The sequence below is a fragment of the Flavobacterium flavipallidum genome, from assembly GCF_038289905.1.
GTDB lineage: Bacteria > Bacteroidota > Bacteroidia > Flavobacteriales > Flavobacteriaceae > Flavobacterium > Flavobacterium flavipallidum.
In genome coordinates, this window is the sequence record NZ_JBBYHU010000032.1 from 1 (window position 1) to 52,882 (window position 52,882).

General features: G+C 33.5%; 39 protein-coding genes. 19 read left to right on the forward strand and 20 right to left on the reverse strand.

Going from position 1 to position 52,882, the window contains the following annotated elements; all coding sequences use genetic code 11:
• Nucleotides 1–92: 92 nt before the first annotated feature.
• Genes AAEO59_RS13460 through AAEO59_RS13475 form a run of 4 tightly spaced genes read right to left on the reverse strand, consistent with a single transcriptional unit; the run spans nucleotide 93 to nucleotide 4,642 of the window.
• A complete protein-coding gene (locus tag AAEO59_RS13460) occupies nucleotides 93–1,151 on the reverse strand; it encodes an MFS transporter (RefSeq protein ID WP_341701272.1) in 1,059 nt (352 codons plus the stop codon).
• Between the two features lie 52 nt (nucleotides 1,152–1,203).
• Entirely contained in the window at nucleotides 1,204–2,637 is a 1,434-nt protein-coding gene (gene uxaC / locus AAEO59_RS13465; protein WP_341701273.1) for a glucuronate isomerase, read from the reverse strand.
• A gap of 4 nt (nucleotides 2,638–2,641) precedes the next feature.
• Entirely contained in the window at nucleotides 2,642–3,799 is a 1,158-nt protein-coding gene (gene uxuA / locus AAEO59_RS13470; protein ID WP_341701274.1) for a mannonate dehydratase, read from the reverse strand.
• A 24-nt stretch (nucleotides 3,800–3,823) separates the two neighbouring features.
• Nucleotides 3,824–4,642, reverse strand: coding sequence for an SDR family oxidoreductase (locus AAEO59_RS13475; RefSeq protein ID WP_341701275.1), 819 nt, complete (start codon nucleotides 4,640–4,642; stop codon nucleotides 3,824–3,826).
• 489 nt (nucleotides 4,643–5,131) lie between these two features.
• Here AAEO59_RS13475 and AAEO59_RS13480 point away from each other — a divergent pair, with 489 nt between their 5' ends.
• Together AAEO59_RS13480 and AAEO59_RS13485 are read left to right on the forward strand one after the other, a co-directional pair.
• Nucleotides 5,132–6,154, forward strand: coding sequence for a sugar kinase (locus tag AAEO59_RS13480; protein WP_341701276.1), 1,023 nt, complete (start codon nucleotides 5,132–5,134; stop codon nucleotides 6,152–6,154).
• An 11-nt stretch (nucleotides 6,155–6,165) separates the two neighbouring features.
• Complete coding sequence (locus tag AAEO59_RS13485) at nucleotides 6,166–6,837, forward strand: bifunctional 4-hydroxy-2-oxoglutarate aldolase/2-dehydro-3-deoxy-phosphogluconate aldolase (protein ID WP_341701277.1); 672 nt, start codon at nucleotides 6,166–6,168, stop codon at nucleotides 6,835–6,837.
• Nucleotides 6,838–6,991: 154 nt separating this feature from the next.
• On the opposite strand, the gene fsa is transcribed toward AAEO59_RS13485, so the two are convergent.
• The 4 genes from fsa to AAEO59_RS13505 all read right to left on the reverse strand — a co-directional run bounded on the left by fsa (nucleotide 6,992) and on the right by AAEO59_RS13505 (nucleotide 11,608).
• Nucleotides 6,992–7,648, reverse strand: coding sequence for a fructose-6-phosphate aldolase (fsa, locus tag AAEO59_RS13490; RefSeq protein WP_341701278.1), 657 nt, complete (start codon nucleotides 7,646–7,648; stop codon nucleotides 6,992–6,994).
• A 132-nt stretch (nucleotides 7,649–7,780) separates the two neighbouring features.
• Nucleotides 7,781–9,106 carry a xylose isomerase gene (xylA, locus tag AAEO59_RS13495; protein WP_341701279.1) on the reverse strand — a complete coding sequence of 442 codons (1,326 nt, stop codon included), beginning with the start codon at nucleotides 9,104–9,106 and terminating at the stop codon, nucleotides 7,781–7,783.
• A gap of 12 nt (nucleotides 9,107–9,118) precedes the next feature.
• On the reverse strand, nucleotides 9,119–10,603 hold the full coding sequence (locus tag AAEO59_RS13500) for a xylulokinase (protein WP_341701280.1): 1,485 nt from the start codon (nucleotides 10,601–10,603) through the stop codon (nucleotides 9,119–9,121).
• Between the two features lie 3 nt (nucleotides 10,604–10,606).
• Nucleotides 10,607–11,608 (reverse strand): GntR family transcriptional regulator, encoded by a 1,002-nt coding sequence (locus AAEO59_RS13505; protein ID WP_341701281.1) that lies wholly within the window; start codon nucleotides 11,606–11,608, stop codon nucleotides 10,607–10,609.
• 227 nt (nucleotides 11,609–11,835) lie between these two features.
• On the opposite strand from AAEO59_RS13505, the gene AAEO59_RS13510 reads away from it, so the two are divergent.
• Nucleotides 11,836–12,867: a LacI family DNA-binding transcriptional regulator gene (locus tag AAEO59_RS13510; protein ID WP_341701282.1), complete on the forward strand. Its 1,032-nt coding sequence runs from the start codon at nucleotides 11,836–11,838 to the stop codon at nucleotides 12,865–12,867.
• A gap of 52 nt (nucleotides 12,868–12,919) precedes the next feature.
• Here AAEO59_RS13510 and AAEO59_RS13515 read toward each other — a convergent pair whose 3' ends face one another.
• Nucleotides 12,920–14,848: a sialate O-acetylesterase gene (locus AAEO59_RS13515; protein WP_341701283.1), complete on the reverse strand. Its 1,929-nt coding sequence runs from the start codon at nucleotides 14,846–14,848 to the stop codon at nucleotides 12,920–12,922.
• 464 nt (nucleotides 14,849–15,312) lie between these two features.
• On the opposite strand from AAEO59_RS13515, the gene AAEO59_RS13520 reads away from it, so the two are divergent.
• The 7 genes from AAEO59_RS13520 (at nucleotide 15,313) to AAEO59_RS13550 (ending at nucleotide 26,134) form a co-directional block, all read left to right on the forward strand.
• The gene (locus AAEO59_RS13520; protein ID WP_341701284.1) at nucleotides 15,313–17,478 is read left to right on the forward strand and encodes an alpha-glucuronidase family glycosyl hydrolase; all 2,166 of its coding nucleotides are present in this window, start codon (nucleotides 15,313–15,315) and stop codon (nucleotides 17,476–17,478) included.
• A gap of 85 nt (nucleotides 17,479–17,563) precedes the next feature.
• Entirely contained in the window at nucleotides 17,564–20,452 is a 2,889-nt protein-coding gene (locus tag AAEO59_RS13525) for a glycosyl hydrolase 115 family protein (protein WP_341701285.1), read from the forward strand.
• 19 nt (nucleotides 20,453–20,471) lie between these two features.
• Nucleotides 20,472–21,596 carry an endo-1,4-beta-xylanase gene (locus AAEO59_RS13530; protein WP_341701286.1) on the forward strand — a complete coding sequence of 375 codons (1,125 nt, stop codon included), beginning with the start codon at nucleotides 20,472–20,474 and terminating at the stop codon, nucleotides 21,594–21,596.
• Nucleotides 21,597–21,619: 23 nt separating this feature from the next.
• A complete protein-coding gene (locus AAEO59_RS13535; protein WP_341701287.1) occupies nucleotides 21,620–23,053 on the forward strand; it encodes an MFS transporter in 1,434 nt (477 codons plus the stop codon).
• A 31-nt stretch (nucleotides 23,054–23,084) separates the two neighbouring features.
• Nucleotides 23,085–24,113 (forward strand): glycoside hydrolase family 43 protein, encoded by a 1,029-nt coding sequence (locus AAEO59_RS13540; protein ID WP_341701288.1) that lies wholly within the window; start codon nucleotides 23,085–23,087, stop codon nucleotides 24,111–24,113.
• Nucleotides 24,114–24,262: 149 nt separating this feature from the next.
• A complete protein-coding gene (locus tag AAEO59_RS13545; RefSeq protein WP_341701289.1) occupies nucleotides 24,263–25,117 on the forward strand; it encodes a transketolase in 855 nt (284 codons plus the stop codon).
• A 63-nt stretch (nucleotides 25,118–25,180) separates the two neighbouring features.
• Nucleotides 25,181–26,134, forward strand: a complete 954-nt coding sequence (locus tag AAEO59_RS13550; protein ID WP_341701290.1) for a transketolase family protein — start codon at nucleotides 25,181–25,183, stop codon at nucleotides 26,132–26,134.
• Nucleotides 26,135–26,204: 70 nt separating this feature from the next.
• On the opposite strand, the gene AAEO59_RS13555 is transcribed toward AAEO59_RS13550, so the two are convergent.
• From AAEO59_RS13555 to AAEO59_RS13570, 4 genes are all read right to left on the reverse strand, one after another.
• Nucleotides 26,205–27,683 (reverse strand): glycoside hydrolase family 30 protein, encoded by a 1,479-nt coding sequence (locus AAEO59_RS13555; RefSeq protein WP_341701291.1) that lies wholly within the window; start codon nucleotides 27,681–27,683, stop codon nucleotides 26,205–26,207.
• A 217-nt stretch (nucleotides 27,684–27,900) separates the two neighbouring features.
• Nucleotides 27,901–31,011, reverse strand: coding sequence for an efflux RND transporter permease subunit (locus AAEO59_RS13560; protein WP_341701292.1), 3,111 nt, complete (start codon nucleotides 31,009–31,011; stop codon nucleotides 27,901–27,903).
• 10 nt (nucleotides 31,012–31,021) lie between these two features.
• On the reverse strand, nucleotides 31,022–32,080 hold the full coding sequence (locus AAEO59_RS13565) for an efflux RND transporter periplasmic adaptor subunit (RefSeq protein ID WP_341701293.1): 1,059 nt from the start codon (nucleotides 32,078–32,080) through the stop codon (nucleotides 31,022–31,024).
• Nucleotides 32,081–32,086: 6 nt separating this feature from the next.
• The gene (locus AAEO59_RS13570; RefSeq protein WP_341701294.1) at nucleotides 32,087–33,415 is read right to left on the reverse strand and encodes a TolC family protein; all 1,329 of its coding nucleotides are present in this window, start codon (nucleotides 33,413–33,415) and stop codon (nucleotides 32,087–32,089) included.
• A gap of 184 nt (nucleotides 33,416–33,599) precedes the next feature.
• Here AAEO59_RS13570 and AAEO59_RS13575 point away from each other — a divergent pair, with 184 nt between their 5' ends.
• From AAEO59_RS13575 to AAEO59_RS13605, 7 genes are all read left to right on the forward strand, one after another.
• Nucleotides 33,600–34,217: a Crp/Fnr family transcriptional regulator gene (locus tag AAEO59_RS13575; protein WP_341701295.1), complete on the forward strand. Its 618-nt coding sequence runs from the start codon at nucleotides 33,600–33,602 to the stop codon at nucleotides 34,215–34,217.
• A 101-nt stretch (nucleotides 34,218–34,318) separates the two neighbouring features.
• Nucleotides 34,319–34,969 (forward strand): NADPH-dependent F420 reductase, encoded by a 651-nt coding sequence (locus AAEO59_RS13580; RefSeq protein WP_341701296.1) that lies wholly within the window; start codon nucleotides 34,319–34,321, stop codon nucleotides 34,967–34,969.
• A 101-nt stretch (nucleotides 34,970–35,070) separates the two neighbouring features.
• Nucleotides 35,071–35,610 carry an antibiotic biosynthesis monooxygenase gene (locus AAEO59_RS13585; protein WP_341701297.1) on the forward strand — a complete coding sequence of 180 codons (540 nt, stop codon included), beginning with the start codon at nucleotides 35,071–35,073 and terminating at the stop codon, nucleotides 35,608–35,610.
• Nucleotides 35,611–35,648: 38 nt separating this feature from the next.
• Nucleotides 35,649–36,893, forward strand: a complete 1,245-nt coding sequence (locus AAEO59_RS13590) for an alpha/beta fold hydrolase (protein ID WP_341701298.1) — start codon at nucleotides 35,649–35,651, stop codon at nucleotides 36,891–36,893.
• A 28-nt stretch (nucleotides 36,894–36,921) separates the two neighbouring features.
• A complete protein-coding gene (locus tag AAEO59_RS13595) occupies nucleotides 36,922–38,034 on the forward strand; it encodes an NAD(P)-dependent alcohol dehydrogenase (RefSeq protein WP_341701299.1) in 1,113 nt (370 codons plus the stop codon).
• 134 nt (nucleotides 38,035–38,168) lie between these two features.
• Nucleotides 38,169–39,002: a 4,5-DOPA-extradiol-dioxygenase gene (gene ygiD / locus AAEO59_RS13600; RefSeq protein ID WP_456237526.1), complete on the forward strand. Its 834-nt coding sequence runs from the start codon at nucleotides 38,169–38,171 to the stop codon at nucleotides 39,000–39,002.
• Nucleotides 39,002–39,739 (forward strand): alpha/beta hydrolase, encoded by a 738-nt coding sequence (locus tag AAEO59_RS13605; RefSeq protein ID WP_341701301.1) that lies wholly within the window; start codon nucleotides 39,002–39,004, stop codon nucleotides 39,737–39,739. Before ygiD ends, AAEO59_RS13605 begins: the two co-directional genes overlap by 1 nt.
• Before the next feature lie 132 nt (nucleotides 39,740–39,871).
• Here AAEO59_RS13605 and AAEO59_RS13610 read toward each other — a convergent pair whose 3' ends face one another.
• Nucleotides 39,872–40,891, reverse strand: a complete 1,020-nt coding sequence (locus AAEO59_RS13610; protein ID WP_341701302.1) for a hypothetical protein — start codon at nucleotides 40,889–40,891, stop codon at nucleotides 39,872–39,874.
• A gap of 5 nt (nucleotides 40,892–40,896) precedes the next feature.
• Nucleotides 40,897–41,331 carry a hypothetical protein gene (locus tag AAEO59_RS13615; RefSeq protein ID WP_341701303.1) on the reverse strand — a complete coding sequence of 145 codons (435 nt, stop codon included), beginning with the start codon at nucleotides 41,329–41,331 and terminating at the stop codon, nucleotides 40,897–40,899.
• Between the two features lie 526 nt (nucleotides 41,332–41,857).
• Between AAEO59_RS13615 and AAEO59_RS13620 the strand changes: the two genes are divergently transcribed.
• Together AAEO59_RS13620 and AAEO59_RS13625 are read left to right on the forward strand one after the other, a co-directional pair.
• Nucleotides 41,858–42,628, forward strand: coding sequence for a sensor histidine kinase (locus AAEO59_RS13620; RefSeq protein WP_341701304.1), 771 nt, complete (start codon nucleotides 41,858–41,860; stop codon nucleotides 42,626–42,628).
• The gene (locus AAEO59_RS13625; RefSeq protein ID WP_341701305.1) at nucleotides 42,625–43,356 is read left to right on the forward strand and encodes a LytR/AlgR family response regulator transcription factor; all 732 of its coding nucleotides are present in this window, start codon (nucleotides 42,625–42,627) and stop codon (nucleotides 43,354–43,356) included. Before AAEO59_RS13620 ends, AAEO59_RS13625 begins: the two co-directional genes overlap by 4 nt.
• A 281-nt stretch (nucleotides 43,357–43,637) precedes the next feature.
• Here the strand turns inward: AAEO59_RS13625 and AAEO59_RS13630 are convergent, their stop codons facing one another.
• The 5 genes from AAEO59_RS13630 to AAEO59_RS13650 all read right to left on the reverse strand — a co-directional run.
• On the reverse strand, nucleotides 43,638–44,963 hold the full coding sequence (locus AAEO59_RS13630; RefSeq protein WP_341701306.1) for a glycan-binding surface protein: 1,326 nt from the start codon (nucleotides 44,961–44,963) through the stop codon (nucleotides 43,638–43,640).
• A gap of 11 nt (nucleotides 44,964–44,974) precedes the next feature.
• On the reverse strand, nucleotides 44,975–46,744 hold the full coding sequence (locus AAEO59_RS13635; RefSeq protein WP_341701307.1) for a RagB/SusD family nutrient uptake outer membrane protein: 1,770 nt from the start codon (nucleotides 46,742–46,744) through the stop codon (nucleotides 44,975–44,977).
• 11 nt (nucleotides 46,745–46,755) lie between these two features.
• Nucleotides 46,756–50,076: a SusC/RagA family TonB-linked outer membrane protein gene (locus tag AAEO59_RS13640; protein ID WP_341701308.1), complete on the reverse strand. Its 3,321-nt coding sequence runs from the start codon at nucleotides 50,074–50,076 to the stop codon at nucleotides 46,756–46,758.
• A 968-nt stretch (nucleotides 50,077–51,044) separates the two neighbouring features.
• On the reverse strand, nucleotides 51,045–51,740 hold the full coding sequence (locus AAEO59_RS13645) for a glycoside hydrolase family 78 protein (protein ID WP_341701309.1): 696 nt from the start codon (nucleotides 51,738–51,740) through the stop codon (nucleotides 51,045–51,047).
• 4 nt (nucleotides 51,741–51,744) lie between these two features.
• On the reverse strand, nucleotides 51,745–52,882 hold a 1,138-nt coding region (locus AAEO59_RS13650), incomplete at its 5' end, for an Ig-like domain-containing protein (RefSeq protein WP_341701310.1).

Here is a 52,882-nt window from a genome sequence, read left to right on the forward strand (position 1 = left end):
AAATGCAAAATTATTGGTCGTGTATTTTCTGTAATTAACAGACAAACTCCATACATAAACACCTATAAATTTGCCTGTTAATTTTTAAAATTTTACTTGTTTTTTATCATAGAATGCGCTAACAATACCACCAAAGGGAACAATGCGATAACTAGCATGGCTTTCATTCTTCCATCGTAAGGGCTATGCCCCTTATTGATAAAATGCACAGGAAACCAACCACCGCCAATACTTCCAACCATAGTCATACTATATAATACAGCCAATGGAAGTGTAATGTCAGTTTTTACCATTCCAAACTGAGCTTCCAAATATTTAGGCAACCAAAATAGAAAGAACCACCATATCCCATCAGTCATAAATTTTCCGAAAACAAAAGCCCAGGTTTGTTTGTAACTTAACAACTTAAACCAAGCTACTTTTTCCTCCTTTGACTGCTCTGTTTCATTAGATGCTACTTCACAGTCATGATGAATATAATCCAACTCGGCTTTTGACAATTTTGTTTGTCTTTCAGGCTTTTCATAAAATGCAAACCAAAAAAAGATCCAAACAAAGCCTATCGCACCCACCAATATAAATGCTGTTTCCCATCCCCACTTTACAGCAATCAAGGGTACAGTTACAGGCGCTAAAATAGCCCCTACATTAGAACCCGAATTAAAAATACCAGTAGCCAATGAACGCTCCTTTTTGGGAAAATATTCGGCTGTAGCTTTTATTGCTGCGGGGAAGTTCCCTGACTCTCCAAAACCTAAAACTGCTCTGGACAACATAAAACCCGCAATTGAAACTGGTACTGCTCCTATTCCAATCCAAGCCATAATATTTGAAAAAGTTAGTCCAACTTGTATAGAATAAGCGTGCATTATAGCTCCCAAAGACCATACAGTTATAGCAAGGATATACCCCCATTTAGTTCCCAGTTTATCTATTATTCTACCCGCAAACAACATAGATATAGCATAAATAAACTGAAAAACAGCTGTGATATTAGCATAATCACTATTGGACCAACCGAATTCTTCAGACAGACTTGGTGCCAAAAGACTTAATACTTGTCTATCCAGATAATTTACGGTAGTTGCAAAAAAAAGCAAACCACAAATCGTCCAGCGGTAATTTCCAATTGCTTGATTGGTTTTATTCATTAATTGTATTTTTTATTTGAATTGATTAAAGAAACAATATCCTTAAGCTGAATTAAATTAAAGTTGTGATGAGAGTTTTCTGAATATTAAAATAGTTTCTGGCGTTTTTATAACATATAGCTTCCACCATGTTTCCAATAAGTTTCATATTGTTTGGTAATTCTCCTTTTTCTATTTCATCACCCAAAACATTACACAAAATACGTCGGAAATATTCATGACGCGGAAAAGACATAAAACTCCTAGAATCTGTAACCATCCCTACAAATCGACTTAGCAGCCCGAAACTAGACAGCACATTCAGCTGTTTTTCCATTCCGTCTTTTTGATCCAAAAACCACCAGGCAGCTCCATACTGCATTTTTCCAGCAGTAATGCCATCGTTAAAATTAGCCGCCATCGAAGCAAACATTTCATTATCGCGTGGATTCAAATTATAAACAATAGTATTAGCTAATCCGTCATACTGGCTTAATCGGCCAAAAAACCTGCTCATGTTATCAGCCATATTCAAATCACCAATAGAATCAAATCCTTGGTCAGGTCCAATGTTGTGTAGCATTTTTGCATTATTGTTTCGGATAGCACCAACATGAAATTGCTGCGCCCAGGATTTTGCTTTGTTCATTAAAGCCAGTTCAAACAACACTGCCGATTTATACTTATTGATTTCAGTAATAGAGACTTGTTCAGCATTTAATCCTTTTTCAAAAATAGCTGCTACCTCTGCAGCGGTATAATCCTCCCCATAAAAATTAGCATGGCCATGATCTGAAATTCGGCATCCCATTTCGTGAAAAAAATCGTGACGATTTTGAAGTGCCTGAATTAAAGTTTGAAAATCGGTAATCAAATACCCCACACATTGCTCCAGTTTTTGAATCCAGGCAATAAATGCAGGCCCTTTCTCTATTTCTGTTGCTTTGTCCGGTCTAAACGAAGGTAAAACTGCTATTTCAAATTCCTCATCCCGAAGTTGCTTATGATAGCGTAAATCATCTGTTGGGTCATCTGTTGTTCCCACCACTTTTACATTCAACTTTCGAAGTAAATTACGAACACTATATTCTGGTTTTTTCAACAATTCATTGCATTGATTGTAAATAGCTTCTGCTGAATTTTCATCCAACAAGGTGGTGATTCCAAAATAATTCTTTAGTTCTAAATGAGTCCAATGATACAGCGGGTTCCTTAGGGTATAAGGAACCGTTTCTGCCCATTTATAGAATTTTTCATAATCACTTGCATCCCCTGTAATGAATTTTTCATTCACTCCATTGGCACGCATTGCCCTGTATTTGTAATGATCTCCATCAAGCCAAATTTGAGATAAATTCTCAAATTGTCGGTCTTCTGCTATATCTTTTGGGGACAAATGACAATGGTAATCAAAAATTGGTTGCGTTTTTGCAAACTCATGATACAGTTTTTTTGCCATTTTGCTATGTAGCAAAAAATCATCTGTAATAAAATTATTGTCCGTCATAGTATTACAAACTTCTTTCAATTCCCATTTCCAGACCACGTAATTCAGCCAAACCTCTTAAACGACCAATAGCTGAGTATCCCGGATTTGTTTTTTTCTTCAAATCATCCAACATTTGATGACCATGATCGGGACGCATTGGAATGATTCTATTGGTTTGTTTTTCCATTTTTATAATAGATTTAACCACTTCATACATATCCACATTTCCTTCTAAATGATTGGCTTCATAGAAATTCCCTTCTTCATCACGCTGGGTACTTCTCAAATGAATAAAATTCATTTTTTCTCCATTACGATCAATCATTCCTGACAAATCATTTTCGGCAATAACCCCATAAGAACCTGTACACATACAAAACCCATTGGATGGAGAATCAATTGCGTTTAGCAATTGCACTAAATCAGCTTCGGTACTTACAACCCTAGGTAAACCTAAAATTGGATAAGGAGGATCATCCGGATGTATAGCCATTTTTACGCCAACACTCTCAGCTACCGGTACAATTTCGCGCAGGAAATAATATAAATTTTCTTTTAATCTATTAGCATCGATACCATCATACCCTTGAAGTACTTTCAAGAAATCTTCTACAGAATAGGATTCTTCTGCACCTGGTAAACCAGCAATGATGTTTTGTTGCAATTTTACTTTATCAGCATCAGTCAACTTTTCGAAAGTAACTTTTGCTTTTGCTTTTTGTGCTTCTGTATAAGTTTTCTCTGCTCCTGGTCTTTTTAGAATGAATAATTCAAAAGCAGCAAATTCATTGATATCAAAACGCAGTGCTTTAGAACCATCTGGCATCTCATAAGACAAATCCGTTCTAGACCAGTCTAAAACAGGCATAAAATTATAGCAAACAATATGAATACCGCAAGCTGCCAGGTTTTTGATACTTTGTTTGTAGTTTTCTATGTATTTTAAATAATCGCCTGATTGTTTTTTAATATCCTCATGTACCGGAATACTTTCCACCACAGAAAAAGTCAATCCTGCCGCTTCCACTTCCTTTTTTCTCTTCATGATTTCATCCACTTCCCACACCTGTCCATTTTTAATGTGGTGTAAGGCAGTTACAATTCCGGTTGCACCGGCTTGTCTTGCATCAGCTAATTGTACAGGATCATTTGGTCCGTACCATCTCCATGTTTGTTCCATTTCTTTGTCTTTTAAATTGTTAAATTAGATACTTGTAGCTGCAAAACCACCATCAATATTAAGAACAGTACCTGTAACAAAATTGGACATATTACTGCATAAGAATAACAATGCACCATCTAAATCTTCAGGCACCCCAAATCTCCCCATTGGTGTATGGTCAATAATTTTTTCTCCTCTTTGTGTTAAACTACCATCAGGATTCAATAATAAAGCTCTGTTTTGTTCTCCAATAAAAAAGCCTGGTGCAATTGCATTAACACGAATTCCATCTCCATATTTACCTGCTAATTCAACTGCCAACCATTTGGTGAAGTTATCAATAGCAGCTTTAGATGCTGAATATCCAACAACTCTGGACAAAGGTCTTTGAGCCGAAGCCGAAGAAATATTAATCACAATTCCAGATTTTTGTTTTGCAAAAACTTCTGAAAAAACCTGAGAAGGCAAAATAGTACCAATGATATTCAAATCTAAAACCTTCTGCAAATGTGGCAACTGCATATCATAAATAGCCTGATCAGGCCCAATAGTAGCTCCCGGCATATTTCCACCTGCCGCATTAATCAAAATATCCAATCTGCCATATTTTTCAATAATAAAATCACGAGCTGCCTGAAGTTCTTCTTTATTCAATACATTGGCTTTAACAGCAAAAGCTTCTCCTCCATTTTTTTTAATAGCATCTACTGCAGCTTCAGCGCCTTCAATTGTTAAATCCATTATCCCTGCAATCACTCCATAATGTGTCAAAATACTAGCCATTCCGCCACCTAGAACACCAGCACCTCCGGTTATTAAAGCCACTTTCCCTTTCAATTCTGCAAATTCATTTGTTTTCATATAAATTGTTTTTATGATTTTTTATAATTTCTAAAGTTGATTTAAAGTCATTTTCAATAACTAAAAAATCTCTCATTATAAATAAACGTGGTAATCATAAGGCCTATTAACAATCAAAAACTAAAAAAAACTTTTATCTCGATTAAATAATTTATGATTCGTTTATAATATAATTTTAAAAAATGCTAACTGATATCCATGCATCCTGAGGCGGCATGCAAATAATTTAATATTAAAAATCTTTTAAGTTAATTTTAATTTAAATACTTTTGCAACCGGTTGCGAAAATATAAAATATCGGGAGATTAAAAAATTCTTTATTATGTTTTTTTAATAAAAGAAATGCATAATGAATATTTTAAGCACTCAAAAAAGATTATATTCTGATATAAATTAAAATTTTCATTTGAAATCACCATGATTCAATTATTAAGAATATAAATGAAGAATGGTGATTACATATTCCTTGAAAAAAAATATTAACTACAAATGAAAAAAGTAGTCACTTTTGGAGAAATTCTACTTCGTTTGTCTACAGACAGACACTTGAGGTTTGCTCAGGCTGAGTCCTATAAAGCAACCTACGGTGGTGGGGAATTTAACGTAGCTGTTTCGCTTGTAAATTACGGGATGAAGGCAGAATTTGTTACTAAAGTTCCTAATAATGAATTAGGGAGTTGTGCTGTTCATGAAATGCGTAAGCTTGATGTAGATTGTAATAATGTATTAAGAGGTGGAGACCGTTTAGGTATTTATTTCTTGGAAACAGGTACCAGTACTCGAGCAAGTAATGTAACTTATGACAGAGCAAACAGTTCTATGTCTACTTTGAAAAAAGGAGAATTTGACTGGAAAGAAATTTTCAAAGGAGCTACCTGGTTTCACTGGAGTGGAATTACTCCGGCGCTTTCTGAAACAGCTGCGGAAGCTTGTATGGAAGCCATCAAAGTGGCTCACGAATTAGGTTTAACAATTTCAACCGATTTGAATTACCGTTCTAAGCTTTGGAACTATGGCAAGCAACCTAAGGATGTTATGCCTGCAATGTTGAAATATAGTAACATTATTTTAGGTGATATCGATACGGCTAACTTTATGTTGGGTATAGATAAAGTGGATCCTGATTATCAGGAGGTTCATACTTTACCTTCTTTGTATAATGAGATTTTCAAACTTTGTCCTGAGTTAAAATACATGTCAACTACTTTGCGTTATTCTGTAAGTGCTTCTCACCAACGCATTGGTGGAATTCTTTATGATGGTAAAGAAGTTTACAAAGCGGCTGTCCAAGAAGTAACACCAGTTGTAGACAGAGTAGGTAGTGGAGATGCCTTTATGGGAGGTTTAATCTATGGTTTAAACGAAGAACCATTGGATAAACAAAGAGCGTTGAACTTTGCGGTGGCTGCTTGTTGTTTAAAACACACGATTTACGGAGATTATAATTTAATTACAAAAAGCGAAATTGAAAAATTACTTGATGGTGATTTCACAGGTAAGGTTTCTAGATAAAAAAAGATAAAATGGCTCAATTTACACGTATAGAAGTTGCAACTGCAATGAAAGAAACAGGGATGATTCCTTTGTTTTTTAGCAATGATTTGGAATTAAGTAAAAATGTTTTGAAAGCTTGTTATGATGGTGGTGCCCGTTTAATGGAGTTTACTGCCAGAGGAGATTTTGCTCATGAAGTTTTTGCTGAATTGACTAAATATGCTATCAAAGAATTGCCTGGAATGATTATGGGAGTTGGTTCAGTAACGGATGCCGCTGCTGCTTCATTGTATATGCAGTTAGGAGCTAACTTTATTGTTACTCCGGTATTCAGAGAAGATATTGCTATTGCTTGTAACCGTAGAAAAGTATTATGGTCACCTGGTTGTGGAACTTTATCTGAAATTGCCAGAGCTGAGGAGTTAGGATGTGAAATCGTGAAACTATTCCCAGGAGAAATCTACGGACCACAATTTATCAAAGGGGTTAAAGGACCTTGTCCTTGGACAAATATCATGCCTACAGGTGGGGTTTCTACTGAAAGAGATAATTTGAAATCATGGTTTGATGCTGGAGCTTACTGTGTTGGAATTGGTTCGCAGTTAATTTCTGCTTCAGTTTTACAAAGCAGAGATTATGCAGGGCTTACTCAAAAAGTAAAAGAAACTATACCAATTATTGCTGAGATTAGAAAAACTTAAAAAAGAGATGGATATGTTAAAAACCCCATATAAATCGTTTAAACAAGATGATTTATATGGGGGCTATAGATATTAAACTAAAAGTCTACCTGATAAAAAACTAAATATCTAAAACTCACTTTGCATAGCACTTAAAATTTCATAAGTCTTTAATTTATTTATTTCCTTTTTCAAAATCAGCAATAAATTGAGCTAATCCAATGTCTGTTAATGGGTGTTTCAATAAACCTGCTATTGCAGATAATGGACCAGTCATAACATCTGCACCAATTTTAGCACAGTTTACAATATGCATTGTGTGACGCACAGAAGCTGCCAAAATTTGAGTTTCGTAACCATAGTTATCATAAATATCTCTGATTTCCTGAATCAGGTTCAATCCATCAGTAGAAACATCATCCAATCTTCCTAAGAATGGAGAAACGTAAGTAGCACCAGCTTTAGCAGCCAATAAAGCCTGTCCAGCAGAGAATACTAAAGTTACATTTGTTTTAATTCCTTTGTCAGAAAAATATTTAGCGGCTTGAACACCTTCTTTAGTCATAGGCAATTTTACTACAATTTGTTCGTGTAATCCAGCCAACTCCTCCCCTTCTCTTACCATTCCTTCAAAATCCAAAGCATTTACTTCAGCACTCACGTCTCCGTCAACAAGGTTACAAATATCCACATAGTGTTTCAAGATGTTATCTTTTCCAGTAATTCCTTCTTTAGCCATCAAAGATGGGTTTGTTGTTACACCATCTAATACACCTAAAGATTGTGCTACTTTAATTTGAGCTAGATTAGCCGTGTCAATAAAAAATTTCATTTGTTTTATTTTTTAAATTTAATTTCATCAAAGATATTGTTTAAAAAAAATGTTACCGGTACTTTTAATTCGTACCGATAACATCAAACAACACATATCTAAAATGCTAACATTCGTTATGTTGAAAAAAGATTAAATATACTGATTGATAATATTTTCAAAAAGTTCTTGTTTACCACTTTGTAATTGTAGTTCTCCGTTTTCCTGAGCGATTTTGTATAAATCCTCTAAACCTAATTTTCCATTTTCGAAATCTTTACCTTTTCCTGAATCGAATGAACTGTATCTTTGAGTTCTTAATTTATCATAAGGAGAAGAAGCAATGATTTTATCAGCTGTTAGTAAAGCTCTTGCAAAAGTATCAGCACCACCAATGTGTGCTAAGAAAACATCTTCCATATCAGTTGAGTTTCTTCTGATTTTAGCATCAAAATTAACTCCACCACCTTGCAATCCTCCAGCTTTCAAGAATACCAACATCGCTTCGGTAATTTCCTGAATGTTGTTTGGAAATTGGTCTGTATCCCAACCGTTTTGGTAATCACCACGATTCGCATCTAAACTTCCTAACATTCCTGCATTAGCAGCTACTTCAATTTCGTGTTGGAAAGTATGTTGTGCTAATGTAGCGTGGTTTACTTCGATATTGATTTTGAAATCTTTCTCCAAACCATATTTATGCAAGAAACCAATAGCCGTAGCCGAATCAAAATCGTATTGGTGTTTCATTGGTTCCATTGGTTTTGGCTCAATGAAGAAATTTCCTTTGAATCCTTGAGCACGAGCGTAATCTCTTGCTTTTACTAAAAATTGTCCCATGTGATCTAATTCACGGCCCATATCAGTATTCAATAAAGACATATAACCTTCACGACCTCCCCAGAACACATAATTTTCACCACCTAAAGCAATTGTTGCATCCAAAGCTAATTTTACCTGTCCTCCGGCTCTTGCCACAACATTAAAATCAGGATTAGTAGCAGCACCATTCATATAACGTGGGTTAGAAAAACAGTTAGCTGTTCCCCAAAGTAATTTTGTCCCTGAAGCAGCTTGTTTCTCTTTTAAATACTCCGTAATAGTAGCTAATCTTTTTTCAGATTCTGCGAAAGTAGCCCCTTCTTGTACCAAATCATAATCATGGAAACAATAGTAATCAAATCCCATTTTAGTGATAAATTCAAAAGCTGCATCGGCTTTGTCTTTAGCTGCCTGAATTGGGTCAGTAGCTAAATCCCAAGCAAAATTTTGTGTTCCAGGTCCAAATGGATCAGAACCTTGTCCACAGAAAGTATGCCAGTAAGCAATTGAAAATTTAAACCAGTCTTTCATGGTTCTCCCTGCTACTACTTGATCTGGGTTGTAGTATTTAAATGCTAAAGGATTGTCTGATTCCTTTCCTTCAAATTTAATTTCGCCAATACCTTTAAAGTATTCTTTATTGCCTATTAATGCCATTTGTTAAAAAAATTATTTATTTGTTATTATTAATTCTAGTTCTTTTTTCCAGTTTTCATAAGCCTTTACATAAGGCTCTTTGTTTTGTAATGGCATATAAGTCATTACATGATCATTTTTTATAATGTTTTCACCAAATTTTTCAAAATCACCGTCAACCAGTCCAACCGCCCTTGCTGCACCAACTGATCCTGTAGTGTTATAAATTTCAATTTCATGACCAATTAGTGTAGCCACTGTATTCGAAAAAATCTCAGAACGGAATAAATTATCGTTTCCTGCACGAATAACATTGATTACCGAATTATCATCTTTTAAAATCTCCATTCCATACACAAATGAAAAAGCAATTCCTTCTAATGCCGCACGGTATAAATACTCATTGCCGTGTTTATTTAAATTAAGATTTAAGAAATGACTCCCTACATTTTTATTATTCAACATGCGCTCAGCTCCGTTTCCAAAAGGAATCACTACGACTCCATCTGAACCAATAGGTGCTTTAGATGCCTTACGATTCATTTCTTCATAAGAATCAGCATGACAATTGTTTTTTAGCCATCTAAATTGAATCCCTGCTCCATTGATACACAATAATTTCCCTACAGTAGGATTTTCATTGGTGTAATTCACATGTACAAAACTGTTTATCCTTGAAGTTTCCTTAGATTTCAACTGATCCGTAACCGCATAAATCACTCCTGATGTTCCTCCGGTTGCAGCAACTTCACCCGGTTTCAGAATATTAAGTGACAAAGCATTATTAGGCTGATCTCCTGCTCTGTACACCACTGGTATTCCAACAGGAAGTCCTGACTCTTTTGCACCTTTTTCGTTTAAAAAACATTGGTTGGTAAAGTTCTCTACAATTGATGGAGTTAAAGAACTGTCAATTCCATAATATCGCAACAACCAATCGGCAACTTCATTTTCTTTGTAGTCCCAAAGCATACCTTCAGACAAACCATTTTTGGTAGTGTTAATTTCAGCTGTTAATTTGAAGGCAATAAAATCACCTGGTAACATGTATTTGTCAATTTTATTATAGATTTCAGGTTCATTTTCTTTAACCCAAGCCAGCTTAGAAGCAGTAAAATTCCCTGGAGAATTTAATATATGTGTAGCACATTGTTCTTCACCTAAATCTCCAAAAGCTTTATCTCCAATTTCAACGGCTCTACTATCACACCAAATAATTGAATTTCGCAATGATTTCCCTTCTTTATCTACAACTACTAATCCGTGCATTTGATAAGAAATCCCCACTCCTGATATTTTAGAAGCGTCAATATTGGCTTCTTTTATGGCTCTTTTGGTTGCAATACAGCAATACTCCCACCACATTTCAGGGTCTTGCTCAGCCCAATCGTTATGAAGAGCCAATATGGCCATTTCCTCCTGTGGCTCATGGATTGCTACTATTTTTTTTCCTGTTGCTGCTTCAACCAAGGCTACCTTGACCGAAGAACTTCCTATATCATATCCTATATAATACATAATTTATAATGATTCTCTAATTATTAATTTTGTTGACACATAACACTGTATTGACTCTTCTTTTGTTATAAATTCAGCTCCTTTTGTACCTATTTCTTTAAAATCGGTCGTGATTACTGAGATCCCTTTGTAAACAAATTTTTTCATAGGAGTATCGTTATAGGACAAAATCCCTACCTCTTTTCCTGGTTCAAAATTTTTCTCACGGCATTGCTCTAAAAACACCCCTAACATTCGGTCACTCACACTGATATAAGCTTGTTTTTTTTCAATTTTAAATTCTTTGGGTTTCGTTATAATTTTATATTTAAAATTAAAATCAACACAAAACTTTTCAAAAAAATCAACACTCTCAAAAGGATGATTAGTATAATCTGGATAAACAAAATTGATTGCTTCGTATTTTCTAAATAAATGATTCGCTTCTTTCAGCGATTCGTAAAAAGCTTTTCCAAAATCCTGAAAAATAAAATTATTTTTAGGCTGTGCATTAATATTCCAGTCAATCAATAGTAATTTTTCATTTGGAATAGACGAAAGAGTAGCAGCTACTTCTTTATCATCAAAATTCATCACAACATATTTAAAGTATTTCCCAATACTATTATTGATAATTGTCTTGAAATCATCAATATTATAATGATGAAACTGCACATCAGTTATAATCGTATCAGGCAAATTATCTACAAAATAATGATACATAACTTCTTTATATGCTTTAAATGTATCTAAAACCAAAAGCACTTTTCTTGTTTTCCCAATCACAAAATAGCCCTTATTAGGAATTGACTCAATAACATTTTGCTCTTTTAAAATCGAATATGCTTTAAAAACAGTATCACGAGACAACTGATTATATTTACAAATACGATTTACCGAAGGCAAAGAATCTCCTACAGCAAGAATATTTTCACCAATACCACTATTGACAGCATTAACCAATTGTTGGTATTTTGGAATACCACTATCGAGATTAATTACAAAAACAAATTTTTTTTTATTCATTTATACTGTTCTGTTCTGGTATGTTAATAAGGCACGACTACACCTTATTTTCCCTTATAATTTGATAATTTAATTTCAAAAAATAACATATAAAAAATCAACACAACCGGTTGCTTTAAATATTTTTCAAATATATATATTTTTAATACAAATGCAATCAAATAATCTAGAAATTACAAAAAAAATTAAATAAAAAAAATGTATATTTGTTTCACACGCTTTAATATATGGAAGAAAATAAAGACATTACGATATACGATATTGCTAAAAAATTAAATCTAGCCACCTCTACCATTTCAAGAGCACTAAAAGATCATCCTTCAATTAGCGAGAAAACGATTAAAAAAGTAAAAAAAGCAGTCGAAGAAATGGGATATGTACCTAACACTTTGGCAGCAGGACTTCGGGGAAATAAAACCAATACAATTGGTGTTTTGATACCAACTATTACTCAACCCTTCCTTTCTTCATTGATTAGTGGTATAGAAATTGCCGCTCAAAAATCAGGATACAACGTAATTATCATGCAATCACATGATTCTTATGAAGACGAAGTTAGCTTAGCTAAATCCCTATACAGCAGCAGAGTAAGTGGAGTAATTAGTTCACTTGCCATGGAAACCCGCGATACTTCCCATTTTCAACAATTTGTCAGTAACAATATTCCTTTGGTGTTTGTTGACCGCGTACCCAAAAATTTCAATACGTTTCGTGTTATTATTGATAACTATGCAGCGGGATACAAGGCCACGAAACATCTTTTAGAACAAGGTTGTACACGTATTGCACATCTTACTGCTGGATCTGAATTTGGTAATTTGTATAGCGAAAGAAAAAGAGGGTATTTAGATGCCTTAAAAGACCATAATTTACCTCAAATTGACGAATTAATCGTGAATTTAAAAACCGTAACTTATGAAGAAGGAGCTAAAGCAAGTAATAAATTATTTGATTTAGAGCTTCGTCCAGATGGTATTTTTGCTTCTGGAGATATTATAGCGGTTAGTGCCATCCAAACTGCTAAGAAAAGAGGAATTAAAATCCCCGAAGAATTAGCCATTATTGGCTTTAATAACGACCCAATTTCCCAAATTATAGATCCCAATTTATCTACTATTACGCATCCCGCTGCCAAAATGGGAAAAGCATCGGCAGAGATTATATTAAAAAATATAAAATCCAATAAAAAGGATGAAGTCAAAGAAATCACTTTTTTAAATACCGAAGTACTCGTTCGAGAATCATCAAAAAGAATCTAAAAAACTAAAAAAAACCACGTTAAGCATAATGTTGCTAACGTGGTTTTTTTGATTACTTCTTTTTTACCTCAAAAGGGGTTGCTGGCAATCCTTCTTTCGAATATAAATTAGCTTCTACTGGATTGTAATCCCAAGCATATCTAACTATCGTAGGATTGCTTATTTTTTCGTTCCAAACCTCTACTCTATCGCCAATTATTTTCGCCTTTGCCCAAACAAAATTTTTCCCATCATTTGAAATTGCAAAAGATTTCAATTCGGTTCCTTTTTTTACAATTAGTCCTTCTCCAATATTTTTAAAAATAATAATAGCTTTATTTTTTTCGAAAATAGAACCACTTGGCATTGGACTTGAAGCTTGCAATTTACTTTCTCCATAGGCTAATTTTCGAGCCAATAAAGACAAACGTTTCCCTACATCTTCCTTATTCAAAGGATGAATATCATTCCATTCACCTAAGTCAATCGTTACTGCCATTGCTGTATTTGGTACACTTAAGGTTTCCAACTGAGCTTGTCTTAATGCCGCCCAATTGCTTTCTCTTGGTTCCGAATAGGTTTCCATATAATTAGGCAATTGTACAAAAAGAAAAGGAAAATTACCTTGCCCCCATTTTGTTCTCCAATCCTGTATTAATGCTGGTAAGGCTTTGGCATATAATTTAGTATTTCCCGAATTAGATTCCCCTTGGTACCATAAAACTCCTTTAATTTTTAAATTAGTCAATGGTGCTATCATTGCATTAAACAATCCCTCAGGCTTCATGCGAATAGCTGTTGCTCCTTTTAAAGGTTTCATCGCTGCTCCTAATTTGTATTTCCACATTCCTTTTAAATCAATCGTATCTTTATCAACAGCCAGATAATATGGTTTGTCTAATACAAATCCTCCTTTTCCTGAATTATTAACAACTCTTATCGAAATAACATTCTTTCCTTCTTTCAAAACTGTTGACTTTACAGTATACCTGCGTGGAGGATATTGATAACCTGTTGTACCTACAAGTTCATCATTAACATAAACAAAATCTTGATCGACAATACATCCCATAAATAATTTAGCTGGTTTACCTACCATCGATTTAGGGACTTCTATTTCTTTTCGAAACCAAACTGATCCATTTATATCCCCAATAGATTGATCAGACCAAAACCCAGGAATAGGCATTTGTTCCCAATTCTTATCATTGATTCCTGCTAAATCCCAGCGCTTATTAAGCCCCTCATCATTAGCATTTAGTAATTGATACCACTCATCATTTCTTTTTTTGTCGGCTGTTTCAATTTCCTTGATGTACTCCTTATTTTTAAATTTTTGAACTTCGCTATATGCCTCTGGAAAAGCAACTAGTGCCGTATCACTCAACCAAGCCTCTATAGGAGACCCTCCTAAAGCCGAATTAATTAATCCAATAGGCACTGGATGTTTCTCATAAATATTTTTAGCAAAAAAATAGGCCACTCCTGAAAAACTCATAACTGTTTCTGGAGTCGCAACAACCCAACTTCCTGAATCTAAATCGGCCTGTTCTTTTTGAAAATTATATTTATCAGGCACTAAAAAATGTCTGATATTTGTGTTTTTTGCATTCTTAATAACCTCTCCGTACTTTTCTTTTAAACGTTCCATTGGGAGTTCCATATTTGACTGCCCGGAACAAATCCAAACATCACCAAATAAAATATCTTTTATTACAATTTCATTGCTGGCTTTAAAAGTCATTTGGTAAGGTCCTCCTGCTTTTTCAGCCGGTAAAATAATATTCCAGTTTCCTTCTTGATCTGCTTCTGCAAAATAGTTTTTGGATTTAAATTCTAACTTAATTTTTTCCTTTGGAGAAGCCCATCCCCAAACTTTTACTTTTTCATTTCGTTGTAATATTACCCCATCACTTATTAATTTCGGCAACTTAATTTGACCAATTACAATATTTGTTTGCATAAAAAGCAACGCAAGAATTAGCATTTTGATTTGATTCATTTTAATATTATTAAATTAATACACTATCTAACAATTCAACAACCCTCACTTTGAAAACAACATTCATTACTTTTAGTTCAGGAATACTAATTCCCATAATTTTTCACGAACTTTATCTCTGAGTTTAATCTAAAATTTAAGTTCAAACACACTTAGAACATAAAAAGACAACTAAGAAAAAAGATTATTTCAACATTTCTTTTTGTTCAAAATCACATTCTTAATTATAAACATTTCTTAGTTATTTTGTTTCTTTTTAAAGAATACAAAAAAAATACAAGATTTTTTTTTTTTATATGACACAATGTTTTACTTTTACGCAACCGATTGCAAATATAAACAAAAAATAATACACTAATAAAAAGAGTAAAAACAATTCAAAGTCAACCTTATATCTTTATCTAAACGATTTAATATAAGGAAATTTTTATGAATAATTAGTACATTCAATAAATCAATCCCACATGAACCAATCATTCTTCTTATATATTATCTTACAACTCTATTTATTGATAGCACCTTGTAATATATCTGCTCAGGAAGATTACAAATTGTGGCTTCAATACAAAAAAATTCAAGACAACAAAATAGCTTCAAACTATCAGTCTAAAATTTATAGAATTTATCCCTTGGGAAATTCGGAAACTATTCAGGCTGCAACAAAAGAGTTACAACAAGGCATTTCAGGTTTATTAGATCGAAAAATCGCTCTTCAACAGAGCACTAATACCGAAAACATGTTGATTTTAGGAAATAAATCATCCTTAAACGAAGCTATTTTAAAAAACATAAAAAACGAGTTTGATATAATTAATGAAGAAGGATATATTATCAAATCCATCCAATTAAAAAACAAAAAACACCTACTAATTACTGGAAAAACAGATATAGGGGTATTATATGGTGTTTTTAATTTTTTGAAATTACTTCAAACCAATCAATCTATTGAAAATTTAGCTATCACTGATGCACCAAAAATCAATGTCCGAATTCTTAACCATTGGGATAACCTCAATGGAACAATAGAACGTGGTTATGCGGGTTCATCACTTTGGAATTGGCACAAATTACCTGAATTTATAGATCAGCGATATATAGATTATGCAAGAGCAAACGCTTCTATTGGTATTAATGGTACAGTTCTAAATAATGTAAATGCTAGTGCTTTAATATTAACACCTCAATATTTAGAAAAAGTGGAAGCTTTAGCAAATACTTTTAGACCTTACGGAATAAAAGTCTATTTAACAGCTCGTTTTTCGGCTCCAATAGAAATTGGTGGCTTAAAAACCGCTGATCCTTATGATACCGAAGTAATTAACTGGTGGGAAGAAAAAGCTAAAGAAATTTACCTAAGGATTCCCGATTTTGGTGGATTCTTAGTAAAAGCCAATTCAGAAGGTCAACCTGGCCCACAAAATTACGGTCGAAACCATGTTGATGGAGCGAATATGCTTGCCGATGCTGTGGCACCTTTTGGGGGAATCGTTATGTGGAGAGCTTTTGTTTATTCAGAACACGATGTTAATGACAGAGCCAAACAGGCATATAGCGAATTTGTTCCTTATGATGGACAATTCAAGAAAAACGTTATTTTACAGGTAAAAAATGGAGCAATTGACTTCCAGCCTAGAGAACCATTTCATCCAATGTTTGGTGCCATGCCTAAAACGCCTTTAATGATGGAATTTCAAATCACCCAGGAATATTTAGGTTTTAGCTCCCATTTAGTTTATCTACCCAAATTATTTCAGGAAACATTAGAATCAGATACCTATCAAAAAGGTAAAGGCACTACGGTTGTCAAAATAATTGATGGCTCATTAAACAATCATAAAATTACGGGTATTGCCGGAGTGGCAAATATTGGTAATGATATCAACTGGACAGGACATCCCTTTGCGCAAGCGAATTGGTATGGATTTGGAAGACAAGCATGGAATCCATATCTTGATTCAGAAACTATCGCTGAAGACTGGTTGCGAATGACTTTCTCTAATGAAGAAAACTTTATCAAGCCGGTAAAAGAAATGATGCTTGAATCGAGAGAAGCAATAGTCAATTACATGACTCCTTTGGGCTTACACCATATTATGGATACAGGCCACCACTACGGGCCAGGACCATGGGTAAGTACTCTTTCAAGACCAGAATGGAATCCTGTTTATTATCATAAAGCTGATACTAAAGGAATAGGTTTTGACCGTTCTAAAACAGGAAGTAATGCAACAGCACAATACGCAGCTGAACTAGCTAAAATATTTGATAATACGGCCAGCTGTCCAGAAAAAGATTTATTGTGGTTTCACCATTTATCATGGGATTATAAATTGAAAAACGGTGAAACACTATGGAACGGACTAGCTCTTAAATACCAAGAAGGTGTGAATCAGGTCGAAAAAATGCAAACGACTTGGGACCAAATGAAAAACTATTTAGACGAAACAAGATTTAAAGAAGTTCAAATGCTTCTTAATATACAACGTAAAGAAGCAAAATGGTGGCGTGATGCCTGCCTCTTATATTTTCAACAATTCTCAGGAAAAGAATTACCTAAAGGAGTTGAAAAACCAACACAAACATTAAACTATTTTCAATCCTTAAAATTTCCGTTTGCACCGGGAAATTAATACCGAAATTATACAACAGTATAAAATATTTATACTAAAATCCAAACTTTTGTCTTTTGAAGAATAAAATAAAACAGAATTAATAATGATACTTTCAACACAAAAACAAACATTTTTATCACTTCTATTATTGTTTTCAATAATAAACATTGGTTATGCTATAAATCCAAATAAATATGTAAAAAACGAAGCTTCAAATGAAAGTTTTCCTTTGGCATCCAATGGAAAAGTAGCTTCAATATTAGTTAGTGATAATGACTATCCCGGTGTTTTACGTGTCGTAAGCCATCTTCAAAATGACATTCGTTCGGTAACTAATTTCTTACCAAATATTATAAAAAAAGCGGTTACCGAAAACTACATTGTAATCATTGGTACTTTAGGTAAAAGTTCGATTATAGATCAACTAGCCAAAGAAGGTAAAATTGATGCTAGTCAACTACATGGTAAATGGGAAAAATTTACAACTCAAATTGTAAATAATCCTATTGCGGGAGTACAAAAAGCATTAGTAATTGCTGGCTCTGACAAAAGAGGAACTATTTATGGAATTTATGACCTATCGAATCAAATTGGTGTAACTCCATGGGCATTTTGGGCTGATGTACCTGCACAAAAACAATCTGAGTTGCATGTACAACCAGGCATTCACACTTTAGGAGAACCTAAAGTAAAATACCGTGGTATATTCATTAATGACGAGGCACCAGCACTTACAGGTTGGGTTCGTGAAAAATATGGAAATTTTAATTCTAAGTTTTACGATAAGGTTTTTGAACTAATTCTTAGAATGAAAGGAAATTATTTATGGCCAGCTATGTGGGGTGAAAGATTTAATACTGATGATCCTCAAAACTCAATTTTAGCTGACGAATATGGGGTTGTTATGGGAACTTCTCACCATGAACCTTTAACTAGAGCTCATTTAGAATGGAGAAAAGGTGTTAATGGTGCGTGGGATTTTAATAAAAATTCTGAGAATTTAAAGAAATTCTGGACTGGAGGAATTGAAAGAATAGGAAATAAAGAAACCTTAATTACTGTAGGTATGCGAGGCGATGGAGATGAGCCTATGACCGAAGGAACAGCTATTGATTTATTAGAAAACATTGTTAAATCGCAACGTGAAATTATAAGTACAGTCACTAAAAAACCTGCTGATCAAACTCCACAAATTTGGGCTTTATACAAAGAAGTTCAAGAATACTATGACAAAGGAATGAAAGTTCCAGACGATATCACTTTATTGATGTGCGACGATAACTGGGGGAATGTTAGAAAACTACCAGCCTTAGATGCAAAACCTAGAAAAGGTGGTTATGGAATGTATTATCATTTTGATTATGTAGGTGGGCCAAGAAGTTACAAATGGATTAATACTAACCAAATTGAGCGCATTTGGGAACAAATGCATTTGGCTTACGAACACGGAGTAGATAAAGTATGGATTGTAAATGTAGGTGATATTAAACCAATGGAGTTCCCTACCGAATTCTTTTTAGATTATGCATGGAATCCAGAATACTGGAATGAAACGAGTCTTAAGGACTATTATTACCAATGGGCAAAGGATAATTTTGGAGGACAAAACACTCAAGAGATTGCAACTTTAATAAAAATGTATTCTAAATACAATGCTCGTAGAAAACCAGAACTATTGGATCCTACTACTTATAGTTTAATCCATTATAATGAAGCTGAAAATGTAGTTTCTGATTACAAGAAATTGGCACAAAAAGCACAAGAAATTGATGCGCAACTTAAACCAGAATACAAAGATGCTTTTTATCAATTAGTTTTATACCCTGTTTTGGCAAGTGCTAATTTGAACGAACTTTATGTTACAACAGCAAAAAATCATTTATATATCAACCAAGGTAGAGCAATAACGAATGAGTATGCTGAAAAAGTAAAAAAATTATTTAATAAAGATGCTGAGCTTTCAGACTATTACCATAAAATGGGTAATGGCAAATGGAACAATATGATGTCACAAACTCATATTGGCTATACAAGTTGGCAAGATCCAAAAACTAATATCATACCTTTAACAAAAACGATTGAAATACCGTCTGAAGCTGAAATAGGTGTTGCGATTGAAGGTTCAACAAAATGGTGGCCAGCAGCTAGTGAAAAAGCTACATTACCAACTTTTAATTCTTCTAAAAACACTTCATACATTGAAATCTTTAATAGAGGAAATGTTGCTTTTGATTATAAAATTGCATCAAAGTACAAATGGATTAAAATTTCAAAAACAAAAGGTTCTATTGATAAACAAGAGAGGATTTTTGTAAATATAAATTGGAAAAAAGCTCCAAAAGGAGATCAAACAGCTTCTTTTACGATAACAGGAGCAGGAAAAGAAATTCCAGTTTATATCAAAATCGACAATTCCAATCTGGAAAATGCAAAAGGTTTTATTGAAAACAATGGATTTATCGCAATACAAGCCGTGAATTATTCAAGTAAACATGAACCCGATTCTTTTAAATGGAAAGTTGTCGATAATCTAGGAAAAAAAGAAGGAGCAGTTATTTCTACACCTATCAAAAGTGGACGAGTTGCACTGAATGAGAATTCTCCAAAACTTTCTTATGATGTCCATTTTAAAAACACTGGTAAAGTAAAAGTACAACTCTATTTTTCTCCAACTATTAATTATTCAACAAGAGAAGGTATGTACTACGGATTGTCATTTGATAATGAAAAACCAGTAAAAGTTAATTATGCTTTTGAACCCATCGTATTTGATTATAATGGAAAAGTGACTAAGGATTGGGATAAAAACGTACGTAACAATCTCAAGGTAGTTACTACAGAATTCAATATAGAAAAGGCAGGAAATCATACTTTGAATTATTATCGAATTGATGAAGGTCTTGTACTTCAAAGTATTGTAATAGAAACAGAAAAAAGCGAATTAAAGCCAACTAATCTTGGTCCTGAAGAAAGCCCAAAAATCAAAAATTAATTTCAATCAAATATTTAATATGAAATCTAAAAAACCACTTATATTATTCCTTGCTGCAATAATCTCTTTAAGTAGTTGTAATAATAAAATCTATAAAAATGATACGGGGAAAACTTCTCTAAAAAATGCTTACCGTAAAGATTTCCTTATTGGGACAGCATTAAGCTTAGATCAAATCAATACAACCAACCCTTTAGCTACCCAAGTGATTTCAAGAGAATTTAACAGTATTACTGCTGAAAACATCATGAAGTCGATGTATGTACAGCCTACAAAAGGAAACTATTTCTTTGATACAACAGATAAATTTGTTGCCTTAGGAAAGAAATACAAGATGTTTATTCACGGGCATACCTTGATATGGCATAGTCAATTAGCTCCTTGGGTAAAGGAAATTAAAGATAGTGTCGAAATGAAAGCTTTCATGAAAAATCATATCAACACAGTTGTTAGCCGATACAAAGGAAAAATTGACTCTTGGGATGTAGTAAATGAAGCTTTGGAGGAAGATGGTACTTTAAGAAAGTCCGTTTTTTTTAACACTATTGGTAAAGACTATTTAGTTCATGCTTATAAACTTGCAGCAGGAATCGATCCAAAAACAGATTTATACTATAATGATTACAGTTTATGCGAACCTATTAAACGAAAAGGAGCTGTAGAACTTGTAAAATATCTTCAAAAAAGCGGAGCTAAAATTGACGGTGTTGGAGAACAAGGACATTGGACTTTAAATAGTCCTTCATTAGAGCAAATTGAACAAACCATACTTGACTTTTCTGCACTAGGAGTTAAAGTAGCTTTTTCAGAATTAGATATTACTGTACTTCCAAATCCTTGGGATTTACAAGGAGCTGATGTAAACCAAAATTTTGAAAATAGTGAAAAAATGAATCCATATCCAACTGCACTTCCTGAATCGGTACAAAACCAATTAGCAAAACGTTACGAAGACATTTTTAAACTATTTTTAAAACATAAGGATAAAATTAGTAGAGTGACTTTTTGGGGGGTAAACGATGGACAAACCTGGCTTAATGATTGGCCAATAAAAGGCAGAACTAATTATCCATTATTGTTTGATAGACAATTTAAACCTAAAAAAGCTTACAAAACTATCATCTCGTTAAAAACAGAAAAATAAAATATCATTAAACAAAAAAATACATGTCTTCAATTTCACAAAAATTATCATTAAAAGAAAAAATTGGCTACAGCTTAGGAGACCTTGCTGCTAATTTGGTTTTCCAGACCCTGATGACCTACCTAGCCTATTTTTATACTGATATCTACGGTCTGTCACCAACAGATTCATCTATTATTATGTTATCAGTTGGATTAGTCGCTGCCTTTATTTTCAATCCCGTTATAGGAGCTATTGCTGACAGAACTACTTCTAAATGGGGAAAATTCAGACCTTGGATTTTATGGACAGCAATTCCTTTAGGAATAGTAGCATTATTAGCTTTTACTACTCCCGATTTTTCATACCAAGGCAAAGTCATTTATGCTGTAGTAACCTATACCCTTTTATTGTTATTATATGCTGGTAACAACCTGCCCTATTCTGCATTGAGTGGAGTTATCACAGGCGATATGGGAGAACGTAACAGCCTTTCATCATTTCGATTTGTTGCCGTTATGTTTGCACAATTTTTTGTACAAGTTTTTATGCTGGGAATCATAAAAAGTGCTGGAAATGGTGATAAGGCAATTGGTATCGAAAAAGTTATGACTGTATTAGCCATCGTTGGTACCATCATGCTTCTAATCACCTTTTTTACAACCAAAGAGCGAATTATCCCTAAACCAGAACAAAAATCAAGTGTTCGTGAAGATCTAACCGATTTAGTAAAAAACAAGCCGTGGTTAATTATGTTAACCCTAACTACTTTAGTTTTTATTACTCTAGCAATGAAAGGTGGAGCCTATGTTTATTATTTCGAAAATTATGTTGATAAACAAGAATTAGCCATTCTTATCCAACCTATTTTAGATGTTTTAAACTCCATTGGATTGAATCAATTTGGAGAAGATCCAATTGCTGCTGGTTTCGGATTATTTAATGCCGGTGGTATTATTTTTATGATTGTTGGAATCACTTTGTCAAAAAAATTAGCCGATAAATATGGTAAAAGAGACATTTTTGGTTTTTTCCTTTTTATCTCTACGCTATTTATTATCGCTTTTTATTTCTTTTCTCCAAAATCAGTGATATTGATATTTGCCTCTCAAATTTTTCACGGATTTTTCTACGGTATAACGATCCCTATACTTTGGGCTATGATTGCCGATGTTGCCGATTATTCGGAATGGAAAAATAATCGCCGGGCTACAGCTATAATATTTTCTGCAATGATGGTAGGATTAAAAGCTGGATTGAGTATTGGTGGAGCTTTGACAACATCACTATTAGGTTATTTTAACTATATCCCAAACGCATTAGAACAATCTGCAACCGCTATAAACGGAATAAAATTATTAATAAGCATTTTTCCTGCAATCCCTTTTATAATAGGAGTTGGATTATTGTTTTTCTATGAAATCAATAAAAAAATGGAAGTACAAATAGAATCGGATTTAAAACAAAGAAGAGCTTAATCATTATTACCACACATTAAAATTTAATAAAATGCCAGAAGAAAGTATTCAACACATAGATTTTAAAGAATTAGCCGAAAAAGCCATTTCTCAACCATTGGTTTCACACATTTACACAGCAGACCCATCTGCACATGTATTTAATGGTAAAATTTATATTTATCCATCACATGACGTTGATGCCGAAATTCCATTCAATGATAATGGTGATCATTTTGGAATGGAAGACTATCATGTCATCTCAATGGATAACGTTAACGCTGAAGCAAAAGACAATGGTGTTGCATTACACGTAAAAGATGTACCTTGGGCGGAGAGACAAATGTGGGCTCCTGATGCTGCACATAAAAACGGAAAATACTATCTGTATTTCCCAGCCAAACGTGCCAATGGAATTTTTCAAATTGGTGTAGCTATTAGTGATTCTCCAACAGGGCCATTTATTGCAGAACCAGAAGCTATTAAGGGAAGTTACACTATTGACCCTGCCGTTTTTGAAGATGAAGATGGAAAATATTACATGTATTTTGGTGGAATTTGGGGAGGTCAACTTCAAAATTACAGAAACAACAAATATTCTGAAGAAAATGAAGAGCCTTTATTTAATGAACCTGCTTTAGGACCAATTATTGCCTTGTTGACAGATGATATGAAGGAATTTGCCGAAGAACCAAAAGAAATTAAAATTCTGGATGAAAACGGCGAAGAGCTTTTAGCAGGAGATAATGATCGTCGTTTTTTTGAAGCTTCATGGGTACATAAATACAATGGAAAATATTACTTCTCCTACTCTACTGGAGATACTCATTATATTTGTTATGCAATTGGTAATAATCCTTATGGTCCTTTTACTTATCAAGGTAAAATTCTTAACCCAGTCATTGGATGGACTACACATCACTCTATCTGCGAAGTAGAAGGAAAATGGTATTTATTCTATCATGATTCCAGTTTATCAAAAGGAATAACTCATTTGAGATCTATTAAAGTAACAGAAATTAAGTATAATGAAGATGGAACTATTATTCCGATAAATCCTTACATAGACTTAGAACTTTAATTTATTCTCAAAGTTAGTATCCTTCTAGATATTTGGTTTATGAATCAATTATAGATAAATCTTAATTGTAATAAATATTGTCGTCAAAAAAAATAATGTCTTAGAATTTAGAAAAGTAAAACTAAAAAAGACTAATTACAAAACATAAAATGAAACCTAACACTCAACAATTAAACGATTTAATTATCCAAGTAAGAAGAGACATCCTTCGAATGGTTCACGCTGTTAATTCAGGTCACCCGGGAGGTTCTCTAGGTTGTACCGAATTTTTGGTAGCCTTGTATCAAAATATAATGGAGCGCAAAGAAGGTTGGGACATGGACGGAGTTGGAGAAGATTTATTCTTCTTGTCAAACGGTCACATCTCTCCTGTATTCTATAGCGTTTTAGCACGTAGTGGCTATTTCCCTGTTTCTGAATTAGCAACTTTCCGTTTGTTAAATTCAAGACTACAAGGACACCCAACTACTCACGACAATTTGCCGGGAGTACGTATTGCATCTGGTTCTCTTGGTCAGGGATTATCAGTAGCAATTGGAGCTGCACAAGCTAAAAAATTAAACAACGACAAACATATCGTTTATACACTTCACGGTGATGGTGAGTTACAGGAAGGTCAAAACTGGGAAGCTATCATGTATGCTTCTGCTAAAAATGTAGACAACTTAATTGCTACTGTTGACCTTAACGGAAAACAAATTGATGGTACTACTGACGAAGTTTTAGCAATGGGAAGTCTTCGCGCTAAATTTGAAGCTTTTGACTGGGAAGTAGTTGAAATCACTAAAGGAAACGATGTTGAAGCTATCATTGGAGGAATGGCTGAAGCAAAAGCAAGAACAGGAAAAGGAAAACCGGTTTGTGTATTGTTACATACTGAAATGGGTAACGGAGTTGATTACATGATGTACAGCCACGCTTGGCATGGTAAAGCACCAAATGATGCTCAACTTGAAAATGCTTTAGGACAAAATTATAATACTGGAGGCAATTCAGATTATTAATAAGTGTTCAGTATTCAGTAATTAGTATTCAGTTAGGATACTAGCAAAAATCTAAATTAGAAAATGAAAAAATATATAAATACAGGAAGTAAAGATACCCGTTCAGGTTTTGGAGTAGGAATGACTGAATTAGGTCATAAAAATGAAAATGTAGTAGCACTTTGTGCAGATTTAATTGGATCATTAAAATTTGATGATTTCAAGAAAAATCATCCGGAGCGTTTTTTTCAAATCGGAATTGCTGAGGCAAACATGATTGGAATTGCTGCAGGTATAACAATTGGTGGAAAAATTCCGTTCACAGGAACTTTTGCTAACTTCTCTACAGGTAGAGTTTATGACCAAATTCGTCAATCTGTTGCTTACTCTGATAAAAACGTAAAAATCTGTGCTTCTCACGCCGGATTAACTTTAGGAGAAGACGGAGCTACACACCAAATCCTTGAAGATATCGGTTTGATGAAAATGTTACCGGGAATGACAGTTATCAATACTTGTGACCACAACCAAACTAAAGCGGCTACTATCGCACTTGCTGATCACCATGGCCCTGCTTATTTACGTTTTGGACGTCCGGTAGTGCCTAACTTTACTCCTGCTGACGAGCCTTTCGTAATTGGAAAAGCGATTATGTTAAACGAAGGAACTGATGTAACTATCGTAGCTACAGGTCACTTAGTTTGGGAAGCTTTGGTTGCTGCAGAGAAATTAGAAGAAAAAGGAATTTCTGCTGAAGTAATCAATATCCACACGATTAAACCATTAGACGAAGAAGCTATTTTAAAATCGGTAGCTAAAACTAAATGTATCGTTACTGCTGAAGAACACAACTACCTTGGTGGTTTAGGAGAAAGCATTGCAGGTGTATTAGCTTTAAACAATCCTACTCCACAGGAATTTGTTGCTGTTAAAGATAGTTTTGGTGAGTCTGGAACTCCTGAGCAATTGATGGAAAAATACAAATTAAACAATCAGGCGATTGTTGAAGCTGTAGAAAGAGTTATCAAAAGAAAATAATTCGAGTCTTAAATATAAAAAAACCGTCAAAAGTAAATTTGACGGTTTTTTAATTGAATACATTTTCGAACTATTTATTGATTTCAAATGTATTTAAGGAATGACCATCAAGCATCAAGTCTAAAAATACCGTACCTGACTTCACTACTAACTTTTGCTCTTTATCTTGAAAATTTCCCGCAATAATAATCGTTTTGCCTTCTGGTGTACTAAAAACCAGAATAGGCTTTTTATCCTCGCCTGATTCTTTGTATGAAAGCAGTTTGGAACCCGGAGATACATAATGTGCATAATGCTTTACCGCATAATATTCTGGAGTATAAGTGGCTTTCTTAGCTTTGGAATCCACACGGATAAGTGCATTTTGTTTCCATCCCCATCCACTGACACCATCATCTGCTAAAATCGCATTCCAAAAAGTATATTCAGTACAGCCATTTGCCAAATAATGATTTATTAATCCAAAAGTATGTTCGGATGATTTCCAATCAAAAGACCCCCAACCGCACTCGCTTTCTGTCTGCACATAATTATATTGGGGATATTTTTCCCGAATACGAGGAAGTATCTTTCCTCCTTCCCATTGGAAACCAATCCCTTTTATCGTTTTTGACATTCGCGGGTCGGAAAGAATTTCGTCAACCACGTCATATCTATCGGTATTAATTGTTCCAAGATATAGCGATACTTCAGGATGCTTCTCTTTCAAGGCAGGTGCAAGATATTCGACATTAAAACGTATAGTACCTTCTGCTGTCCATGCACAGCCTGGATAAATTGTATAACTGTAAGCTTCGTTTTGGTACATTACCGTATTGATTGAAATCTTTTGCTCACGGTAAGCATCAATAAACTTGCAAAAATAATTTGCATAAGCTTTTAAATATCTGGGATCTTGTATAAAATAATCATTTACAGTAAACTGATTTGGAAAAACCCTTACATCTTTTTCCTTATTATCTTCATAAAGTGAAACATCCGACAGAGGTGACATCGCATTGAATTGCTTATCGCTGCGAACGGAATAGTAGTGGTTTATTTTCATCCAAGACGGAGGAGACCATGGTGAAATCCAGAAAGTCATGTTTGGATTATAATTTTGAGCTGCTTTGATATAGGGAATCAGGGTAGTCTTGTCCCGATCAATATTAAAATTTTTGAGTTGAAAATCACCGTCTACTTCATCTGAACTGTACCAGTTTCGTGAATAATCATTAGCATTCATCGAGAAGCGCCCCAAATTGAATCGAAGATCACCATCTTGTGAAAAAAGCTGTTTTAAAACCGATTCTCTTTGTGATTGAGGAAGCAGGTTAAGCGCATCCCAGCCCAACTCATTGAAACAGGTTCCCCATGCCTTGAAAGTAAGAAGTTCTTTTTCGTTTTCAACTACAATATCTGGTTTACCTTCAGCCTTTTTCTTTAATGCTATTTTTTTCTCCTGCCAATAATTTCCTTCATTACTTTTTATCCATTTCACTGTTTGGGAATATGACGCATTACTTAAGGTAAAAAATAAGCCAATTATTAAATTCTGATATGTTTTCATAGTCTTTTTAGTTGAAAAGGTTTAATAATTTTAAGTAATTCATAAGTGTCAAATATACAGTTATTTTTCAGTTTTTAAATTTAATTCTCTATAATTTGTAACTAATTCTTTAGAAATTGAATTCTTCTAATACTTCTTCCTGTTTTCTTAAAATTTACTGTTCAGTTTATTATTTATCCTTTCATATACAACTTCAGCATCGCAAATTTGTGAAATTTTAAACTACGACATCCTTCTTTCTATTTCCAAATATCTTTATCAAAAGGGTATCAATAATAAGATAGATACTGGGCACCACAAACAGTGTCAGAATCATAGAGCTTGTTAATCCGCCAATAATTACCCACGCCATTCCGTTTTTAATTTCAGATGCGGCTCCGCTTGCCAATGCAATAGGTAGCAACCCAAAGATCATAGCGAGAGTCGTCATCAATATAGGACGAAGCCTCTCTTTACCTGCTTCTACAAGTGCTTCTTTTATACTATATCCATCTGCTTTAAGTTTGTTGGTAAAATCCACAATAAGTATTGCGTTTTTTGAAACTAAACCTAAAAGCATAATCATTCCAATGATAGTAAAGATGTTGAGGGTCTCCATCGTAAGGGCAAGTGCCAAAAATGCCCCAACCAAAGCTACAGGTATCGAAAAGAGTACTACAAATGGATACACTGCGTTTTCATATAATGCAACCATGATCAGATACACCAACAGAATAGCTGTAATAAGTGCCAGTCCGAGACTTCCGAAAGCATCCCCCTGATTTTTTGAGTCACCCAGATATTCTATGCTGATACCTTCAGGAACCTTAATAGATTTTGTTCTTTCCTTGATTTCATCCGTGACGGTTCCGGTCGGACGACCAGCTACATTGGCTTGTACTGTAATTGCCCCCATGCGGTCGATACGTTGCAGCGTTGTTTCCCAAAGACTTTCGGTAACTTCAGCAAACTGACTCAGCACTATTGTCTGCCCTTCAGAATTTATAAAAGATAAATTCTTTACATTTTTAATATCCGAACGATTAAATTTATCCAATCCAACAATAATATTATATTCATTACCTTCCTGTTTAAATTGGTTTTTATCGCTTCCATTAAACGAATTTTGAAGCGCTGCCCCCACCATACTGGCGTTAAGCCCAAATAAACTCATCTTTTCCCTGTTTAGCTTAATGTCCACTTCAGGTTTTTTGTCCTTTACGGATAGTTTTACGAATTGTGTTCCCGGTATTTCTGCCACTACTTTTTTATAAGCTTCTGAGACCTGACGCACATCATTAAGATTAACTCCTTTAACAGCTATCTGTATTGGAGCATTGCTAACATTTCCGGTAATAGATGTCGAGGAAGTAGAAAACTTAGCACCGGTAATGGCTGCACTTAATTTTCTTTGGATGAACGTTCCATATTCTTCGGCAGTCATACTTCGTTTTTTCTTATCTACCAATGTCACTGTCAGTTCAGCCAGATTGGAATTGCTATTAGTTCCTGATACGCTGCCGCTTACGAACCCGATGCTTGAAAAAACTTTTTCAACTTCCGGCTGATCTAAAAGAATCTTTTCAGCCTGTTGTACCAGTAAATTGGTCTTATAGACAGTTGCCGTAAGTTCCAGTTCCATATTCAGTATCAAATCACTCTGATCTGCTTTTGGAATAAATGCTGCGCCGATAAATCCTGTCGGAACCAAAGCAATTGCACCGATAATTAAAAAGATAGTCAGGGATAACAGCCATCTTTTTTTATGAAGTACCTTTTGCAGCATTTTTCCATAATCTTCTTTCATGGTATCAATAAATTTCTCAAATCCAAGATTAATTTTCCCCCAAAGTGAATCTCCTTTTAAATGTTCCAGTTTGCCAAAACGACTTGCCAATAAAGGAGTGACAGTAAAAGACACAAAAAGGCTCATGAGGGTTGATATAACTACCACAAGTGAAAATTCCCGAAGTATAGAACCTATCATTCCGCCGGCCAATGCTAGTGGAAGGAAAACCACCACATCTACTAATGTAATTGAAAGTGCAGTAAAACCAATTTCGTTACGTCCTTCAAGAGCTGCCGTGCCTTTATCAGAACCCATTTCCATGTGTCGGTATATGTTTTCCAGAACCACAATGGAGTCGTCTACCAATATACCAACTACTAATGACAGCGCCATCAGTGTCATTAGGTTTAGTGAGAACCCAAGCAGGTACATGGCAATGAAGGTGGGTATAATAGATGCAGGCAATGCTACCAGTACAAACATAGAACTCCTGAAACTATGCAGAAATGCCAGCATAACTATCCCAACAATAAGAATAGCCAGCATTAAATCAAACATTACAGAATTAGCTGCATGGAGGGTATATAAACTCTGGTCAGTGGATATATTAAATTTAAGGTTGTTTATTTTGTACTGGTCTTCGATATTTTGAAATACTTTTTTTACTTGTTTACTGACATCAACAGCATTCGCATCACTTTGTTTGATAATCTGTACTCCAATGGATGGAATACCGTTAATGTGATTAATAGCCGTTGTCCTGGCTGTTGCATCTACCACTTCGGCAACATCCTTCAGATAGATAACTCCCTGTTCCGGATGTTGAAATATGATGAGGTCACGCAGCTGGCCTAGTGACTTTACATTAGCATCATAGCGAATGGAAAGCCGTTGATTTTGTGTTTCGATACTGCCTGCAGGAAAGGAAAGATTAGCATTATTGATTGCCTGAGTAATTTGTGTAATGGAAAGATTGTAAGCAAAAAGTTTGTCCTGATTGATGTTGATATGTATTTCACGTTCGTCCCCACCAATAATATACACCTGACCAACACCGGCAACATTCTGTAATATTGGTTTTAGCTGTTTGTCTACAAGATCGTACAGATTGCGAGGAGCCATATTAGCTGTCAAACCCGCTTTAATCACCGGGGTTTCCTCTAAGTTTATCTTGTTTACCATAGGCTTTTCTACATCTTCAGGAAGCAAGTTCTGTCCTTGGTCGGCTTTACGCTGTACATCGCGTTCCGCCTTGTCAATATCTGTTCCGCTTTTAAACGCTATTGTAATAATAGAAACTCCTTCCTGAGAAGTAGAATTGATTTTATCCAGTCCTTCTACGGAAGAAAAAAGATCTTCCAATTTCTTGGTTACCGTAGTTTGTACTTCTGCTGCCGAAGCTCCGGGATATATGGTACTCACGGAAACAGTAGGCACTTCGATTTTTGGGAGTAAGTTATAGTTCAGGCTTAAGTAGGACTGAATCCCGAAAAGAATCAGTACCGTAAATATAACGATTAGTAATAATGGCCTTTTTATGGCTATCCCTGTTATTGACATATTCTGTTCTTTATTTTGAAACATTAATTAAAGTACCATCTTTCAGATTGATCTGTCCCGATGTAATGACCACATTTCCTGCTTGTAAGCCGTCTGTCACTTGTATCTTTTTACCATACTCCGTCCCAACCTTGATACTACGTAATAAAGCTTTGTCTTTCTGAACAACATATACAGAAGCATTCTGAGTACTTTCGTTCAGTGCCTCACGTGGAATCAAAAGAATTTTTTGGGCTGTTTTTCTTGAAAAATTGGCATAAACGAAGGTGCCCGAACGTAAAGGCGCATCCTTTTCATTGGCTGCCGTAATCTCTACCTGATAATTGTGAACCTGATTTGCCTGGGGACTGATAAAAGTAACCGTACCGAGAAATGATTTATCGGGATACACGTCAGTTCTCAGCTTAATTTTTTGACCAACGACAATCTGATACACTTCTGCTTCTGTAAAATATACCTGTACTTTTAATTGAGAAAGATTTACGATGGAAGCAATCTCTTCTCCGGCAGTAACATACATACCTTCTTCAACAGTCTTGATTCCAATAATACCACTGGTTGGAGCCTTGATGTTGGCATCTGCAATTTGTCTTCTTAATTGCTGAGAAAGATTTACAGCATCATTATAGTTCTGACGAATCTCATTGACTTTTTCCTGTGTAGCGGCATTGCCTTCAAGCAGATCAGTATAGGTTTGAAGATCGCGTTTGAGTTTTAATACGTTAGACTCCGATTTTTGCAGATCAAGCTTTATTAATCGCGTATCGATTATGGCTAATGTCTGCCCTTGATGAACATGATCACCAAGATTAAACAGCAAACGTTGTACATTTCCGCTGCTTGTCGATACAATTTTTGCTTCCTTAAATGGAGCTAGTTTACCAGTTTTAATCAGTTCTACTTCTTGTATTTCCTCCGTAACTGTGGCTGCTGTTACAGGTATATGAACATTTTCAATCTGTGCCGGTTGATTCTTCTGATCAATCTTCTCTTTGTTTGTTACTAATTTAATAATGATTAAACCAGTGATACCGATGCAAACCAAGGTTATTATTAATTTTTTCTTCATTGCTATTTAAAGTAAATTATAAAAGGTTTTCAATGTACCCGCTGCTTTTTCTAAATCAATTCGGGCTTGGTAATAATTGTATAATGAGTTGAGATAACTGCTTTGGGCTTCTTTGAGCGAGTTCTGTGTATTGAGCCAATCTGCTAGATTGGTAGTTCCCTTTTGGAATTGTAAATTGGTAACCTTAAGTACCGACTCAGCTAGCTCTACGTTTTTTTTGTCGTTCTCAACATTTGTTTGGGCCTGTATAAGCTTTGTACTAGCGTTTTCGTATTCTACTTTGTATCTTCCTTCTGTCAACTTCAGATTTTCTTCCGCATTGATATGATTGATTTTTGCTTGTTTATACTGTGTATTTCGTTTATAGAAGTCAAGTATGGGAATACTTAGTTTTAAACCTACCGCAGAATACGGAAGTAGTTCATTATAAGCTGCGTTAAGATTGTCCCCAAAACCAACAGCACCATAACGGAAGTAGGCGGAAAGTTTTGGAAGTCCTTCATATTTGATGCGAGATTGCTCTATTTCCAAAGTTTTTATATTTATCTCGGAAAGCTGGTAATCTATTCTCGAAGCAGGAGAAAATGTATTAGTGTTATTTTCAAGTAAGAGTGGTGTTTCTATTTCTGTTGAAAGATTAATTTTGAGCGGATTACTGATTGGGAAGCCCATTTCATATTTTAATTCGTTTTCTGACAGCTGTAGGTTGCTTTGGGCAACCCTTATTTGTGAAATGGTATTACTGTTGTCTACCTTAACTTTGTCCACATCCTTTTGAAGAGTAACTCCTTTGCTTACTTGTAAGTTATATATTTCAATCTGCTTTTCATAAGTTTCTCTGTTGTGTTCCAATAATTCAAGTTGCTGGTGGAAAATAAAAATCTGGAAATAAGCAATACTTATATTATAAATAATTGCTTCCTGGCTCTGTTCTATATTAAGGTCAGCTCGTTGTTTATTGTATTTGTTAGCTTTCAGCCCAGTTAATAACGACTGGTCATAAATAACTTGGTCCAGTTGTCCTACGAAATTGGAGTTGTATTTTTGTGTTAGTGATACCCTCATTTCATCAGGTCCAAAAATTCCGGCAGGAATTACACTTTGTTGTAATTTCAGGTTATTATCAAGTGTTGAGGTGAGGCTGACACGTGGTAAATAATCGGCAAGTACTTCTTTTGCCCTAGCATCAGCAGCCAGTTTTTCGTTGGCATAGATTGTATTATTACGATTATTTTTTAAACCATATTCTATGCATTGCTTTAATGTCCAATTTTCCTGGGCATTAGTTTTTAGCCAAAAGCTAAAAAAGAATAGTATAACGATCTTTTTACCCATAATAATTTAATTACTTATTAACTTCCTCAATGGAAACTATTATTATATTGAGCTAAAGTAGCCCATAGGGTAATATTTGCTTTTTTTATTATACAAACTCTGCTGGTTTTTATACAAAACGCAGGACAAAAACTAAGAATGCGTTTGGAAAATGTATAAATTTGTAAGTATTAAAGACAATCCAATGAATGAAAAAGTACCTCAAACCTCAACTGAACCTTTACTTGATTATTTTAAAAAAAGAGGTTACCTACTTAATGACTTGGAAATTGGAATGGTAAAAGAAAAGTTCCGTTCTCGCCTATACCGAAAAAGACAGTATGTTTTACAAGAAGGCGATGTGTGTACACAATTTAATTTTGTAGTTAGAGGTTGTCTAAGAACCTATAACATTGATAAGAAAGGTAATCTTCATATTTTACAATTTGGAGCAGAAAATAATTGGATTAATGACTTAGGGAGTTTCCACGGAATGAAACCTTCTAAGTTAAATATTGATGCAATAGAAGACACCGTTGTTTTACAAATAAACCTAGAAGATCTTATTTCCTTATACAAACAATCTCCTATATTCGATCGTATTTTTAGAGTATTGATAGAAAATGGATATATTCATTTGCAAGAACGATTATTACAAAATATAAGTTCAACTGCAGAAGAACGCTATGAGGAGTTTTTAAATCGTTATCCCCACTTAATTAATAGAATTTCACAGGTGCAAATCGCTGCTTTTCTGGGTGTAACTCCAGAATTCTTAAGTCGTTTGCGCAACCAACGTGCCAAAATAAATAAAAATACTTAATCTAGATCAAGACTATTTCTTAAACTATATCATTGGAAAACCTTTCCCCAATGGCTGAACTTTGTACTCACAAATTATAGTTAACAAAAATAGAAATAGTTATGACACAAAAATCAAAAGTTGCAGTTATCGGATTAGGAAATATCGGTACTGCTTTAGCTACCAATCTTGTAAAAGGAAATCGTTCTGTTATTCTAGCGGACAAAACATTTGAAAAAGCAAATACACTTTCTCAAAAACTAGGAAGTCATGTAAAACCAGCAACTATTGCCGATGCAGTTAAAGAAGCAGACATTGTTGTATTAGCCATTTATTTTGATCCAATCAAAGAATTCTTAAAAACTTATGCAACCGAATTAGAAGGTAAAATTATTGTAGACCCTTCAAATCCTATTGGTTTAGATGAAAATGGTGGTTTCAAAAAAATAATTGGTGCAGACGAATCGGCAGGACTAATTCTTTCAACCTTATTACCATCTGGAGCTAAATTAGCTAAAGCATTAGGAACATTGGGTGCTGCATCTTTGGCTGATGCGTCTTTTCAAACTCCAGAAAAAGCAGTTGAATTTTATGCTACAGATGACAACAGCATTGATGCCGAAATTGAAGAATTAATTCGCGATAATGGTTTCGAACCTTTAAAAGTTGGAGGGCTTACTCAATCCATTCGTATTGAAGTATTTGGTGACTTACACGAATTTGGCGCTTTGGGTAAAACTGTTACAAAAAAAGAGGCTCAACAAGTTGTCTAATTAATTATCCCTTTTTAGCTCTGTTTGAAGACAAAAAAACTTCAAGCAGAGTATATTTTTTTTTTTGAGATTCAATACAATTCACTAATTCAATACTATTAATGAATATACACCAAAAAGATAGCGATGGTTTGCTATTAGTTCGTTTTAAATTGAAAGCTGACCACACTAGCGCTTTTGAAAAATGGAAATCAGAAGCAATTGAACGTATTAGTGATTTCAAAGGTTTTATTGATATCACAACAATGAATCAGCTAAAAGACGAAGATTACTATCATATTCTAATCCGTTTTGATACCGAAGAAAATATAATTGCTTGGCTCCATTCTGATGAAAGAAAAAAAATTTTTAATGATTCAGCTATTTCTTGGCTTACAGACCGACAAGAAGTCATTCATAATTGGAATATTTTCTGGTTCAGAATATTTGAAGGAACAAAAAAATGGAAACAATGGGCTGTCACTTTTATTGCGGTTTATCCATTAACCATCATTATACCAATGGTAGTAAAACTAATAGCAAAACTAATTCCTTTATCTTTTTTTGCCGGGATTATCAGTGCTCTTATGATTTCAGGATTTATGATTTTTCTGGTCTTGCCTTTTATACACAACCTATTCAAGAAGTGGTTACATGAGTAAACTATTTCATAAAAAATAACAAACTAAAAATTGAAAAAATGAAAAAAATACTCGTATTACTTCTGTCATTATTAATCTTACCTGCCCATAGTCAGCAAAAAGAATCTCATGCCATGAAGTCATTCATGAGTATTTTTTCACAAACTGGGACTATACCTTATGGCAATAATCCTTCAACTGGTCATTATGCAAATGTGGGCGATGCAAAAATTTACTATGAAATATATGGTAAGGGTAAACCTTTAGTAATTTTACATGGCGGTATTGCTGGCTCTACTTATGAGATGAGAGAATTAATAGATAATTTTTCTAAATACTTTCAAGTTATTGCTATTTCTACAAGAGGTCATGGAAAATCTGGCATAGGTACTAAGCCACATACTTATGAACAAAAAGCGAAAGATGTAGTTACCGTTTTGAATCAAGTAACTAAAGACAGCGTAACGGTATTTGGTTTTAGTGATGGAGGTTATACAGGCTATTACTTAGCAAGTATGTTTCCAGAAAGAGTAAAACAAATGGTTATTATGGGAGCAGCGGAAACACATCCTGGTGATTATAAAATTAATTTAAAGGTAGCCGATATGATGCAATTGGATAAGCCCTATTGGGAACAGCAGTTAAAATTAATGCCCGAACCAAATCGACTACAGGAAATGTTTGACAAAGTGAGTGATGCTACGGCTAAGATGCATATTAGTAACGATTTTTTTGCAACTATCAAGTGTCCAGTTCTAGTTATGGCTGGTAATCATGACCAATTTCTAAATACACAGCGAGTTGTAAACGCCTCTAAAATGATACCCAATGCTGAACTTGCAATAATTCCCAACACCACACATGCAGCGTTTCTTGAAAACTTTCCGGCTGTATGGGTAGTAACAAGTTCTTTTCTCAAATTGCCAGCAAATAATGTTCAACAATCTAAAAAACTAAATAAAATGAATAATACAATAGAACAAATTTTAATGCATCACCTTATTGCTTTTGGAGACAATAATTTAGATGAAATTCTAAAAGATTATACAGAACAATCCGTTATTATGACACCTAGTGGAGCAATAAAAGGATTGACAAATATCCGCAAATTTTTTGAAGATTTTTTTGAAGCAATCCCAACGGGCTCTTCATTTACTATGAAACAAAAAACTATTGAAGGAAATGTTGCTTACATAGTATGGGCAAGTAAATCAAATATAGCAGATATTCCAATGGGGACTGATACGTTTGTTTTTGATGGAGATAAAATCCAATATCACACTGTAGCAGATTTCAGATTTTAAAAAATAATAATCAACTAAAAACACTATTATGGAAATAACAGCCGCTGTTGTAAAAGAAAAAGGCAGCAATTTTGTACTAGAAAAAGTTAATCTTGAAGCACCAGGTGCTGAAGAAGTTTTGGTAAAAATTGTGGCTACAGGTATATGTCATACTGATATGGTAGCTCGTGATTTTGTAATGGGATCCCCAAATTTTCCAGTTATTCTGGGGCATGAAGGCTCTGGAATTATAGAAAAGGTTGGTGTAGATGTACATCATTTGAAAGTTGGCGACCACGTTGTGCTTACATATGGATTTTGTGGCGAATGTGACATTTGCCGTACTGGAAATCCTGCCTATTGCTATGAGTTTTTTCAGCGCAATTTTTCAGGAGCCACAGTAGATGGTCATCATCATCATCATGATCATAATGGAACTGCTATCAACGATAATTTCTTTTCGCAATCCTCTTTTGCTACTTATGCAATAGCCCATAAAAATAATGTAATTGCGGTTCCAAAAGATGTGCCTTTAGAAATTTTGGGACCATTAGGATGCGGTATTCAAACGGGTGCTGGAGCGATTATCAATACATTACGTATAAAAGTTGGAAGTTCGGTAGTAATAAGTGGAGCTGGTGCTGTAGGATTATCAGCCGTTATGGCTGCAAAAGCATCTTCCGCAACGACAATTATCGCTGTTGATATTAATGAAGAACGACTTGCATTTGCTAAGGAACTAGGTGCTACCCATTCCATCAATTCACTTACCGAAAATGTACCGCAACGCATTCGCAAAATATTACCAAATGGTGTTCAGTATGGTGTTGATACAACAGGACGCAATGAAGTAATTAACAACACTCTTAATAGCATGGCTCCAGTTGGCGAACTTGCCATAATTGGAGTTGCTACTAAACCACTTGAACTAGCAACAAACATATTTCTTACTAAGGGATACAAAATAAAATTTGTAAACCAAGGAGATAGTGTTTCGGAGGAATTTATTCCAAAGCTTATAAAGATGTATCAAAATGGGCAATTCCCTTTTGATAAACTAATAAAAAAATACGCTTTTGAAGATATTAATCAAGCTGTTGAGGATTCTGAAAAAGGAAAAACTATTAAATCCGTTTTACTAATCGGAACATATAAAGATTAACCTGAATTATTTTATTATACACCCTACAAATCAATTCTAAAGCCTGTTTTAAATTGTGTAGGGTTAGTTTTCTCAAAATGGAAAGAAAAAAATTTTTACAAACTATGGCATTATTACCTTTAGGAGCAGCAGCAATGAAATTAAATTCTTTATACGCTATTTCTCAAAAATTTGAGCCAACTGAAAGAATGCCTGTTTTATTTTTAGGCCATGGTAATCCTATGAATGCTATTGATACAAATATTTTTACTCAAGGTTTTGAATCCATTGCCAAAACTTTACCCAAACCCAATGCGATACTTTGTATTTCTGCTCATTGGGAAACAAAAGGTACTTATGTTACAGCTATGGAAAATCCAAAAACCATTCATGATTTTGGTGGATTTCCACAAGCACTATTTGATGTTCAGTATCCTGCACCGGGTAGTCCAATTTTAGCAAAGGAAATTAAAAAGAGTATATCCTCAATTAATGTAGAATTAGATTATGATTGGGGGCTTGATCACGGAACATGGTCAGTGATTAAATTTTTATATCCAAAAGCAGATATACCTATAATTCAAATGAGTATTGATTATTCACAACCCGCTTCCTATCATTATGCGCTAGCTAAAGAACTTGCTTCCTTGCGAAGAAAAGGCGTACTGATAATTGGAAGTGGAAATTCTGTACATAACTTAGGAACAGCTGCATGGGATAAAATGTCAACACCTGGTTATGCTTACGAATGGGCAACAATTGCAAATGAAAAAATTAAAGACTTTATAATTAAAGGAGATCATAATTCATTAATTAATTTTGATAAGCAAGGTAGAGAAATGCTTCTTGCTGTTCCAACACCTGAGCATTATCTACCAATGATTTATTCTTTAGCATTACAAGAAAAAGATGAACAAGCAGTTTTTTACAATGATTCCATTATAGCAGGTTCGCTCAACATGCTTTCTATAAAATTTGAAAAAATCTAATGAAAAATTTAATTTGGCTCCTTTTATTATTTATACCATTAACTCTATTAATTACAAGCTTTATGAAGACAACTCAACACACAAAAACTTCATTATATTATTTAGTACGGCCTCCAAAAATAAAAACAGAAAATCCACCATTACTTTTATTACTTCATGGTGTAGGTGGAAATGAACAGAATATGTTTTCTTTCGCTAACGAATTGCCCGGCGAATTTCTTGTGGTATCTGCTCGAGGGCCATTAATACTTGGTTCTAATAGTTATGCTTGGTTTACGGTTAACTTTTCAAATGGTCGCCCTATAATTAATGAAAAACAAGCCGAAAATGCCAGAGTTTCAATACTTGAATTTATCCAAGATTTGAAGTCAAAAGAAAAATTTGATGAGAAAAATGTGTTTCTAATGGGATTCAGTCAAGGAGGAATTATGAGTTATAGCACTGCACTTACTGAGCCAGAAAAAATAAAAGCTATTGCTGTTATGAGTGGAAGACTATTGCCAGAGGTCAAACCATTAATTGCTTCTAACGAAAGGCTATCTAAATTAAAGGTTTTTATCGCTCATGGTTCTCAAGACAATGTTTTACAAATACAATATGCTTATGATGCATTTGATTATTTAAAAACAAAAGGTATTGCTCCAGAATTTAATGAATATAATGAAGATCATACAATAAATTCATCGATGCTTGCTAATGTTAAGAATTGGCTTAAAAAGGAATACTTGACAAACTGACAATAAATATTTAAAAAAACATTTTAAACTTTAAAGTAAATTCAATTAGATGTTTAATAAAATGAATAATTATTAAGTCGATTTAAGAAAAGATAAGATTCAATTGTAACTAATGTGAAGTATTTAATAATCTTATTTTTTCTTACCTAAAACCGTAAAAGGGTTAAATGATACACCTAGATTAAAATAGAATGTTGTGTTTGGGTTTATCTCATAAACTGCTTCTTTAAATGAATCTTCTTTTCTAAATAACCTTCCAGAAGGAGTTAGTTTCATCCCTGTTTTTCCTGTAAACACAAAATCACCAATAGCATGTTCATATATTAAGCCCGAATTAATATCTAATTGCCTATACTCAAATCTTTGCGACGTACCGTCTATATTATAAAGATAGAATGATGTTCTGTCCAACTCTGTTCCTAAGGATACTCTTCCAGCATTGAAAACATTTTTTCTAAGGTAAATACTTTTTGGAAGTGTAATATCTGCAATCAGTCCATTGTTGAATTTAAATTCGTAGGTAAAAATTGGGACTACAGGTGTTTGAGCACTTGGATCTATATTGACCAATAATCCAACAGTCATTTTTGTTTTTTGATTGGCCTTTAAGACTATTACACCTGTTAACAAGCCTTTGACTCTTTCAAAATGTTGGTCACTACCATCAACAATTATACTCGAAGAGTAGATTGTCCTCTTTTTAAACAATGTTGAAAAGTATGAAAAATTTAAAGACGAAGACAAATAATGGAAATCGTCATCAAGTGTTGTAGCATTTTCAGTAAATGGATCAACCATATTGGCTTCTACACTGGTATATCTATAATTTAAAGTGGCACCTAATAACCATGTTTTTCTTTTTATAAAATTGAAATTGGCACTAATCTTAGCCTGTGAGAAGCTTTCAACCCTACTTTCTGGCAAGGAGGTATTTCCTCGTTCTGAGGTAAAATTGTATGGAGCAGAATGCGTAAATTCGATATTGAGTGGGCGAACAATTGCAAGTTTGTCAGCTGCATAAACAATGGTGCGTTTTGGGATATTAAGACTATCTTTGTTGCTTTTTGAAATGGTATCTGTTTTTTGAGAAAAACCCTCAACGGAGAAGAGTAAAACTCCCAGTAATAAAACTACTTTTTGTATCATTTTCATATAGACTATTTTAAAATTTTAATTGTTGATTGTGAAAAATTGAAATAAAAAACTTTATCGTATAAACTGTTAATCTTGTTTCTTTCTATAAATTCTTGGCTATCTATTAAATCATCGTCAAAAAAGCTTTTTACCACAAGAACGAACCATAACTCTTTGATGTTTAATAAATTTATTATATCCTTCAAGTTACTTTGTTGATAAAACCATCTATCGAATGAATATCTAGTATTGTAAAGTAGGTCGCAGAAATAAATGCCTTTTTTTACGCCATCTTCTTCAATGAGATTAATTGGATGGGAATAACCAATTATATTTAAAGACTGCTTGTAGGTTTTGATGAAATGACATAGGTCAAAAACCTGAATTATTTTCTCTTCAAGCTCTTCTTCTGTAAATCGAGGATCATCCATTATTTGTGAAGCTAATTCCTGAAGCATATCTGAAATTTATAAGTCGTTTATTATTAAAAGGACAAATTAAAAGATAATAATAAGAAGCTTTTTCATTTTTATACAAACCCCATTACATTTTATACTAAAGCCCTTTTAGGTAAGATTTGGTATGTATAGAGATGCGTTTTGTATAATTTCTTTCAATCGTTGAGGTGTTCATCCTATCTTTGTTTAACTTTTAATTTTTTGGAAAACTATGAGATACAACAAAATGGAGGTTCAGAATACTAAGATTATAAGCTTTATAGTGGACTACACTTATAGGTTGTTACGCCATGCTATACTTTTGTTAAGCCTCTTAATCATTATTTTCTTTTCTGATTGGCTGTCTGAGTATTCTGGTACTTATATGTATTACAGATTATTATGTGTATTTAGTGTTCTGATGACCATGTTCTATATAAACATGTATATCTTAGTTCCTAGATTTTTTTTTAAGGGTCAATACATTTTTTACTTGGTATTGTTGTTTCTTCTTGTAATGCTTGGTACTATAATAATGTCAACTCTATTGAATTTATATTTAGATTCCAATAATATTATAGCTAATCAACATAATAAAGAAAACTACAGAGCATCGTTTGAAGGTATAGTAATATTACCCCCTTTTATATTAGTAACTACTATGATAAAGTTATTTCAGAGATGGATCAGGGATAATGAAAGTATAGCTGAATTAAGAAACCTTACCTTAACCATGGAACTTAATGAATTGAGAAATCAGATTAACCCTCATTTTTTATTTAATATGCTTAACGGTATTAAAGCTCTTGTACGAACTGATCAAGAAAAAGCTGCTACGGTTATAATGCAACTATCTGAGTTTCTGCGTTACCAACTCTATGAAAACAATGAAGAAAAGGCATTACTCAAATATGAAATTGATTTTTTAACGAACTTTCTCGAACTGGAAAAAATAAGAAGAGACAATCTATTGATAGCCATTACAAGCAATATAAAATCTCAAGTAACAAATAACGTAATTCTACCCCCAAACCTATTTACAATTTTTGTAGAAAATGCTGTTAAGCATAGTGTAAATATTAGTGGATATGAGTCTTACATTCGTATCAATATAGAGGTAAAAGGTGATATTTTTTATTTTGAATGTGTAAACTCAAAAGACCAGGATTATGAACCTCTTTTATCAGATAAAAAAAGTGGCGGATTAGGGCTTGTAAACATAAAACGCCGTCTTGAACTTTTGTATGGAGAAAATCATACTCTTGATATAGAATCGACAAAATCTGAATATAGTGTTAAACTAACGATACCTTTATGAACTGTATAATAGTAGATGATGAGCCATTGGCCCGAATAGAAATGGAGGCACTAATTAAGGAAGTGTCGGACATTACAATACTTGGTAAGTTTGCGAATGCTCCGAGTGCTCTTAAGTTCCTAGAGAACAATGAGGCAGATTTAATTTTTTTGGATATTGAAATGCCAATGGTATCAGGATTGGAATTTGCCACACAATTACCAAAAAATACCTTAATCATTTTTACTACTGCATACCCTCAATATGCATTAAAAAGCTATGAGCTGGACGCTATTGACTACCTGCTGAAGCCTATTGAAAAATCTCGTCTGGAAAAAGCAATTGACAAAGCAAAGTTGTATGGAAAACTGCTTTCAGAAGAAACAGGGAAGAATATAATAGAAAGCAATACGGCGGATTTTTTTATTATCAAGTCAGATCGCAGATTTCATAAAATCAACTTTGCTGACATCAAATATATTGAAGGACTGAAAGACTACGTGGTAATATATACCAGTAACCAGAAACTGATTACCGCGATGAACCTAAAGACCATTCACCAGAAAATCCCGGAGCACATTTTTATAAGAGTGAGTAAATCTTACGTAGTCAATATTAATTGTATAAATTCATTTGACCACCATACTATTAATGTTGGTAAAAATGAAATTCCTTTAGGTGATGTATATAAAAAAGACTTTTTTAATGTATATATAGATAAAGCTACGAATCCAGATGAATTAGGTTAAAATAATATAAAAGGCTTAGTTGACTTTCACTTTCTATACCTTGACTTATTTGTAAAAAAAAGACTGTCCAAATGGACAGTCTTAATCAAACTGGTTTTAATTTTACTACAATAAATATATAACTATACAGTTCAATACACAGTCAAGAATATAAGATGAAATTTCAACATAAAATTTCTCATTAAAAACAACCCTAAAAGATTAAATAAAAAACAAAATGTAATAAACATTTTTCAAAAAAACTTAATCCTTTAGAGAAGTTTAATTATAATTTTAAATAACTAATTTGGTGTAGTAGTTGGTACAATACGAACATTAGCAACATACATTTGGAAGTTTGTCAATGCCTGAGGTGTGTGACCATCAGCATTCATATCAACATTAGCAAATGCAATCATAGCTTCAAAATTGCCAGTTGTTGTTGTTGTAATATAACTACCTAAAGTACCTAACGCTAAACTTGGAAAATCACTAAATTTTATAGTAATCGTTCTCCACCCATTTGTAAAAGTATAAGGAGTAGTAGTTGTCCAAGGAGCTACATTATAAATATATTGAGCATTTTTACCACTATTATTTTTATTCATTTTAAATGCTATAACACCTGAATTCCAAGGGGTTTTCATATACAAATCAAATTGGATAGCTAAATTTTCTAATTTAGAAGCCGTAGTTATTGCACCATTTGAATTGGCTATAATCTTATTAATTCCTTTGTATGCATAAAACTTAAAAAAGTTGGAACTGATACTAGTACTAGTTGTAGTTGCTATATTTTTAGCTACCTCAGGTATTGCTATAATATTATCAGGATTATTTGTAAGCCCAGTAAGCGCAGCAATCTGAACTGGATCAGAATATACTTTTGCATTAGCGTATGTATATACCCCTGTTGAAGAAGGCACCATAACATCTGTTTCTAGAAAAGTCTTCAAAAATATACCTTGAGTATAGAACATATACGATGGAGAATAATAGATATCACCATCGGCAACAATTCTAATTGCTCCACTTACACTACCAACTCCAGCAGGTACTGTAACTTCTATTCTTTTATCATTAACAATAGTGTAATCAGTTGCTGCAACCTCTCCACTTGGTCCTGGAAAATAGATTTCAGTTGTAGCATCCAAATAAAGCCCATCAAGATAAATTTTTTCACCTGGTTTTGGTAATGTATAAGAAACACTATTTATACCAGGCATTTTATTTTTATCTTTAAATTTAAAATCTCTATAAGTATACTCTCCATGAGTTGTAACAATACGAATTGTATTTTTTATTGCCTCATCAGTAATTTCTCTTTCAATTGGAACACCAGACGGTACCTGAAAAGTAATATATTTACTTGTATTAAGAATAGGCGAAAAAGTTGCCTTAACATTATTACAATATATTTCTTTTAAACCATCAAAACCACTACCCTCTAAACGAATCCATTGAGTAGTAAAACAAGAATTAATCTGGGTACTTTCAACACCATTTGTGTTTGACCATACGCTATTAATTATAACACTTTCATTTTCATTATCCTTTTCACAGGAAGCAAAAAACAATGGAAACAACATTAACAACAGAAAAAACAACTTTTTGTCAATTATTTTCATTTTTACTAATTTTAAAAATTAAACTTAACTGGTTCCTGATTCAACAATGGATTCTTACTTGCATCAACTTGTGGGTAAGGCAATCCCCAGATATTATCTTTTGCATCAACCGAATGAACATAAGTTGCAGAACCTAAATCATGAACTGCTTCTCTAGCTACAACTGTAGACGCACGAGGTGAATTTGTAAACCCTCCTGTAGCTGCTAATCTTACAGGATTATAGGTATAATGATACCAAACATAATTGGTAAGTTCAGTTAATGCATCTGAATCCTTCAGCTTATTATTTAAATAATTTTTAACCCAATCCATGTCATAGAAAGATCTACGTACAATATCTTGCCAAAAAAGACCTTCCATAAAAAACTCCATACGACGTTCTTTAAACAAATCGTTTCTAGTAACACTTGTTTTTGCAACATAATTAGCTATGTTCAATGAAAATGCACGTTGTCTAACAGCATTAAAACGTTGAACAGCAAGAGCATCAGATGTAGAACTGTTAGTTCCCATAACAGCTTCTGTATACATTAAATAAACTTCAGCCATACGCATAACCGGAGTCATCAAACCAGAATTATTATTAATTGCAATCCCTCCGGTATCTTCTTTACTTCCTACAACAAATTTCTTAATATTACATTTTTCATTTGTTACGGTCCAGCTTTTTGCTGCAGTATGAGTTGCTAAATAATTATAGTTTTCAGTAGCTACAAAAATATTTCCTCTCATCCTAGACTTAGCACCATCTAAAACATATAAATGTAAAATATCATATCCACAAAAAATACTACCACCATATGCATTCAAACCATTTGTTAGAGTTGTACTTCCTGCTAATGATTGCTGACGAGTATTTCCTAACCCATATACTGTAGAAGTAGGTATTACTTGTATTGAAAAAAGAGATTCTTTATTATTATTATTTTGAACTTTAAATAAATCTTCATAATCAGCTAATAAACCATATGAAGCGGAACCTTCAGTCAAAATATTATTTGTTAATACTTTTGCTTTATCAAAATAGAATTGAGCCAAAGTAGTATTACTCGCAATTGCATTTCTATCTAAATAATCTTGTGAAAAATTATTTCCCATTGCATAATTTGCTGCAGTAAGACAAACACGAGCTAACATTCCTTCTGCACTATATTTAGTAACTCTCCCTTTATCATCTGAAGTAGGAAGCCATTGTACAGCATACTCTAGATCATTGATAGCAAATTGAATTACATCTTCAAATCTGTTTGGATACACTTTTGGAGAAAGTACCAATGAATTAGGACTATCAATAATTGGCACATCATGCCAAACCATTGCTAAATACCAATATGCAGTTCCACGCATAAAACGTGCTTCAGCCTCACATGCATTAATTTTTGCTTCATTATCTACATGTAATCTTACATTTGGAGCATAATCATTAATAACATAACTCGATTGTGCTGAAATGTTATATAATGAACTCCACAAATTACTTAATCCTGCTGTACTACTTGTTTCTGAAAATCCTGCAAAGTTAGCGTAGGTACTACTAGTAGCATCAGCTAATAAATTATTTGCTCGTCCATCACAAACCTCGTAACTACTTTGATTAAACCCGAACCAAGGAGCTGTATAAAGATTGGCAGTTGTATTTCGTAAATCAACTAAAGTAGTAATAGATTCTGCACCTTGTTTTTGAGTATCAGATTCAACATCGAGAAAATCACTACATCCTGTAAAGAGAACTACTCCAAACAGAATAGCTATTTTGTTTAATATCTTTTTCTTTTTCATAATAACTACAATTAAAATGTTAAATCAATTCCGAATGTATAAATGCGAGGAGGAGGAATACGCCCTACATCAACACCATAAAACAACATACTTTGACCTAAGAATGAATACTGAGATTGTGTAGCTCCAACTTCAGGATCAAAACCTTTATATTTTGAAAAGGTATAAACATTTTGAAGATTAGTATAAACTCTTAAAGCATCGATTTTGAATTTTGAAAGAACTTTTTTAGGAAATGAATATCCAAATGAAATATTTTGCAATCTTAAGAACGAACCATCTTCAACAAAACGTGTACTTACAGCAGAGTTGTGATTTGGATCTTGAACACCTAAACGAACTTGATCTGAACTAGCCCCTGGAAGAACATATAAATTCCAAATATCATTATTATTTGTATTTCCATCTAAGTAGCCAATTTTTACATAATTAGCCGTATTTACGCTTAGATTTCCAGTACTTCTAGGATCATCAATACGTCTTCTTAACCAGTTCATAACATCTCCACCTTGCGAACCATAAAAGAATACAGACATATCAAAGTTTTTATATTTGAATGAATTTGTAATTCCATAAGTAAATTTTGGTAATGGATTGCCAATATTTGTCATATCGGCATCATTAATAATACCATCACCATTCACATCTTTATACAGTAAATCTCCAATATAAGAAGATGAAGGTAAGTTTGTAGCTGTGTTATTAATTACTGTTCCTTTTTTATAAGATACAGTTGCAACATTTACCGTACTCGTTCCATCTCCATTGTCTACTAAGAAATCTGAAGCTGAATTAATACGTCCTATAACTTTATACCCATAGAATTGACTTATAGGATTACCTACAGATGTACGAGTTGCGGTTGAAGTCACCCCTCCTAACTGATAGGTTTTATCAATAAAAGAAGTACCCTCATTCATTTTTGAAACTTCATTTCTGTTTAAGCTAAATGTAAGGCCGGATTTCCAGCTAAAATTAGGCTTATCAATATTTACAGTATTTAAAGTTAACTCAATACCTTTGTTTTTCATCGATCCAATGTTATACCATGGTGAATCAGCAGTTCCATCTGTAATATATGATTCTCCTGTGGCACCTAAATAGGACGGAAGTTCTAATCTTAATAACAAATCATCTGTTTGTTTTATATATGCTTCAGCAATTAATTCAACTCTATTATTAAATAAGTTTAAATCAAGTCCAACATTCCATGATTTGGTTGTTTCCCAAGTAAGATTTGGATTTTCAATATTAGCTGTTTCAAGTGAAGACCCCCAATTTGATTGTAAAAACTGTAACATTCTTTGGTAAGCATAAGCACTAGAAACATTTGCATTACCTACTTCTCCATAACTCAAACGAAGCTTAAGATTATTTATAACATCTTTGTATTTAGAAAAGAATTTTTCTTCTGAAACACGCCATGCAAATGCAGCTGAAGGAAACACCCCTCCTCTTTTTCCTCTTGCAAATCTTGAAGATTGATCATAACGAAGAGTACCGGTAAATTGATATTTATTATCAAAACTATAAAACCCTCTTCCAAAAAATGAAAGAAATTTTCTAGGGTTATTAATATCAGTTCCTGAATTAGTATCAAAATTAGGATCACCAGCATCAATTCCATCTAAATCACTAGAACCATACAAACGTTCTGCTGATAAGACACTTCCTTTTGAAGAAATAACTTCATGACCTAACATAAGGGAAGTTTTATGTTTCTTATTGAAAGTTTTTTCAAGATTTAAGATGTTTTTCCACCCCCAATATGAATTAAATGTTTTAGTTCTACTTGTTTGCGCATATGCATTTGAAGAGGCTCCAAATTGATATTGAGGACGAAAATATTTATAATTATCTAACCCCAAATCAGCTGTAAACTCAGTCCTAAAATTAATCCATTTAGCCGGTTTATACAATAAATACAACGACCCTCTTGTATCAATATCTTCATTGTCACGATTTGTTATCTGAGCCATTGCATAAGGATTTGTAAAATCTCTAATTTCACTATCAGCTAAATCAGGCCCTCCATAGCTCCCATCAGCATTAACAACCATCACTTCAGGAGATTGGTATAATGAATTTGGAATAATATCCCAGCTAGCAATACCAGATTCTTGTTTAGAATAACTACCATTAATAGTCGTTCCAATTCGTAACCACTCTCCTAAATTAGTTTCATTTGTTAACCTTAATGTTGTTCTTTCAAATTTTGAACTAACAGTTACGCCATCCTGATTTAAATGTCCAAGAGACATAGTGAAATTTGATACTTTATTACCGCCTCGAACCGATAAATTATAACTTTTCATTGGTGCACCTCTAAATATAGCATCTTGCCAATTTGTTCCTTTACCTAAAGTTGATGGATTGCTAAATTTATCTTTTATCTTGGTAGGATCAATAACCAATTGACGGGCATTAAAATGCTTTGCATATTGTCTTAAGTCCATCATATCTATGTTTCTGGACAATTCTTGATACCCATAATATGAATTAAAACTCACCTTTGTAGCACCATCTTTACCCTTCTTCATGGTAATTATAATAACACCATTAGCCCCTTGAGCACCATAGATAGCAGTTGCAGACGCATCTTTAAGAACTTCTAAACTTTCTATATCATTTGGATTGATATTAGCAAGAACATTGGAAGTATTTGAACCTGTTTCGCCACTGATAATAACACCATCAATCACATAAATAGGTTCATTAGTACCATTCAAAGAATTTACCCCACGAATTTGTACCGAAGTACCTGCTCCAGGCACACCCGAATTTTGAGTCATTTGCAAACCTGCAACACGTCCTTGTAATACCTGATCAAGTGTTGTAGCAACTGACTCTTCAATGCTTTTTGCCCCTATAGAAACTACAGACCCTGTTAAATCTGACCTCTTCATTGTTCCGTATCCAACAACCACAACTTCTTCAAGAGTAGTTTGATCTGAAGCCATAACAACATTAACTACAGCTTGTCCATTTACTTGTTTTTCAATAGTTTTAAAACCTACACTACTAAAAACCAATACTGCATCTGCAGATGGCAAATTAATTTTATATTTTCCATCAAAATCAGCTACTGCACTAATTTTAGAATCTCCCTTAACCTTTACAGTAACACCTGGAATTGGCATCCTATCATCTGCCGAAGTAATTGTTCCCGAAACAGTAACTTGCTGACTGCTTTTATTTTTCTCAACAGTTAAAAAAGGCAAAGATGCACTTCCTTCACTAGCCAACAATGTGTTAGAAAACAAAAACTGAAACAAAACTCCCATTACCACGAACTTAACTTTTCGCGGAATTTTTATTAATTGTCTTTTCATATTAATATTTTTGACATTTTTTAATTTATTACAAATTAGAACTTACTTTTTGCCATATAATCCCCCAACTATAAATATTTTATTCAAGCACTAAACAAACAGCGTTTGAGTAATTTAATTTCCTTCAATAGTAAGATGATTTTACGGCAACACTTATAAAAATTAACTCCAATAGAAATCAAAAAACTCTAAATGGTGAAAATTTTAAAAAATTGGTTATTTCATAGGCTTTATTGGTTTGTTTATTTGTTAGTTTATAGTGTTTAAAATGGTTATTTACTTAACTTTTCAAAACATTTTTGAAAATATTTTTCTTTTTAAAAGAAACTAAGTCTTCCTGTTTTTTCGTGTTTTTCATTTGGCTTAATAAATCAGTTATTTAATTTTTGTATTAAAACTACACCTCTTTAAAGTTGTAATTTTTGAAAAAGCCGAAACAACCAATCTCGGCTTTTAATAATCAAACTACACTAACCAAATTTTATTTAAAAACTAAAAATCTCCAACACAAATCCTGCTCTACCTTAATTAACATATTAAGAAAACATTAAGAACTAAGCAAATGTAAAATAAAATTACACAACACACAACCGATTGCGCTTTTATTTTTAAAAAAAACAGAAATTAAATTCACATACAATATTTATAACGCTAGTTAATTATCAATTCTATAATAGAGTAACAAATAAACTAACATAACTTAATTATCGCTTGCAATAACTTTTTGTTAAAAAAAGAGAGAAGCTTAAATATATTCACAATTATATACAATGACTATGTTAAATATTTACGAATAATAATACTCAAGATAAAATCAACCTATTAAGAACTACTGAATTTACAATTCATAAAATCAAAAAGATAACAGTATTAAAACTCTATTATCCTTCATTATTTTATAATACAATACTGCAAAATATTTAAAATTTTACATGATACTATCATTAAAAATATAATTATTTCATCCATTAGTTAGTTTTAAAATTCCAAGTCTGTCCAATTGTCTCACCTCCCATATTATCTTTCACAACAACCTTCCAATAATAAATCGTTGCAGATAGCAAAGAACCAGTATTAAAAGAAGTCGTTGAGATTCCATTTGCAACTTTTGCCGTCGGAGGATTAACAGTTCCTAGATAAACATCATAAGAAAGAACATTACCAGTATCAACATCAGATGCAGACCAACTTAAAGTAGTTGTCGTACCGGCAATTAAACTATTATGTACTGGCGTAAACAGTTGAGGTAAAAAAGGCATATGATTAGTCTGAGCGAAATCTTCAGTATAAAAACTATAAGTTGATGAATAACTGCTTGATGCATTTTTACTATCTGTCGCCCTCACTCTCCAGTAATAAGCAGTTGCTTTATTCAACGTAGCTGTTTGAATTGGCAATGCACTTTGAGTTGTTTGAACAACTTGTGTAAATTGATTATCAGTAGCTATTTGCAACTGATAAGTAATTGGATCATTTTGAGCATCAGTAGAAGCATTCCATTGAAAACTAACTACATTATTAATACATTGATTATTATTTGCAGGAACGGTCAATATAGGGACAGTTGGTGCTGAATTTTTAGGAGGACTTGCTAGTACATCATTCCCCCCATCACAATAAACTAATAACAAACCCACAAAAATCGTATAAATATACTTTCTCATATTTTTAATATTTTATAATTTTCACACTCACTAAATTATCCAAATACACTTTTACCAAGTACACTCCTGTTGTCAATCTCCCTAAATCAAGTTGTATTACATGATTAACTATAATATAATTAGCTTTAGATACTAATTGCCCACCTGAAGTATATAATTCAACATTTACTTCATTTTTAGTAGTTGGTGCAAAAATCTCAACCAATCCATGCGTTGGATTCGGGAAGGCCACTATATTTTCCGACAACCCCATAATACTTTTAGAATAAACACCTTCACAATCTTTAGCTGTTTTCACTTCTAATAAATCACCTTGTTGTACACTTACTGTAAAATTTGAAACTGCAGTTTCAAATTTTTTATCACCATTAACATATATTTGATATGGTGCCGTTCCTTCTGTAATTTCTACTGCTACTTTATCAGAAGAAATTGTAGTTTTTCCTGTTACACTTCCTGCACTAGCAATGTTTACTGAAAAGCATTGTTCAAAAGACTTACCAGTAATAGTTATACATACCGGATATGTTCCTGGAGCTAAACTAGATACCGTCAAACTATTACCAACTAAAGGATAATTTACACCATTTATATTAGCCACATAATTATAATTTTCTAATGCATTAATAATGATTTCTCCATTGTTTTTATTAACACAAGTTTCTGATTTAGATTCAATTGAAAAATTATTACTAGCCAAACTAAAAGGAACAATTGTAATGTTCACCGTAACAACATTGCTATTAGAAGTACCATCATTAGCTTTATAAGTAAAACTATCCGATGTTGTTTCTGAACCATTATGCACATAGGTAAAAGTTCCATCACTATTAAAAGTCAATATCCCATTAGTTACATTAGAAACAAGTGCAGCCGTTAATGAATTATTTTCAGCATCAGTATCATTTGCAAGGACATTTGTTTCTCCTCCAACTAATGTATTTGTAGTAGCACCTTCAGAAACTGAAATTTGATCAAATACTGCAACAGGTGGATTATTTTGAATTTTCTCAAAATTTTCTAATTCTTTAACTGTAAAGCTTTCTGTACCAGAGCCAAAAACAAATTTATCTATCTGTATTCCATTTTCTCTGCCTCCTATTTGGAACGTTTGCGTAAATGCACCATCAACAACATTAAAT

Excerpts from the sequence above, each read along its gene's own strand:
- AAEO59_RS13460 (WP_341701272.1), bottom strand. The coding sequence starts at position 1,151 with ATGAATAAAACCAATCAAGCAATTGGAAATTACCGCTGGACGATTTGT.
- AAEO59_RS13625 (WP_341701305.1), top strand. The coding sequence starts at position 42,625 with ATGAACTGTATAATAGTAGATGATGAGCCATTGGCCCGAATAGAAATG.
- AAEO59_RS13615 (WP_341701303.1), bottom strand. The coding sequence starts at position 41,331 with ATGCTTCAGGAATTAGCTTCACAAATAATGGATGATCCTCGATTTACA.
- AAEO59_RS13590 (WP_341701298.1), top strand. The coding sequence starts at position 35,649 with ATGAAAAAAATACTCGTATTACTTCTGTCATTATTAATCTTACCTGCC.
- uxuA (WP_341701274.1), bottom strand. The coding sequence starts at position 3,799 with ATGGAACAAACATGGAGATGGTACGGACCAAATGATCCTGTACAATTA.
- AAEO59_RS13485 (WP_341701277.1), top strand. The coding sequence starts at position 6,166 with ATGGCTCAATTTACACGTATAGAAGTTGCAACTGCAATGAAAGAAACA.
- AAEO59_RS13605 (WP_341701301.1), top strand. The coding sequence starts at position 39,002 with ATGAAAAATTTAATTTGGCTCCTTTTATTATTTATACCATTAACTCTA.
- AAEO59_RS13550 (WP_341701290.1), top strand. The coding sequence starts at position 25,181 with ATGAAAAAATATATAAATACAGGAAGTAAAGATACCCGTTCAGGTTTT.
- AAEO59_RS13520 (WP_341701284.1), top strand. The coding sequence starts at position 15,313 with ATGAACCAATCATTCTTCTTATATATTATCTTACAACTCTATTTATTG.
- AAEO59_RS13580 (WP_341701296.1), top strand. The coding sequence starts at position 34,319 with ATGACACAAAAATCAAAAGTTGCAGTTATCGGATTAGGAAATATCGGT.
- AAEO59_RS13505 (WP_341701281.1), bottom strand. The coding sequence starts at position 11,608 with ATGAATAAAAAAAAATTTGTTTTTGTAATTAATCTCGATAGTGGTATT.
- AAEO59_RS13475 (WP_341701275.1), bottom strand. The coding sequence starts at position 4,642 with ATGAAAACAAATGAATTTGCAGAATTGAAAGGGAAAGTGGCTTTAATA.
- AAEO59_RS13555 (WP_341701291.1), bottom strand. The coding sequence starts at position 27,683 with ATGAAAACATATCAGAATTTAATAATTGGCTTATTTTTTACCTTAAGT.
- AAEO59_RS13610 (WP_341701302.1), bottom strand. The coding sequence starts at position 40,891 with ATGAAAATGATACAAAAAGTAGTTTTATTACTGGGAGTTTTACTCTTC.
- AAEO59_RS13640 (WP_341701308.1), bottom strand. The coding sequence starts at position 50,076 with ATGAAAAGACAATTAATAAAAATTCCGCGAAAAGTTAAGTTCGTGGTA.
- AAEO59_RS13570 (WP_341701294.1), bottom strand. The coding sequence starts at position 33,415 with ATGGGTAAAAAGATCGTTATACTATTCTTTTTTAGCTTTTGGCTAAAA.
- AAEO59_RS13585 (WP_341701297.1), top strand. The coding sequence starts at position 35,071 with ATGAATATACACCAAAAAGATAGCGATGGTTTGCTATTAGTTCGTTTT.
- AAEO59_RS13530 (WP_341701286.1), top strand. The coding sequence starts at position 20,472 with ATGAAATCTAAAAAACCACTTATATTATTCCTTGCTGCAATAATCTCT.
- AAEO59_RS13635 (WP_341701307.1), bottom strand. The coding sequence starts at position 46,744 with ATGAAAAAGAAAAAGATATTAAACAAAATAGCTATTCTGTTTGGAGTA.
- AAEO59_RS13645 (WP_341701309.1), bottom strand. The coding sequence starts at position 51,740 with ATGAGAAAGTATATTTATACGATTTTTGTGGGTTTGTTATTAGTTTAT.
- AAEO59_RS13515 (WP_341701283.1), bottom strand. The coding sequence starts at position 14,848 with ATGAATCAAATCAAAATGCTAATTCTTGCGTTGCTTTTTATGCAAACA.
- AAEO59_RS13525 (WP_341701285.1), top strand. The coding sequence starts at position 17,564 with ATGATACTTTCAACACAAAAACAAACATTTTTATCACTTCTATTATTG.
- xylA (WP_341701279.1), bottom strand. The coding sequence starts at position 9,106 with ATGGCATTAATAGGCAATAAAGAATACTTTAAAGGTATTGGCGAAATT.
- AAEO59_RS13565 (WP_341701293.1), bottom strand. The coding sequence starts at position 32,080 with ATGAAGAAAAAATTAATAATAACCTTGGTTTGCATCGGTATCACTGGT.
- AAEO59_RS13540 (WP_341701288.1), top strand. The coding sequence starts at position 23,085 with ATGCCAGAAGAAAGTATTCAACACATAGATTTTAAAGAATTAGCCGAA.
- AAEO59_RS13630 (WP_341701306.1), bottom strand. The coding sequence starts at position 44,963 with ATGAAAATAATTGACAAAAAGTTGTTTTTTCTGTTGTTAATGTTGTTT.
- AAEO59_RS13575 (WP_341701295.1), top strand. The coding sequence starts at position 33,600 with ATGAATGAAAAAGTACCTCAAACCTCAACTGAACCTTTACTTGATTAT.
- fsa (WP_341701278.1), bottom strand. The coding sequence starts at position 7,648 with ATGAAATTTTTTATTGACACGGCTAATCTAGCTCAAATTAAAGTAGCA.
- AAEO59_RS13535 (WP_341701287.1), top strand. The coding sequence starts at position 21,620 with ATGTCTTCAATTTCACAAAAATTATCATTAAAAGAAAAAATTGGCTAC.
- AAEO59_RS13500 (WP_341701280.1), bottom strand. The coding sequence starts at position 10,603 with ATGTATTATATAGGATATGATATAGGAAGTTCTTCGGTCAAGGTAGCC.
- ygiD (WP_456237526.1), top strand. The coding sequence starts at position 38,169 with ATGAAATTAAATTCTTTATACGCTATTTCTCAAAAATTTGAGCCAACT.
- uxaC (WP_341701273.1), bottom strand. The coding sequence starts at position 2,637 with ATGACGGACAATAATTTTATTACAGATGATTTTTTGCTACATAGCAAA.
- AAEO59_RS13560 (WP_341701292.1), bottom strand. The coding sequence starts at position 31,011 with ATGTCAATAACAGGGATAGCCATAAAAAGGCCATTATTACTAATCGTT.
- AAEO59_RS13480 (WP_341701276.1), top strand. The coding sequence starts at position 5,132 with ATGAAAAAAGTAGTCACTTTTGGAGAAATTCTACTTCGTTTGTCTACA.
- AAEO59_RS13545 (WP_341701289.1), top strand. The coding sequence starts at position 24,263 with ATGAAACCTAACACTCAACAATTAAACGATTTAATTATCCAAGTAAGA.
- AAEO59_RS13595 (WP_341701299.1), top strand. The coding sequence starts at position 36,922 with ATGGAAATAACAGCCGCTGTTGTAAAAGAAAAAGGCAGCAATTTTGTA.
- AAEO59_RS13510 (WP_341701282.1), top strand. The coding sequence starts at position 11,836 with ATGGAAGAAAATAAAGACATTACGATATACGATATTGCTAAAAAATTA.